This is a genomic window from Thioalkalivibrio sp. HK1, from assembly GCA_000583135.1.
In the GTDB taxonomy this organism is placed as follows: domain Bacteria; phylum Pseudomonadota; class Gammaproteobacteria; order HK1; family HK1; genus HK1.
In genome coordinates this window covers 1-48584 of sequence record JFBG01000004.1, presented here as the reverse complement: position 1 = coordinate 48584, position 48584 = coordinate 1, and the positions used below count along the sequence as shown (strand labels likewise).

The 48584-nt window shown below is 54.5% G+C and carries 40 protein-coding genes; 18 read left to right on the top strand and 22 right to left on the bottom strand.

Features of this window, described 5'->3' with window-relative positions; translation table 11 throughout:
- Positions 1-330: 330 nt before the first annotated feature.
- On the bottom strand, positions 331-1398 hold the full coding sequence (locus BF99_RS0101530; protein WP_025769466.1) for an ABC transporter substrate-binding protein: 1068 nt from the start codon (positions 1396-1398) through the stop codon (positions 331-333).
- Between the two features lie 406 nt (positions 1399-1804).
- On the opposite strand from BF99_RS0101530, the gene BF99_RS0101520 reads away from it, so the two are divergent.
- The 3 genes from BF99_RS0101520 (at position 1805) to BF99_RS0101510 (ending at position 6196) form a co-directional block, all read left to right on the top strand.
- Positions 1805-3166 carry a TrpB-like pyridoxal phosphate-dependent enzyme gene (locus BF99_RS0101520; RefSeq protein WP_025769465.1) on the top strand — a complete coding sequence of 454 codons (1362 nt, stop codon included), beginning with the start codon at positions 1805-1807 and terminating at the stop codon, positions 3164-3166.
- Positions 3167-3241: 75 nt separating this feature from the next.
- Entirely contained in the window at positions 3242-4339 is a 1098-nt protein-coding gene (locus BF99_RS0101515) for a Zn-dependent alcohol dehydrogenase (protein ID WP_197019000.1), read from the top strand.
- A 165-nt stretch (positions 4340-4504) separates the two neighbouring features.
- Positions 4505-6196: a DUF262 domain-containing protein gene (locus BF99_RS0101510; protein WP_025769463.1), complete on the top strand. Its 1692-nt coding sequence runs from the start codon at positions 4505-4507 to the stop codon at positions 6194-6196.
- Here the strand turns inward: BF99_RS0101510 and BF99_RS0101505 are convergent.
- Positions 6190-7881 carry a DUF2326 domain-containing protein gene (locus BF99_RS0101505; protein ID WP_025769462.1) on the bottom strand — a complete coding sequence of 564 codons (1692 nt, stop codon included), beginning with the start codon at positions 7879-7881 and terminating at the stop codon, positions 6190-6192. The genes BF99_RS0101510 and BF99_RS0101505 overlap by 7 nt on opposite strands.
- On the bottom strand, positions 7878-8123 hold the full coding sequence (locus BF99_RS22740) for an ABC-three component system middle component 6 (protein ID WP_038096877.1): 246 nt from the start codon (positions 8121-8123) through the stop codon (positions 7878-7880). The genes BF99_RS0101505 and BF99_RS22740 overlap by 4 nt, the downstream gene beginning before the upstream one ends.
- Before the next feature lie 440 nt (positions 8124-8563).
- Here BF99_RS22740 and BF99_RS0101495 point away from each other — a divergent pair, with 440 nt between their 5' ends.
- On the top strand, positions 8564-8932 hold the full coding sequence (locus BF99_RS0101495) for a hypothetical protein (RefSeq protein WP_025769460.1): 369 nt from the start codon (positions 8564-8566) through the stop codon (positions 8930-8932).
- 198 nt (positions 8933-9130) lie between these two features.
- Here the strand turns inward: BF99_RS0101495 and BF99_RS0101490 are convergent, their stop codons facing one another.
- Positions 9131-14947, bottom strand: coding sequence for a hypothetical protein (locus tag BF99_RS0101490; RefSeq protein WP_025769459.1), 5817 nt, complete (start codon positions 14945-14947; stop codon positions 9131-9133).
- 559 nt (positions 14948-15506) lie between these two features.
- On the opposite strand from BF99_RS0101490, the gene BF99_RS0101485 reads away from it, so the two are divergent.
- The 5 genes from BF99_RS0101485 to BF99_RS0101460 all read left to right on the top strand — a co-directional run bounded on the left by BF99_RS0101485 (position 15507) and on the right by BF99_RS0101460 (position 20785).
- The gene (locus BF99_RS0101485) at positions 15507-17354 is read left to right on the top strand and encodes a DEAD/DEAH box helicase (RefSeq protein ID WP_038096851.1); all 1848 of its coding nucleotides are present in this window, start codon (positions 15507-15509) and stop codon (positions 17352-17354) included.
- Positions 17355-18069: 715 nt separating this feature from the next.
- On the top strand, positions 18070-18219 hold the full coding sequence (locus tag BF99_RS22735) for a hypothetical protein (protein ID WP_156013117.1): 150 nt from the start codon (positions 18070-18072) through the stop codon (positions 18217-18219).
- 175 nt (positions 18220-18394) lie between these two features.
- Positions 18395-18988: a DUF6088 family protein gene (locus BF99_RS0101470; RefSeq protein WP_025769456.1), complete on the top strand. Its 594-nt coding sequence runs from the start codon at positions 18395-18397 to the stop codon at positions 18986-18988.
- A gap of 188 nt (positions 18989-19176) precedes the next feature.
- Positions 19177-19770 (top strand): DUF6088 family protein, encoded by a 594-nt coding sequence (locus BF99_RS0101465; protein ID WP_025769455.1) that lies wholly within the window; start codon positions 19177-19179, stop codon positions 19768-19770.
- On the top strand, positions 19763-20785 hold the full coding sequence (locus tag BF99_RS0101460) for a nucleotidyl transferase AbiEii/AbiGii toxin family protein (protein ID WP_025769454.1): 1023 nt from the start codon (positions 19763-19765) through the stop codon (positions 20783-20785). Before BF99_RS0101465 ends, BF99_RS0101460 begins: the two co-directional genes overlap by 8 nt.
- A gap of 57 nt (positions 20786-20842) precedes the next feature.
- Here BF99_RS0101460 and BF99_RS0101455 read toward each other — a convergent pair whose 3' ends face one another.
- From BF99_RS0101455 to BF99_RS0101405, 11 genes are all read right to left on the bottom strand, one after another.
- Complete coding sequence (locus tag BF99_RS0101455) at positions 20843-24013, bottom strand: type I restriction endonuclease subunit R (RefSeq protein WP_025769453.1); 3171 nt, start codon at positions 24011-24013, stop codon at positions 20843-20845.
- Positions 24006-25064 (bottom strand): SIR2 family protein, encoded by a 1059-nt coding sequence (locus BF99_RS22330; RefSeq protein WP_156013116.1) that lies wholly within the window; start codon positions 25062-25064, stop codon positions 24006-24008. Before BF99_RS22330 ends, BF99_RS0101455 begins: the two co-directional genes overlap by 8 nt.
- A complete protein-coding gene (locus BF99_RS19950) occupies positions 25061-26323 on the bottom strand; it encodes a restriction endonuclease subunit S (RefSeq protein WP_051482731.1) in 1263 nt (420 codons plus the stop codon). The genes BF99_RS22330 and BF99_RS19950 overlap by 4 nt, the downstream gene beginning before the upstream one ends.
- A 174-nt stretch (positions 26324-26497) precedes the next feature.
- Positions 26498-28066 carry a type I restriction-modification system subunit M gene (locus tag BF99_RS0101445; protein ID WP_038096847.1) on the bottom strand — a complete coding sequence of 523 codons (1569 nt, stop codon included), beginning with the start codon at positions 28064-28066 and terminating at the stop codon, positions 26498-26500.
- A 141-nt stretch (positions 28067-28207) separates the two neighbouring features.
- A complete protein-coding gene (locus tag BF99_RS0101440) occupies positions 28208-28774 on the bottom strand; it encodes a hypothetical protein (protein WP_025769451.1) in 567 nt (188 codons plus the stop codon).
- 7 nt (positions 28775-28781) lie between these two features.
- Positions 28782-29129: a hypothetical protein gene (locus BF99_RS0101435; protein WP_025769450.1), complete on the bottom strand. Its 348-nt coding sequence runs from the start codon at positions 29127-29129 to the stop codon at positions 28782-28784.
- Between the two features lie 244 nt (positions 29130-29373).
- Complete coding sequence (locus BF99_RS0101425) at positions 29374-29754, bottom strand: hypothetical protein (protein WP_025769448.1); 381 nt, start codon at positions 29752-29754, stop codon at positions 29374-29376.
- A 153-nt stretch (positions 29755-29907) separates the two neighbouring features.
- Positions 29908-31035, bottom strand: a complete 1128-nt coding sequence (locus BF99_RS19945) for an SPFH domain-containing protein (RefSeq protein WP_197018999.1) — start codon at positions 31033-31035, stop codon at positions 29908-29910.
- A gap of 3 nt (positions 31036-31038) precedes the next feature.
- A complete protein-coding gene (locus BF99_RS0101415; protein ID WP_038096866.1) occupies positions 31039-31488 on the bottom strand; it encodes an NfeD family protein in 450 nt (149 codons plus the stop codon).
- Positions 31489-31625: 137 nt separating this feature from the next.
- Complete coding sequence (locus tag BF99_RS0101410; protein ID WP_156013115.1) at positions 31626-32102, bottom strand: hypothetical protein; 477 nt, start codon at positions 32100-32102, stop codon at positions 31626-31628.
- Positions 32103-32262: 160 nt separating this feature from the next.
- Entirely contained in the window at positions 32263-33543 is a 1281-nt protein-coding gene (locus BF99_RS0101405; RefSeq protein ID WP_038096864.1) for an aspartate aminotransferase family protein, read from the bottom strand.
- Positions 33544-34275: 732 nt separating this feature from the next.
- On the opposite strand from BF99_RS0101405, the gene proC reads away from it, so the two are divergent.
- Together proC and BF99_RS0101380 are read left to right on the top strand one after the other, a co-directional pair.
- The gene (gene proC, locus BF99_RS0101385) at positions 34276-35100 is read left to right on the top strand and encodes a pyrroline-5-carboxylate reductase (protein WP_025769441.1); all 825 of its coding nucleotides are present in this window, start codon (positions 34276-34278) and stop codon (positions 35098-35100) included.
- Positions 35101-35112: 12 nt separating this feature from the next.
- Positions 35113-35685, top strand: a complete 573-nt coding sequence (locus tag BF99_RS0101380) for a YggT family protein (RefSeq protein WP_025769440.1) — start codon at positions 35113-35115, stop codon at positions 35683-35685.
- Between the two features lie 105 nt (positions 35686-35790).
- Here BF99_RS0101380 and BF99_RS21720 read toward each other — a convergent pair whose 3' ends face one another.
- The 6 genes from BF99_RS21720 to coaBC form a co-directional block, all read right to left on the bottom strand.
- A complete protein-coding gene (locus tag BF99_RS21720; protein ID WP_025769439.1) occupies positions 35791-36528 on the bottom strand; it encodes a M48 family metallopeptidase in 738 nt (245 codons plus the stop codon).
- A gap of 21 nt (positions 36529-36549) precedes the next feature.
- Positions 36550-37266, bottom strand: a complete 717-nt coding sequence (gene slmA / locus BF99_RS19935) for a nucleoid occlusion factor SlmA (protein ID WP_197018998.1) — start codon at positions 37264-37266, stop codon at positions 36550-36552.
- Positions 37267-37376: 110 nt separating this feature from the next.
- Positions 37377-38288: an acetylglutamate kinase gene (gene argB / locus BF99_RS0101365; protein ID WP_025769437.1), complete on the bottom strand. Its 912-nt coding sequence runs from the start codon at positions 38286-38288 to the stop codon at positions 37377-37379.
- Between the two features lie 95 nt (positions 38289-38383).
- Positions 38384-39973: a phosphomannomutase/phosphoglucomutase gene (locus BF99_RS0101360; protein WP_025769436.1), complete on the bottom strand. Its 1590-nt coding sequence runs from the start codon at positions 39971-39973 to the stop codon at positions 38384-38386.
- A 276-nt stretch (positions 39974-40249) separates the two neighbouring features.
- Complete coding sequence (dut, locus tag BF99_RS0101350; protein WP_025769434.1) at positions 40250-40705, bottom strand: dUTP diphosphatase; 456 nt, start codon at positions 40703-40705, stop codon at positions 40250-40252.
- Positions 40686-41969 carry a bifunctional phosphopantothenoylcysteine decarboxylase/phosphopantothenate--cysteine ligase CoaBC gene (gene coaBC / locus BF99_RS0101345; protein WP_156013114.1) on the bottom strand — a complete coding sequence of 428 codons (1284 nt, stop codon included), beginning with the start codon at positions 41967-41969 and terminating at the stop codon, positions 40686-40688. Before coaBC ends, dut begins: the two co-directional genes overlap by 20 nt.
- A gap of 179 nt (positions 41970-42148) precedes the next feature.
- On the opposite strand from coaBC, the gene radC reads away from it, so the two are divergent.
- The 7 genes from radC to lipA all read left to right on the top strand — a co-directional run bounded on the left by radC (position 42149) and on the right by lipA (position 47708).
- Positions 42149-42823 (top strand): RadC family protein, encoded by a 675-nt coding sequence (gene radC / locus BF99_RS0101340; protein ID WP_025769432.1) that lies wholly within the window; start codon positions 42149-42151, stop codon positions 42821-42823.
- A gap of 420 nt (positions 42824-43243) precedes the next feature.
- Positions 43244-43480, top strand: coding sequence for a 50S ribosomal protein L28 (gene rpmB / locus BF99_RS0101325; protein ID WP_025769430.1), 237 nt, complete (start codon positions 43244-43246; stop codon positions 43478-43480).
- A gap of 70 nt (positions 43481-43550) precedes the next feature.
- Entirely contained in the window at positions 43551-43706 is a 156-nt protein-coding gene (gene rpmG, locus BF99_RS0101320; protein ID WP_025769429.1) for a 50S ribosomal protein L33, read from the top strand.
- 20 nt (positions 43707-43726) lie between these two features.
- On the top strand, positions 43727-44083 hold the full coding sequence (locus tag BF99_RS0101315; RefSeq protein WP_025769428.1) for an FmdB family zinc ribbon protein: 357 nt from the start codon (positions 43727-43729) through the stop codon (positions 44081-44083).
- 614 nt (positions 44084-44697) lie between these two features.
- Positions 44698-45750 (top strand): dihydroorotase, encoded by a 1053-nt coding sequence (gene pyrC, locus BF99_RS0101305; RefSeq protein WP_025769426.1) that lies wholly within the window; start codon positions 44698-44700, stop codon positions 45748-45750.
- A 61-nt stretch (positions 45751-45811) separates the two neighbouring features.
- Complete coding sequence (rnt, locus tag BF99_RS0101300; RefSeq protein WP_025769425.1) at positions 45812-46474, top strand: ribonuclease T; 663 nt, start codon at positions 45812-45814, stop codon at positions 46472-46474.
- Positions 46475-46739: 265 nt separating this feature from the next.
- Positions 46740-47708 carry a lipoyl synthase gene (gene lipA / locus BF99_RS0101295; RefSeq protein ID WP_025769424.1) on the top strand — a complete coding sequence of 323 codons (969 nt, stop codon included), beginning with the start codon at positions 46740-46742 and terminating at the stop codon, positions 47706-47708.
- Between the two features lie 277 nt (positions 47709-47985).
- Here lipA and BF99_RS23225 read toward each other — a convergent pair.
- The coding region (locus BF99_RS23225) for a hypothetical protein (RefSeq protein ID WP_038096843.1) at positions 47986-48584 on the bottom strand (599 nt) is incomplete at its 5' end.

Genomic DNA, 48584 nt, shown 5'->3' with positions numbered 1-48584 from the left:
TTTCGGGGCGGTGCAGGCGCTGCGCGGGGCGGATTTGGAAGTCAGGCGTGGGGAGGTCATGGGGCTGGTCGGGGATAACGGGGCCGGCAAATCGACACTGATGAAAATCATCGCCGGGGTCGACCCCGGCGATGATTTTCATCAGTGTCGATTTGCCGGCCCCGTTATCCCCGACCAGCCCCATGACCTCCCCACGCCTGACTTCCAAATCCGCCCCGCGCAGCGCCTGCACCGCCCCGAAATGCTTGACGATACCCTTCGCCTGCAAATGGGGCGCCGCCGCCCCGGGCACCGAGTCCCGGGACGACGACACCTTCACCGCCTCGGAGCTCACGATTTGCAGAAGTTCGTCTTCGCCGCTTCGCCCTTGCAGACATCGGCTTTGGAGATGGACGAATCGTTATCGATCACATAACGCACGCCCTTCTCGCCGACCGCGTTGTAAAAGCCGACGGGGACCATCGGAACCTCCTTCCCGGCGGAATTTTTCGGCGACGTTCCGACCACGATGCCATCGAGCGAATCACCGTTGATCAGCGCCACCACCGCCTTCGCCGTGGCCTCCATCATCAAATTGAAATCGCGCCATACGCTTTGGGTCTGCTGCCCCAAAAGCATCAACTGCAAGGCGGCGACGGTGCAATCGAGACCGCTGACCGGCACCTTGCCCGCCAATCCCTGCTCGGCGAGAGAGGCGATGGCGGCGCCCGCATTGCCGTCGTTGGACGAAACGACCCCCTGCACATTGTTGTTGAGCTTGGTCAGCGCCTGATCCATCGAACGGCGGGCGATGGCCGGATCCCAGCCTTGGGTCCAATTCTCGTAGCCCAAGATCCGCTCCCCGGAATCGAAAAGGGGTTGGAGAACATCCATCTGACCGTGGTAGATCGTCGGCGCATTGGGATCGGTGGGCGAGCCTTTGAGCATCACCAGGGTATCGCCGGTCTTGGTGTTGGCCACGATATGCGCCGCTTGGGCGCGCCCCGATGCCCGCAGATCCGCCTGCACCCAAAAACTGGTATTGACGGACTGGATCATCCGGTCGTAGGCGATGGTCGGTACATTCTCCTCGGCGGCCATATCGGCGATGATCGCCGCCGCCTCGCCGTCGATGGGGATCACCACCAACACCTTGGCGCCTCTCGAAAGGGCCTGCTCCGCTTGGCGCTGCTGGGTCGCGGTATCGTTGTTGGCGTTGAGCACCTCCACCTCGACATCCGGAGCCATCGCCTTCATGTGTTTGACGAAAAACGCGGCGTCCTGACTTTCCCAGCGCGGATTGACATTCTCCGGCAGCAGCAAGGGCACATAGCCCGATTGGGCGAAAACGGCATTCGCCCCGGCGATGGTCATGACGGCGACGACCATCGACATCAACAACCGAATGGGGGTTTTCATCTTCTTCGATCCTCGAAATGGCGGGTCGATTCCTTTTTATCGGGTAGACGAACGAGAAGCCCTTGGAATCGTTCAAGGCTTCATCCCTTGTGTCGAGCATTCGGTGTCGGGCATCCGGGACTTCGCTATCGGCATCTTGGTTATGCGATGCGGTTAAAGCGTTCGGGCAGCGATCGGACTCGGATAGACCATCGGGTCTTGATACGCATCAAGTTTTGGTACGAATACGAACGATCGTCGAAGCCAAGCCGAAGCCTCGATCATCCATAGCACCGACTCTTGCATTATGCTACCAAATCCCGCCTGACCATCTCGGGCGGGGCTTGCGCACGATCAGGGGTTCGAAATGCCGAGAAAGCCCCGTCAATTCCGCCGACCATAAAATAAGATCCAAAGAGAGAGCCCGATGAGCGATCGCATCAAAATCACCCTCGGCGAGGAGGCAATCCCCTCCCATTGGTACAACCTGCAAGCGGACTTGCCGAGCCCGCTATCCCCGCCTTTGCATCCGGGCACCAAACAACCGATCGGGCCGGATGATCTCGCCCCCCTGTTTCCGATGTCGTTGATCGCCCAGGAAGTCTCCACCGAGCGCGATATCGAAATCCCGCTCCCGGTGCGCGATGCCTACCGCGCATGGCGGCCGACCCCTTTATATCGGGCAAGAGGCTTGGAGCGCGCCCTCGACACCCCCGCTCGGATTTACTACAAGTACGAAGGAACGAGCCCGGCGGGCAGCCACAAACCCAATACCGCGATCCCCCAAGCCTTCTATAACCGCGAGGCGGGGATTCGCCGCATCACCACCGAAACCGGTGCCGGACAGTGGGGCTCTTCGCTTTCCCATGCCGGCGCCCTGTTCGGGCTCGAAATCAAGGTCTATATGGTGCGGGTGAGTTTCGACCAAAAACCCTATCGCAAGGCGATGATGCAAACCTACGGAGCGACCTGCATCGCAAGCCCGAGCCCCGAGACCGCCGCCGGGCGGGCGGTGCTCGAAGCCAATCCCGAAAGCACCGGCTCATTGGGGATCGCCATCAGCGAAGCGGTGGAGGAGGCGGCTTCGAACGAAGGCACGAACTACGCCTTGGGCAGCGTTCTCAATCATGTGCTGATGCATCAAAGCGTGATCGGCTCGGAAGCCATCGCCCAGTTCGAGCAAGTCGACGACTACCCCGATATCGTGGTCGGCTGCACCGGCGGGGGAAGCAACTTCGCGGGCATCGCATTCCCCTTCATCGGTCGCAAATTGCGCGGCGGTCCCGATATCAAAGCGGTGGCGGCGGAACCCGCCGCCTGCCCCTCATTGACCCGAGGCCGCTACACCTACGATTTCGGGGATACCGCGCAGCTGACCCCCTTGGTCAAGATGCACACCTTGGGCTCCGCATTCGTCCCTTCGGGCTTTCATGCCGGCGGGCTTCGCTATCACGGCATGGCGCCGCTGGTCAGCCACTGCGTGGACTTGGGGCTCGTGGAGCCGGTGTCCTTCACCCAGATCGAATGCTTCGAGGCGGGGACGCTCTTTGCCCGCTGCGAGCACATCATCCCCGCTCCGGAAGCCAACCATGCGATCAAAGCGGTCATCGCCGAGGCCAATCGCTGCAAGGAAGAGGGCGCAAGCCGAGCCATCCTCTTCAACCTTTGCGGACACGGCCACTTCGACATGCAAGCGTATATCGATTACCACGCCGGCCGCTTGCCGGAAGAGCGATACGACGAAAGCGAGGTGGCGATGGCCCTTGCCGGACTTCCGGCGGCGAGCTAGAAAGCCTGATCATTGCGCGCGCCCATCCACCCCCACCCTTGATCACTTGAATATCCACACACAAAGGAAAAGCCGATGGAAATGAAGGCAGCGGTTCTCTACGAAGCCAACAAACCCCTTGCGATCGAAACGGTCGAACTCGACGATCCGAAAGACGGCGAAGTCCTCGTACGCATCGCCGCCGCCGGGGTGTGCTATTCCGACTACCACGTCATGAAAGGCGAATGGTCGATGCCCAAACCGGTCGTCCTGGGACACGAGGGCGCCGGGATCGTCGAGAAGGTGGGGGCCGGAGTGACCCGACTTTCCCCGGGCGATCATGTCATTCTCAACTTCCGCGCCAACTGCGGCCACTGCGATCATTGCATCGTCGGACGCCCCGTGCTCTGCGACGGCATCGAGGCCGGCCGGGTATTCATGTTCGACGGCACCGTCCGCCTGCATCGCAACGGTCAGGATATCCACCACATGACCCGCACCGCCTGCTTCGCCGAATACGCGGTGGTCCCCGAATCGGGGGCGGTACCGATCCGCTCCGACATGCCCTTGGACAAAGCCTGCCTGATCGGCTGCTCGGTCATGACCGGCTTGGGCGCCGTCACCAATACCGCCCGGATCGAAGCCGGCAGCGATGTCGCGGTGATCGGATGCGGCGGAGTCGGCCTCAATACCATCCAAGGAGCGCTGCTGGCCGGTGCGGATCGCATCATCGCCGTCGACCTGCTCGATAACAAACTCGAATACGCCAAAGAATTCGGAGCCACCGACCTCATCAACGCCGGCAACGGCGACGCCGTGGCCCGCGTTCGAGAGCTGACCAAAGGCGGCGTCGATTACGCCTTCGAGGTCATCGGCAATCCGAAAACGATCATCCAAGCCTACGAAATGTGTCGCATCGGCGGCACCACCGTCATCGTCGGCATGGCCCCGGAAAACGACATCATCGAAATCAACGCCCTCTCCCTACCCCGCACCGAAAGAGCCATCGTCGGCTCATGGTACGGCTCCGCCCGCCCTTGGGTCGACCTCCCCAAACTGACCGACCTCTACATGAGAGGCCGCCTCAAAATCGACCCCATGATCAGCCGCACCTGGCGCCTCGACGAAATCAACGAGGCCTACCAAACCCTCGCCGCCGGCGACGTCGCCCGCAGCGTCATCCTCTTCGACTGAGAGATGCACCCACCAAAGCAGGGCGGCGGACCAAAACCCGCCGCCCTGCTTTGAAAAACATCTTCAGTATGTCAGCTGATGATGATTAGTGATCGAGCGGTGAAAAAATACGATGTAGCCGATCGTGCTCGATAACGAATCCAAAAACACCCTTGGAGGTGACCGATGAAAGCCGAGATTAAAAGTGTAGAAGATATTCTAACTCATTTAGGGGGAAAGCAATATCTAATTCCACCTTATCAACGCCCATACGTATGGGATAAAGATCAAGCGGTGGAACTTATTCGCGATATTTATGATAGCTGCATAGAGGAGCAGAAAGAATATTATATCGGTGGATTAATTTGCATTCAAAATGACAATCATTTTGAAGTGGTTGATGGTCAACAACGTCTTATCACTCTTACTTTGATTTTGAAAGAGTTAGTAAAAATTATTGAAGACAGTGACTTAAGGTCTGAGCTAAGAAGAATGTATTTGTACAAAGATTCTCTTTCTGAAAATAAATTAGATCGACCTGTTATCAATGTAAGAGACAAAGAGGGGAAATTCTATAAAGATCAAATGTCGAATGATGCGATTGTGCAAAAACCGGAAAAAGATACAGATACCGAAAAAGTTTTTCGAAATAATGCAGGTGCTATTTCCAAATTTCTAGAGGAGCTGAAAGAGAAAAAATCACTTTCACTGAGAAAACTGGCAGCACATCTTGCACGAAAGGTATATGTTGTATTTGTTGAGGTTGATGATAGAGAATCATCCTTTAGAATGTTCCATGTTCTAAATCATCGCGGGCAACCCTTAAGTGATGCAGACTTGATCAAGAATACTCTATTAGAAAAAGTTACTTCTAGCGTAACAGATTCTCAACGAGTAGAAGAAAACTGGAAAACCATTGAGGAAAATATTGGCATTGATAGCATAGATGCTTTTTTGAGACTGAATGCCAGCTCTGAGAAAAAAGATCGAAACCGGGTCAAATCGAAAATTTATTCATACTACACCGATCGCCTGAAGAAAAATGATCATGCTTCATCTACTGCGATTGAAGTATCTGATTCTCTTGCTAAATCAGCAGATTTACATAGCGAGATTTTAGCCAATGATGCCACTTCATCCCGAATCATGAAATTTCTAGAAGAGATAGGAACAAAAGACGAGTGGCTTCCTGCATTTATGGCGTTTAGAAAGAAATTTTCATCCGCCACCTCGTATGAATTTGATCAGTTTATCGATTTATTTCAACGCGCCTATGTTCAAGCATGGCTTCGAGATGAGCATAAAAGTCAGCGAGAATCCGTTCGGTACTATGCTGTAGAGGCCATTAATAAAGAGGACGCATCTATCGAGAGCGTTATGAGCTGCGTTAGAGACTTATCTGTCGAAAATAATATAAAACAACCCTTCGATAAAGTTCTCGATAAATCGAAGTTTTACGATGGATCTCGTCCTAGAATTATCAATCTAGTCAAATCTATTTTGCTCAAATTGGATGAAACTTACGAAGATGAAAATGTAGAAAGAAATTATAAAGGGCGAATCACTATCGAGCATATTCTTCCTCAAAAAATCAACAATCAAGACTATTGGACAACTAGATTTAACGAAGAAGAGCATCAAGAGCTTTGCAATACTCTTGGAAATTTGACTCTGCTTAGCAGAAGAAAAAACGGAATTGCCCAAAATAGTCCTTTTGATAAAAAGAAAGAAGCATACGAATATTCCAATCGAAAGAGTTCCTTTAATATGACAAAAGATCTATGTCTCAAATCAGAGTGGAATTTAGAAGCCCTCAAGAAGCGTCATGAAGAGTTGAAAGCAAAAGCCGTGGATTTATGGGGCATTGATCCTCAATAATTACAATAGAGATTGAGATCTCCTAAACGAGCGTTAGGTGGTGCGCCTGCGTTCATGCAGCAGATGTATTGAAAGCCCTCGGACTCGGATGTTGTGGCAGCAAATTGCAGTGCTCGTTCGTATTGTCTTGGATCTACATCAGCAAAGAATGAGCTGTCGTGGATCAAGGTCGTAAATGGCTGACCTCGGCGCGCTCGTAGGGTTGCTATCATCAGGTCGAAGCAGAAGACGAGTATTTGGTTGGCTCCGGTGATTCTTTCTCGATCGATTTTGAAGATGAATCGGTAGCCCGGGTTCTTGTCACTTACATCGATTACCAGTTTTCCTGGGGCTCCGTATAATTTTTGGATGTATTCTTCAAAGAGGCCGATGGCTTCGTCGACGATTTCTCGTCTGTCATCCAGATCTCGTTTCAGGAGTTTTTTGATGCCGAGAATCTCTTGGGCGATCTCGTCCTTTCGGCGATCGAAGCGTTTTCTCTCGTCGATACGGGCTTTGAGTGTCTCGACTTGAGATTCGAGGTCGTTGAGATTTCTGCGCAACTCCACGAGCGTTTCCAGTGCTCCGCTCGATTGCAAGATCTCGAGCAAACTCTGTTTTCGACCTGATAGGTCATCGATGCGGGCATTGCGCGATGCGATCTCCGCATCGAGTCTGTCGATTTCCGATTGAAGAAATTCACCGCGGTTCTTGTATACCTGTCGGTGAAAACGGGACACTTCGTCCAAGGAGCGAAGAGTCTCTTCCTTGAAGATCGCACCGGCTTCCTTGAGTATGATCACGGGATCTTCTGCCGGGGCTTCCGGGGCGCTCTTGGTACTGAGTCGACAACATTCAAGCAATTTCTGATCACTGTGATTCTCGTTGATATGGTTATGCAACTCGCGACTGACTTCATTCAACTGGTTCTCGATATCTCGGTAGTCATCTCGAACCCTGAAACGGGACGCTTCTTCTCTATTGCGATCGATCCGCTTTTCAAGAGCAATTCTCTCGGCCTCCAAATCTCCGATCAACTGCTCGTTTATCGATTTTTGTGCGCCTTGGATGGACTTTATGGCTAAGATCAATTGTTTTCGATCTTTATCCCGATCCTGAATCTCTCGCTGTTTACTCCAGTTCAGTCCCAGAAGAAACGAGGTGAGCAATTGTTTGCTCGGACTCCGCTGCCCCTGAAAAGATACCGAGGGATCGTTGAACGCAGCCTCTTCCGAGCGAATGAGATATTGCAGCAACTCTTGAAATGACGGCGAGAATCTACCGGGCGAAATTTCGGCATCGGGCACGAATCGTGCGGATAGAACAATTTTCCAGTCGTCGAGGGATAGTCGAAGGCGTCCGTCCTCCAGTTCGACCACCTCGACATCGATTCCTGTCAAGAATTCCCTGGAAACAAGCACCGTGTTTTCGTTCGTTCTCCGATCAACCATGATCGGGCGATCGTTCCATATAAATGTCATTCCAAAGGATATGCCATCTGCCTTCGGATGACCGAAAGTCTTATCGCGCCCAATATCGCTGCCAAAGCAAAAATGGATAATCCGAATCAGGATCGTTTTGCTCGATTCGTTCTTGCTGGCTTTCTCATCACAATCCTTGTCGGCGTCTGCCAAAAAGATGTTCATGCCGGATTTGAAAGCAACAGCATGAAAATCTTCCAAATTGGATCGAATCTGCGTGATCATTTCTCTTTTTTTCCCAACGAAGTCAAACATAGCACACCACCGTCGAACTCCAATGCTCTCACTGCAAAAAGCAGCGTGAGCGCGGCAGCGAATCGGTTGAATGTCCGGACCCGTTCGTCCGTAGATAGCCGATCCCAAAGCGTCGATACGGTGTCGTTGGGCTGAATTTCTTGCACGATAATTGACGCCACTCCTAGGATGGAGAAATCCAAGGGAATATATTTGGTCGGCAAAATGGTCATCTGATTTCTTGAAAACATCTCATCGTCGACGGAAATGGGCTAGACGCAAGAATCGACCGGATATCCGGTTTTCTCTCGGATATCCCTACTAGCCTGTCTTTGCATCTTTTGAAAGCAGATCATATACCATTATGCATCAAGATCGGCGGTTGTTGTATTGTGACACGAAACCGTTTCTGATTGGCTCGAAAATTTCGATAACGGTGTTCGTAGCATCGGATCGGCTATCAAGGGCTATGGTAGTCCTTGTATTTCCTAAATGATTGTTTTATGTTGTCGATAACTTTTATACATCTACAATCAAAAAGCAAATCCTTGTTTCTCGTGCAAATAGGGGATTTGGCATCCTATTGTAATCCACTGTTGATGCGCATCGACTCTCTCCTATAATCAAGTCTTACGCTGTGTCTTTGAAGAACTCGAATAGAGGGGGGTCTTTCATGGGATCTATCGAGCGGCTGCAAGAACTGTCCGAGATCGAGAAAGGGTGGTTGGGGGACGGCCAAGGGGAGCGGGTTGTTGAGTTGGCTTTGTTGCAGGCGAAGGAATTGATTTCCGCTCGGGCGGATCTTGCCGATCTTTTTCGTATTTTTCCCACCATTGATGGTGGGGTTTCGTTGGAGTTCGATATCGATGATTGGAGTTTTGCGGTCGAGATCATGCCTGACGGGGTGGTGGAGATCGATGGGGGTTCGGAAGGCGGGGAGGTGTTCGAGGGGCGATCGTTCGATGGTCTTTCGAAGGATTTTTTCGAGGCTTTGGATGAGATGGTGTCGGGGGCTTTCAGGGATGGGGATTCGGCGGCATGATGGGAACGGGGTTAGGCAAGGTCTTCGTTGGGTTTTTGGGAGGCGGGATGCTGTTCGATTGCTAGGGCTATTGCAGCGAGGATTTCTATAACGCTGTCAGGATCGATAAAAAACCGGGGGCTTGCCGTGCGCGCAGGTTTGGCGGCTGGCCCCCGGCTTTGTTGTCGCCCCGGCTTTGTTGTCGGGTAGGGATTGCGGTTATCTCGCACCGGTTGCGCTGTTGTTGACCAAGGCTCCGCCGCCTCCGGTTCGGGTCAGGACTTGGGCGGTGAAGGGTTGATCCGATCGCAGTTCGCACGATAGGCCCATTCCCTGCCATCGGTGGCCGATGATGTCGGCGATGTCTCGGGTTTGTAGGTGGCGCACGCTTCTCGATGGGATCGGATCGAGGGTGCCGGGGTACTCGGTGCCGTTATCGTCGAAGCAGGCAAGGTGTACTTGGGTGCATGAGGCTCCGGGCGGGGCGAGGCAGCGGATGCGGATATTCGATTTTTCCGGGCTGTCGGGGGAGGGGATCGATTCGATATCGGCTCGATATCCGGTGCCTTCCTGGGCGCTTCGAATCGAGGCGCTGTTGTTGACCAGCACGCCGTTGCCCGAGCGTGTCCATACTTGCGAGCCGAGTTTGGCGTCGCTTTGCAGTTCGCACCCCAAGCGTCCCTTGCCTTCCCACGAGCCACCGACGATCTCGGCGATCTCTTTCGAATCGAAGGACATGCTCCCGAGCGGAGGGATGGTCCACGGCAAGACGCCGGTCAAGACGGTGCCGTCTTGGGCGGCGCAGTTGAAGCGAACGATGCAAGGGGAGGTGGCGCTTCGGCATCGGACGCGCATCGTGGCGCTGTCTTGAACGGTGGGCGGCGGAAGGGCCAAGGCTTGGGCCTTGACCGGCAAGTCCACCGAGGGCAGGGCAATCGGCTCGTCGTCATCCATCACTTCGACGATCACCTCGACATCGACTCCTTCGTAGTTGCCGCCCTGGGCGGTGAGGGTGATGGTGGCGGTTTCGTCCAGCGTGTCTTCATCGATATTGGCATCGACGCTGACGACTTGCGTGGCGCTCCAATTCGAGGGGGTGAAATAAAGCCGGGCTTCGTCGATATTTATAACGGGGTTGTCGGAATCGATCGATATCGTCACCGTCCGGCTGGGCTGGATTGCCAAGCCCACCGTGAACATCCCGGCCTCTCCTTCGCCGATCGAAAGCATTCTGGTCGATAGAACGAGCGCGCCTTTGACCTCCTCCGGCGCACTCGGCGGCTCGGCCGGTTCGTCGCCGACCTTGACGGCAAGGGTCTTGGAAGCAAGGCCGGCGGCGGAGACGGTGATGGTGCCGTTTTTCGGCACATCGCTTCCTTGCGAGATGGAGACGGTGATGGCTTGCGCTCTATCCCAATTGGAATCGGTGAAGGATAGGGAGGTCGGGGATAGGGTGATGCCGGCGGCGCTCGCTTCTGCGATAACGGAAAGGGTTCCGCTCGGCCGGGAGTCGAGTTCGACGGTGAAGGTTTGCGATCCGCCCTCGGCCACGCTCAAAGATGCCCTTGACAGGACGATCTCGGGGGCCTTGCCTTCGCCGCCCTCTCCCTCGTCACCGCCTTCTCCGGCTTCGATATCGTCATCGAAGACGGTTATCGAGTAGTCGGCGCTCGCCCCGTCGTAGTTGCCGCCCGATGCGTCGAGTCTGAGGGTATCGATATCGTCTCGATCATCGTCATCGTGCGCAGCGGTGGCGGTGATGGTTTGCGCCTCGTTCCAGTTCGAAGCGGTGAAGAATAAAGGTCCTTCGGGAAAGAGCGCGATATCGGGATTCGTATTGACCAGCGATACCGAAACATCGGCGATCGGTCGCACTCCGAGGGCGACGGTGAAGGTCCCCGATGTCCCTTCTTCGATCTCGAGCGGCCGGGGCGACAACCTCAGCGTGCCCGTCTCGGGCGGTGGGATGTCGGCGATCGTGTCGACCATCGTGACCAAGATCGTCTTGGTGGAGGCAACGACCCCGCCGAGGGCTTTCAAGACAACGAGGGCGACATCGTCCGTGGCATCTCTGTCTTGCAAGGCATTGACGGTAAAGGACTGCCACCGGTTCCAATTCGTATCGGTGAAGGATAAAGAGACCGGGGATACCGTGATATCGGCGTCGGCATCGGAGACCATCGAAAAAACCTTCGCCTTGCCGCTCGGCGGGATGCCGAGTTTGACGGAAAAGCGCTTCGAGGCGCCCTCGTCCACGCTCATCGATGTGGTCGAAAGGACCAACAGGTCGGGCACTCCCCCTTCGACATCGTCGTCGGCGACGGTGATCGATTTGCCGGCCGTCACCTCGTCGTAGTTGCCGCCCGATGCGGTGACCGTGATCGTGTCGCTGTCATCCACATCGTCATCGTCGTTCATGGCCTTGACGGTGACGGTTTGCGGGGCGTGCCAGTTCGAAGCGGTGAACAGCAAGGGCGCCGCCGGGGAAAGGACGATATCGGGATTCGTCTTGGTCAGCGATACCCGAACATCGGTGCTCGGACGCACTCCGAGCGCGATGATGAATGTCCCGGATTCTCCCTCTCGAATAGCGAGCGTTCTCGTCGACAGGTTCAGCCTGCCCGTCTCCCATGATGACTCGGGAGGGGTGGTGTCGTTGACGAGGACCACGATCATGCTCGGCAAGTCGATGAAGCCGCGGGAATCGCCCTTTGCGCTCATGATGATGGTACCGGCATCGTACCGGCTATCGCTATCCTCCCTTGCGCTGACAACGACGCTTTGTCGATCCACCCAGTTCGATGAGGTGAACCACAACTCGGACGGGGAGGGGGTGATATCGGGATTCGTACTGGAAAGCGATAGCTGAATATCCCCGCTCGGGGGATAGTCGAGCCGAGCGGTGAAGGTATTCGAGCCTCCTTCGGTTATCTTCAAAACCCTGGTCGACAGGACGAGACCGGGGATGCCTTCTTGGATATCGCCATCGCTGACGGTGATCGATTTGGTGGCTCGCACATCGGAATAGTTGCTGCCCGATGCGACGAGTTCGACAAGGTCGGTATCGTCCGTGCCGTCGCTGTCATGCGCGGCGCTGACGGTGATGGTGCGGGCCGCATTCCAGTTCGAGGCGTCGAAGGACAGGGATGTCGATGAAAGGGCGATATCGGGATTCGTCTTGGTCAGCGATACCGTGACATCGGCGCTCGGGAGAACGCCGAGGGCGACGGTGAAGGTTCCCGATCCGCCCTCGCCGATCACCAGTCTCCCCGGCGACAAACTCAGCCTGCCCGGCGTCTCCGGCAAGATGACGGTCTTGTCGATGATAACGATCGGAAGCGTTGCGGGCGAGGCGGCGATCCCCCCGGTCGCCTTCAAGATGACGGTGCCGAAATCGTCCTCGGTATCGGCATCGCTCTTTGCGGTGATGGAAACGCTTTGCGGGACATCCCAGTTCGATGCCCCGAACGCCAGCCGGCTCGGGGAAATCTCGATATCGCGATTCGACCTCGAAAGGGATACCCAGGCATCGGCGTTCGGCTTTGTATCGAGAGCGACGGTGAAGGTGCCCGTCGCTCCCTCGTCGATTCTCAGCTCACCGGTATTGGATAGCACGATCTCGCCTGCGGGAGTGATCGAGGTATTGTCGATGACGACGATGAGAAGTATCTCGGGGGCAAACCCCGGCGCCGACACGGTGATGGTATCGGTATCGTTCGCCCTATCGTCATCCACTCTCGCCTCGACGTCGATGACTTGGGGATTATCGAAGTTCAAGGGGGTGAAGGTCAGCGAGGTCGGGGCGATGGTGATATCGGGATTCGTGCTGCCGATGGATACCGGGATATCGGTATCGGGTTGCCTGTCGAGGGCGACGGTGAAGGTTTTGGAACTCCCCTCGTCGAGATTCAACGATGTGCTCGACAAGACCAATATCCCGGGGAGCCCGCCTTCGCTATCGATATCGATGACGCTGATCGCTTTGGTGGCTGAGATCGAATCGTAGCCACCACCCGATGCGCTCAGGGTGAGGGTATCGGTATCGTCCGCATCGTCGTCATCCAGCGCCGCCGCAACGCTCACGCTTTGCGCCGTATCGAAGTTCGATGCAGTGAAGACCAGCGATGCCGGGGTGGGGGTGATATCGGGGTTTTCGTTGGCAATCGCGATGGTGACATCCGCACTCGGCCGGGCGCCGAGTTTGACTTCGAGCGTCTTACTGCTCCCTTCGTCGAGCGCAAGGGCACCTGTCGGGGAGAGGAGGATCTCCTCGCCGGACCCTTCGACCGGTGCGGTTACCTCGTCCTCATCGACGCTGACCTCGACGATCTCGGGAGCGAAGCCGGCGGTGGAAACGGTGATGGTGTCGGTATCGTCCTGGTCGTCATCGTCCCGGGCGGCGCTGACGGTGATGGTCTGTGCGGTATCGAAGTTCGAGGCGGTGAAGGTCAGCGAGGTCGGATTGACGGTGATATCGGGATTCGTATTGGCCAACGATACCGAGATAGCATCGCTCGGCTGTCTATCGAGTTTGACGGTGAAGGTCTTGGAGTTCCCTTCGTCGATATCCAACGATGTGGTCGACAGCACCGGGCGCCCCCCGATATCGTCATCGACGATAGCAACCGATTTATCAGCTCTCGCCGAGGCGTATATGCCGCCCCCGCCCGATGCCTCGAGCGTGATGGTATCGCGCTCATCCCTATAGTCACTGTCATGCGCCGCGCTGACGGTGACGGTCTGTACGACATCGAAGTTCGAGGCGGTGAAGGTCAGCAAGGCCGGAGATAAGGTGATATCGGGATTGGTATTGGTCAGCGATACCTGAACATCCTCGGACGGTCTCGTATCGAGCTTGACGGTGAAGGTCACCGTGCGCCCCTCGTCCACCGATAGCGCCCCATCCGACAAGATCAGCGCCCCTTCCGGCGGCGATGTGGTGTCCTCGACACTGACCAATATCCTCCTGCTCGAAGCGATATTCCCCACCAAAGTGATGATGTCGGAATCGTCCAACATGTCGCTGTCTTGCGCGGCGCTGACACTGACGAGTTGTATCAAATTGCCCCTAAGGGTACCGGAGGACGCCGGGCGGAAGGTCAGCGAATTCGGGGTAAGGGTGATATCGGGATTCGTATTGGTCAGCGATACCACGGTATCCACATCGGGCAGAATGCCGTCGGTGGCGACGAAGGAGATGACCTTCGTTTCCCCCTCCTTCATTTTCAAACCACCTATCTCGTGGCTGCCTTGGATATCGAAAGGCCTCCCTTCGTCTTTTTTATCGACGACGGTGATGGAAGTGCTCGCGCTTAGCCCCTCGTAATTGCCACCGGATGCGCTCAAGGTGATGGTATCGCTATCGTCGTCGTTATCGCTATCCTTCCTTGCCGATAAATCGACGACCCTCGCTTCGCTCCAATTGCCGCTTTGGAACCGGGTACCGTTCGTGAATGTCAGCGTCCTCGGGTTGATCGAGATATCGGGATTCACATTGGTCAGCGATATCGTGACCGGAGCGCTCGGGCGAACGCCGAGTTTGACGGTGATCCGCCCCTGACCCGTTTCGGATATCGAAAGCGATGTCGGAGATAAGGCAATCTCACCTGCCGGAGCGACCGATGCATAGTCGAATACGTTGACGGTCAATATCTTCGTTTCATAAGCGGTGGATAGAAACGAGACCGTGGTGGTGTAGTCCACCTGATCGGCATCGTCGAAGGCCTTGACACGGATGGTCTGCGGGACATCCCAGTTGGATGGGGTAAAAGCGACATAATACGGAGACGGAAGCCGGATCTGGATGTGGGGACTGGTTTGCCGGTAAACCACCCTGACATCCTCGCTCGGTTGCGAACCGAGCCGTATCGTGAGCGTTTCCTCGTTCCCTCCCTCGATGACCGAGATCCCATCGGTCGAAAGGATCAGACTACCTTCCTCGTCGGTGGAAGCAACGCCGTCCGCCCCGTATGCAGGAAAAAACGACGCCCCCAGCAGACCGAGGACAAGAGATAAAGTGCGAGCGATACCGGCCATAGCCCATCTCCCTTTAGACCATTCAGCGCAAATATATCGCGCTCACTCTATCACGCCACCTGATTTCCATCAAGGGACTACCCTCAAGGAAAGTGAGCCGTGACATCGGCGAGCACTTCGAGCCGAACCAATCCAAGAGTCCAGTCTCCCCGCATGACACCCCGAACCTTTCCCATGGATGAAGAAATAGCAAAATCTATCGCCTTGACCTCATGCCCCCGAAAAGCGCTTCATATTCCAAAAATCTCTCCCCGCAACGATAGGCATCAACCACCATCGCATCTAAATTTCGCAGGGGGAAGAATTCACCTATCACCCAAAACAACCAAAGCACTGACGCATCTCCTACGGAACGCAGCAGTCACTGTCTTTCGGGTCAGACTCTGAGAAATGTCTCGACAAAATACAATTTCTGAGTTATTCTTATATTCCACTGGCGAGAGTGTGAATCTCTTTATCGACAAAGATCCATTTGGGAAAGCAAAAAAATAATGAAGGTCAATGTCGATATTCAAGACCACCCCCATCCTGTTTCGTTAAATATGTGTAGGAGAGAGTCGTGACGCAAAGCAACCCATTTCAGCAATCGAATCCGTCAATTGTTGGAAATCAACTACTCCGTGTCCCTCAGCGCGAATCTTTTGAAGAACTAGTGAAATTTGCCCAGAACCAGAAAATAGATGAACGTGAGATTGGCGTTATTTTGCCTGTAGGATGTGGCAAATCAGGTTGCATTACGCTGGCTCCATTTGCATTCAAGTCTCAACGAACTCTTGTTGTCGCTCCTGGTTTGAACATTGCACATCAGCTATTTAATGACTTCGATCCTGCTCAGTCGCAGATGTTCTATCAAAAGTGCAAGGTACTTCCAGGACCACCTTATCCGGAGCCTGTTGAAATTCGCGGTCAAACAACGAATCAAGCAGACCTTGAAGAGGCTCATATTGTACTGACCAATATTCAACAGCTCCAAGGCGATGAGAATCGCTGGCTCCAGAATTTAGCCAATGATTTCTTTGATCTAATTATTTTTGATGAAGGGCATCATAGTGTTGCAGAAAGTTGGACGATATTAAAAAATAAATTTTCGAAAGCTCGAATTATCAATTTTAGTGCGACACCCCAACGAGCAGATGGACAAATGATGGCGGGTCATATTCTCTACTCATTTTCTATTTTTCGTGCTATTCGAGAAGGTTATGTCAAACAGCTAAAAGCTGTTGTTCTAAATCCTGCAACTTTGCGATATGTACATCATAAAGATGGCACCGACGTCGATATAGATCTTGATGAAGTTCGTCGCCTTGGAGAAGAAAACCCAAACTTTCGCCGAAGCATTGTGACTTCAACTGAGACGCTAAATACCATTGTAGACGCTTCAATTCGTGAACTACAGAAGAAACGCGAAGAAACTGGCGAAAAGCGCCTGAAGATTATTGCTTCGGCACTGAACTATAATCATTGCCATCAAATTGTAAGGTCCTATCGAGAACGTGGACAATCTGCAGATTTCGTTCATTCGCGTGAGAATAGAGAAACCAATCAAAGAATCCTAGAGAAATTGGAGTCTCATGAGCTTGATGTGATTGTTCAAGTGAGAAAACTTGGTGAAGGTTTCGATCATCCATTTTTGAGCGTAGCTGCGATTTTTAGCATCTTTTCAAACCTATCTCCTTTTGTGCAATTTGTTGGTCGTATTATGCGAGTGATCAAGCAAGATGATCCAGAAAGTATTATTAATCAGGGAACGGTTATTTTTCATGCCGGTACAAACATTGCGAGACGATGGCAAGATTTCCAAGAATACAGCGAATCTGACAAAGACTTCTTTGAACAATTCTTACCCATTGAAGAACTTGATTTTTCCACTGGAGATGAATTGGAGATTATTCCTCGTCAACGTAATGTCAATGAAGCAAGTTTTAGCATTAAAAGTCAAGATGATATTATGTTGCAAACAATTCCTCTACTCCGGGAAAACCCCAAAGCTCTTGCTGCCCTAAAAACCCTCAGAGACGAAGGGTATTCTGCAGATGAAATAAAAGAAGAATTTGAGCGATTAGATTCTGTACCGGTCACCAAGGCTAGACAAAGGCAGGCCAAGCGTGCAGAATTGGATGAACGTGTTAAAACAGAGGTAGGACGCATACTTAGTGAGCATAATATCAACCCAGAAGGGCGAAATTTAGATCGACAACACCTTGATCGCTCTAATTTTGTCGTCATTAAATCAGCAATCGACAGAGCAATAAATCAGTCGGTTGATCGCGCCGGAGGTTCTCGCAATGAATTCAATATCAATGAACTCAATCATATTGAAGAAAATTTCGATAGATTGACCGCGCAAGCCACAGAGGAAATTTTCAATGGCTCGAATAAAGTCTCTGATAACGCAAGTAAAAATTGATCATGCAAAACGAGCACATAACTGTCAGGCAAATTCAAAACATAGAATTATGTCTGGTGATATCCGTCTGAATGTGAAAAAAGGCAGAAATTGGGATCGCTACTGCTTTGATTGTGCCAGACAAATTCTTCGTCGCGACCTACAGAATCTAGACGATATCAGGATACGGTTAGAAACATCTTAACTTAACCTGATATAAGGCCAAAACGACGATATTCATCGCTTTGACGACCTCCTGTGCTCTCTAAAGTGCGGCCGGTCTCCAATCTCTTGATGTTCTCATATTGGAGATCGTAGATCGTGGTGAGTTCACTCATATTGGGCCGAAGGCTATCAAGATCTAAATCCTTTGCGTCGCACTCATTATCCCCCCCAGAGATCTGTTGTTTGCTTTTTTTCGCTAGAGACTGACATCCGTCGTGGTTACTCAATGCTTCGAACCACCCGATCGATGGGCTCACCTAAGGTCCATTGGATTCACGGCCTCGTGATTGAGATTCGCCGTTATTCGCTTCTTCCGAGCCGAACCCAGTTCTTTATTTCTTTTTTGAATTGCTATGGAATATCTCTGTTATTCCCTATGATCAGATCTTGGATTAAGCCTTAATTTAGTATCCCGAATAACACTAGGACTGGGGACAATCAAACTGCGCAGCATGCACCGTCTTGGCAACTAGCCTTCGCCAACCGTCCCGCGGGGAAGGCTATTCGCGCCTTGGATTGGCTCGGACCCGATCATGCCGAAAAAGGACTCAAAAAACTGAAAGAGACGCTTCCTTCGAAAGAGTTCGAAGACTTGGTGTCCGCCGCTCCTAGGCTCCCGACTTGGCTGGCTCGGATCATCACCCAAGCGGCTCGCGCCTAAGCCATTGTTGTTTATTTCAGGCAAAAACACCGGCTACCGAGAGGATTGGACATCGATCGACCATGAAGCCTCACGAAGAACGGCCTACGGGAAATGCTGACGAATCTACACCGAGAGCATTGAAATCTGTCAGAAGAACGGTATAATATTATGACATTCTGACAGGAGATCGATCATGAAACGACTGAGCGAACAGATATTGGAATACGCCGAACAACTCCCTGAAGGCACTCCACTGACAGCGAAGGGATTGCTTCGCTTTGGCACCCGTGCCGCGGTGGACCAAGCACTGTCCCGCTTGGCCAAGCGCGGGGAACTGATTCGCGCCGGACGAGGCATCTACTTTCTCCCGATCAAAGGCAGATTCGGCACGCGCTCACCTTTGGTGGGACTAGCAATCAAAGCACTATCTGAGCAGCGGGGAGAGACCATCGTTCCGAACGGCGCATCGGCCGCAAACTTGCTAGGGCTGACGAGGCAGATGCCCGTTCGCTATCTCTACCTGACTTCCGGCCGCAGCCGAACACTGATGTTCTACGAACAATCGGTCGAACTGCGGCATGCACCGTCTTGGCAGCTGAGCTTCGCCAACCGTCCCGCGGGGAAGGCCATTCGCGCATTGGATTGGCTCGGACCCGATCATGCCGAAAAAGGGCTCAAGAAACTGAAGGAGACGCTTCCTTCGAAGGAGTTCGAAGACTTGGTATCCGCCGCCCCTCGGCTCCCGACTTGGCTAGCTCGGATCATCACCCAAGCGGGGCTCCCTTAGCCATTGTTGTCTATTTCAGGCAAAAAAGCGGCTACCGGGCAGGTTATTCGAGATGAAATCATGGATCTGGTTTATGATAAGGACTCATGAAGAAAGATCTGCAGAAAATGGGGATGAATCTGCGTCGGATGTATTGTCACATGCAGGAAAAGTGCATATTATCCCGATAAACCGACGGGGAACGAGACATGAAGCGACTAACCGAACAAATCTTGGCACATGCCGAGAAACTTCCGGAAGGGACTCCTCTGATGGCGAGCAGCCTGCTTCACCTCGGCAGTCGTGCCGCGGTGAACCAATCCCTCTCCCGCTTGGCCAAACGCGAACAATTGCTTCGGGTAGAACGAGGTATCTATTTTCGCCCGGTAAAAAACCGGTTCGGCACGTATCCTCCCTCGGTGGAGCTGGCAATCAGAGCACTAGCAGAGCAGCGAGGAGAAACCATCGTTTCGAACGGCGCGGACGCGGCAAATGCACTGGGGCTGATAACACAGATACCGATGCGGCATATTTTTCTGACTTCCGGCCGTAGCCGCACGCTCACTATCGGCAAACAGAAAGTGGAGCTACGACATGCACCATCTTGGCAGCTAGTCTTGGCCAACCATCCTGCAGGGGAAGTCGTTCGCGCCCTAGCATGGCTCGGACCCGAGGAAGCTGAAAGCGCACTCGATACACTCAAAGGAAAGATTCCTTCTACGGCCTTTGATGTAATGGCAGCAGTTGCATCTCAGCTGCCGAAATGGTTGGCTCAAAGTTTAAACCGAGAATCACATGTCTGATCAATTTCTGTCTTTGCCATACGAGACCCGGCGATATATCATAGACCGAGTAGTTGGTCGTCTGGGACGTCGCGCCCATCTTCTTGAAAAAGACGTTTGGGTGGTCTGGTCATTACAGACCATCTTCGAGTCTGCATTCGGCGAACATCTCATATTCAAAGGTGGGACATCGCTCTCAAAGGCTTACAATATCATCAAACGCTTCTCTGAGGATGTCGATATCACCTACGATATTCGCGCGATCGCCCCCGACTTGGTGGGCGACAGTGATGAAGCGTTGCCGCCAAATCGCAGCCAAGAGAAGCGCTGGACAAAAGAAGCCCGCCAACGTTTGGCTGAATGGGTCAAAGGCGAGGCAAAGTCCTATTTGCAGGATGCCGCCTTGGAGCAAGGTTTGTCCGTGAATATTCGCGCCGACGGTGAAAGGATATTCATTGCTTACGAGACCACAATCGAGACGATATCCAAGTATATTGATCCTGTCGTTATTTTGGAGTTCGGTGCGCGTTCAACCGGCGAGCCCGCCGCCTTGCGCGATGTGAAATGCGATATGGACGGGTTTGTCGATGGAGTCGTGTTCCCGAAGGTAAAACCTCGAGTGATGCATGCCGAACGAACTTTCTGGGAAAAGATGGCGGCGGTCCATGTTTTTTGCCTTCAGCAACGCTTACGAGCTGAACGTTTCGCGCGACATTGGTATGACTTGGTTCGTCTCGATGATGCAGGCATAGCGGATGTAGCGTTAAAAGACCGAACCCTTGCCGATTCGGTGGTGAAACACAACGCAATGTTCTTCCGTATGAAAAATGTCGAGGGCAACCCCATCGACTATGGTGATCTCATTAGCGGAAAATTGCAGCTGGTTCCAACCGGTGATGCTCGCTCGGCACTTGAAACCGATTATAAATATATGGTTGATAACGGTTTCTTGCTAGATAGTGCAGATACTTTCGATGATGTGATCGACCGTTGTGCCGATATCGAACGACGGACAAATCGGATAGCGCTTGAATAGGAATCATACCCGTCCAGACCGTCTTATCGAAAAGACTGCCGATCACTAATCCGTCGATCAGTTCATAGATGATATCTCGGCCAGCACGGCCTCCGCTTGGGCGATAACGGTCTGGATCGCTCCGCCGGCAAGATCCGGCGGATATCCGTGTTTCTTCAAGATACGCCGGATAAGGCTGCGCATCCTCGCTCGCGCGCTTTCTTTTTTATGCCAATCCACCGTCACGCTCGATTTCATTTTTTTCACAAGTTCAACGGCGATGATGCGTAAGTTTTCATCCCCCATCACCTCGACAGCGCTATCGTTTTCGGCAAGGGCATCGTAAAATAACAATTCTTCTTCTGAGATACCTTCCTTCTCACCTCGGGCAATGGACGACTTGTAGTCTTTGGCCAAGTCGATCATTCTTTGAATCGCCTCGACCGTCGAGATAGAGTTCGAGTGATATTTGGCTACGATTTCTTCCAGCCTTTGGGAGAAAGTCTTACCTAGAACAACGTTCCTTTTGCCGAGGCGAACGATCTCATCATTCAGCAATTTCTTCAAGGCTTCGAGAGCAAGGTTTTTCTGCTCCATTTTCTTCATTTCCATCAGAAATTCCTCGGATAAGATGGAAATATCCGGGGATTTCATTCCCACCGCTTTGAGAATATCGATGATTTCGGCGTTGGCAATGGCCTCCTCGATTAGCTGCTTGATAGCGAACAGCCTCGCTTTTGATTTGGTATCTTCTTCGGGCGATGTTTTCATCATCGCCAAGCGCACGGATTGAAAAAATCCGACCTCGTCTTTGGCTCCTCGAGCGAAATCACTGGCCGCTGCCAGCGCGAACGCTTTGACCAGTTCGGCGGTTGCCGACTGAAAACGCCTGCGCGCCGTTGCCTTACCCTTCTCGTTATCCTTCTGCGCAGCAGCCTTTTCCTGCCGATCGAGAATCCAGTTCATTGCAAGACCAAGCGCCTCGAAGCGCTGTTTGGGCTCACCTGAAATACCGGATTGGTAGTCATGCCCATGAAACATCTTACGCACGATATCGAGTTTTTCCTTCAAAGCGGCGATGGCGTCTTCCTCCTCGACGCCGACTCTCTTGCGATCGGCATCCGAATACTCCGCCAACGCCTCTTTGAGGTATTGCAAGATGCCGATGTAATCGACAATCAAACCACCCGGTTTATTCCTGAACACCCGGTTCACGCGAGCGATGGCCTGCATCAGATTATGACCGCGCATGGGTTTGTCGATATACATGGTATGCAGGCAGGGAGCATCGAAGCCCGTCAGCCACATATCGCAGACAATGACCAGTTTTAGCGGGTCGTCCGGGTCTCGGGCTCTCTTGGCAATTTTCTCGCGCCCCGATTTATTGCGAACATGTATCTGCCACTCTACGGGATCCGATGCCGATCCGGTCATCACGACTTTCAGTTCGCCCTCGTCATCATCGTCGGCACACCACTTCGGTCTCAGTTTTTTGATATGTTCGTACAAAGAGACACAAATTTGGCGACTCATGCAAACTGCCATCGCCTTGCCATTTATAGCGCTCAGTCGCTCTTCGAGGTGATCCACCAAATTGGCCGCCACTTGGGTCAATCGTTTTTCCGAGCCGACCAATGCCTCCACGTTGACCCATTTCGCTTTTGTTTTTTCCTGCTCCGGGAGGGTTTCGTCTTCAAGAATCGATTCGATTTCGGCATCGATGCGAGGCTTTTCATCTTCGTCAAGTGAAATTCTCGCCAACCGACTTTGATAGAAGATCGGAACCGTTACTTCGTCCTCCACAGCCCGGCTGATGTCGTAAACATCGATTTCCTTCCCGAAAACCGCCCCCGTGCTCGTATTCGCGCTCTCGATCGGGGTGGCGGTAAAGCCGATGAAGGAGGCTTTGGGGAGCGCTTGCCGAATATAGTGCGCATAGCCGTAGCCGAACTCGCCGGTGTCTCGATCGAGCCTCGCATCGAAACCATATTGACTACGGTGGGCTTCATCGGCGATCACGATCACGTTCTCACGCTCGGTCAATGCAGGAAATCGCTCTTCTCCTCGATCCGGCGAGAACTTTTGAATCGTCGTGAAAACCACCCCGCCGCTTTTCCGCCTCAGCAGATTCCTAAGCCCTTCACGGGAATCCGCCTGCTCGGGGGTCTGGCGGATCAAGTCCTTGCACATACTGAAAGTACCGAACAACTGATTATCGAGGTCGTTGCGGTCGGTCAGAACGACTAGGGTCGGGTTCTTGAGCTCCTTGGAGCGCACCAACAATCCACCGAGAAAAGCCATCGACAGGCTCTTGCCCGAACCCTGCGTATGCCAAATCACCCCGATACGCCGATCGCCCTCGGGAGATGATGCCTCGATCGCACGACGAAACGCCTTGCGCGCCCCGAAAAATTGGTGATACCCGGCAACGATTTTGGAAAGACCATCACCCTTATCCGTGAAAACCGTAAAGTCACGGATCAATGAAAGCAAGTGCGATTTCTCGAAAGCACCTCGCAACAATGTTTCCAGCTCGATACCTCCACGAGGCGTGAAGTCATCGACCTCACCCGTCACCGAGCGCCATGGCATGAAGCGTTCCCAATCGGCAGTCAGCGATCCGATCCGGGCGCTCAATCCATCGGAAACAACCAACAAACAATTGGTGCGAAACAGCGAGGGGATCTGATTCTTATATGTCTGAATCTGACGAAATGCACTATCGAGACTCGATGTTTCTCCGACCGGGTTCTTCAACTCGATAACAGCGACGGGCAAGCCATTCAAAAAAACAACGATATCCGGTCGCCGATGATACTTGCCCTCGACAACGCGAAACTGATTGGTGACCACCCAGTCATTATTTTCCGGATTGGCAAAGTCGATCAGCCAGACCTTATCCCCTCGAATCGTACCGTCTTCAGCCAAATACTCAACATCGATTCCGTTGACCAGCATCTGATGAACCTGGCGGTTTTCCTCCACCAAGTTGGGCGTCTCTTGTCGCTGCAATGCCCGCAAGGCTTCTTCAATGGCGTCACTTGGGATCGATGGGTTGAGACGATCGACAGCGGATTGCAGTCTCCCTTGCAAAATCACACTTTGATAGGTAGCACGCTGAGAACCAATCTCGTCGGGAGATGTTTCCTCAGGCGAAAAGTAAGCATATCCAAGTTCATCCATGAATGAAAGAGCAGACTTCTCGACCGTGTCCTCTGATATGCTAGTGAGATTTATTGATTTATTCATTGATCGGTCCTACACTCAATGCAACCAAAATATCTTCTATACAGCTGTCATGATCCATTATTCCTTCTTTTAATGGATACCAAATAGGATGAATTTCAGCCTTTTCAAGATCAGAACGACGACAGGGAATTTCTTCGAAACCAGGATCTGCTAGCAATGCATAATGGCGAATATTAAGTCTTTTATTGGACTTTTTGCTATTTATATTAATTTTAATTTGACGAAGAGCTTGAAATGTTCGATCCATGCTAAGACTGCATCCAAGAAACAAAAGGCTCCGATTTACAACTAATTTAGCAAATAAGTCCGGTAAAGATTTATCTCTTTCATATACTTCTTCGTATTCTCTAGTTGTAAGAATGCGTCCGGTAGCATTATTTGCACTACCGTGAATTTTAAACAGCATGTGGCCATCTATTTCTGCGTTATTACATATTTTTTTCAGCTCATCACCAACCAAAATATTGTCAAATTCAGATCCATGCTCTCGATATGTCTTTTCTAGGACAATATCAAAATTCGTTGTCATGCAGCCTTGATTAAAAAGCGAAGGCAACAGTAGAACAGGTCCTTTCACCTCAAACAATTGTCGATAGAAATAATTTTCAACTTGTTCTGCAAGGATGTTTTCATTAAAGTGATCCACAATGCACTGAGCTGCATCCTCAAAATGTCCCTTTAATATTAATTCTTCTATCTTGGATTCAACTCCAGAATCTTCTTTCGCCAGCTCTTTCAAAAACGTCCTCCAAAGGACAAAGCCGCTAGGTTTAGACATACCAGCACCAACAAACGGTAAAACTTGATTGTTGATTACTTGCTCTGCTAGACGATTAAATCTCTGAAGGCAACCTCTCTCTGACAAAAATTCTTTTACGCGTTGGCGGGCGCTATCTTTTTGATCCTCAATCCACTCGGTGAAAGAAGCATCATAACTAGTAGGATCACATATTTTGAATACTTCTGAGCTTTGATACTCATTTCCTGCAATGGAAACGGTCCAACTAGAGTCTAGGTATTCGCAGAAGCGATTTTCAAAGTAAGATTTCAACTTATCATCCTCAATTCATGCGAATGAATTTTACCAGATATAAAATTGGGAAGTATTAGATCCCGAGTAGCAAGTAGAATGCGATTTTGCTTTGCATTGATTAAAATCAATTCAAAAATCGGTTTTATTAGAAGCCCAAATTCATTTTCAACATCAACTCCAAACTCTGGAAAAGGTATTTTTCTAATTGATTTTGAATTTACTGCTGTAGCAATCGAAGATGTGCTTCCCAGCGACGAATAGTCGAAATTCTTCATCCAACAGTATGTGAAGTATGGCATGGGACTTCTATCTGTAGAATTCAAATGCGCAATTGCTTCATTGGTAGTCATCATGCACTCGGCAATTGATACGCGTCCGACTGTTAGTTTAAAACTTACTAATACTGTGCCTGCCATAACCAATGGTATTCTACAATTTTTTATGGAGCAACCAGTTAATCGTTCAGCTGTTTGATGAACAAATACTCCGCAGTCGGCTAGATCTCTAATTGAAAGCCACGGCACACCCGTAGTTTGTTTAGTAAAGTGCCAACTCTCTTTTCTAGGTGGAGTTCGGCCAATTCTAACATCAAATCGTTCTCCAACAGTGGTGTATTTCCATTTTTTCGGTAGGCTGTTATCAGTTAGAGCAGAAGGGAACAAGTCGACTATTTCTCTGGCTTTTTCAGATGTTCTGAGTAAGCCGCCGAGGATAACATCCAAGTCGGTGGCACCTTCCATCTTGCGACGGGTTGGGCCGAAATCAATGAACCAGTCTTTGAAAATCGCCTGTGCCATGGACTCAAGGGTTTCGTTCATTTGTTGGTTCAATTCAATTTTATCATCCAACATGCCTAAAACATGGACTATTGCTTTTTGCTCTTCAATTGGTGGCAACTTCACTGGAAAATCCGTAAACGAATGGAGTCTCAGGGATTTTACGGTTGTCCCGACAGCCACTCGCTCCCAATAATCTCTATGTTGATTCAAATAGTAATATAGAAATTTAGTTTTGACACTTGCTTCAGATTTTGATGTTATACGATACGCCCTTTGGTGCAAATCAAATTTACCAGAGAAATATCTCGGTAAGAATTCTTTTCCCTCCCCCGGAATGATGACTGCTTTACAATCAAAGAGATACTTATCACTTCTTTTCACTACCGATGATCGATCGAACAGAGGATATGCTCCATTTTTAGTCTCATCCTGTCTATTAGTCTTTCCGGTACCGATATCTGCGATATCCCCCAGTTTGACTTCGCGCCAATTATTCATTATCTATGTGCTCCATTAATTTGACCGCTGGATTCGATAGATTCTATAGCACAATCATCTGATTCAAAAATTCCTCTATCATTTTCAATTTCAATCAGGTCACCCCAAAAACATATCGACTCGCAGGGTTGAGAATTAGACCAAAACGATATTTTTTCTTTCATCTTATTCACATTACTTTTCTGGTAAAAGCCCTAATTGGGTTCTGATACTGTTGCTCAACTCGGTCGATTTGGTCATTTGCTCCTCTAGCTGAAATTTAAGGTCGGTGAATTTTTCTGCAAATGGTATGCCGTCTTCTTCTGCCTCTGGTACACCGACATAGCGACCTGGGGTAAGAATGAATTCGTTTTTTCGTATTTCATCGATGGAAGCGGATTTGCAAAATCCTAGAACATCCTGATACGCCTCGCTGGGATCCTTATTTCTCCAGCGATGGTAGGCATCGGCAATTTTTTCGATATCTTCATTATCGAACTCGCGGCGGACGCGGTCGATCATGTGTCCTAGGTCGCGGGCGTCGATGAAGAGGATTTCGCCGCGTCTGTTTCGGTGGCCGTTGGCGGTTTTGTCTTTGGCCAGTATCCATAGGCAGGCGGGAATTTGGGTTGAATAAAACAGTTGGCCGGGTAGGGCGACCATGGCGTCGATGGCGTCTTTTTCAATCATGGTCTTGCGGATTTCATCTTCACCAGATTGTTGGGAGGACATCGATCCGTTGGCCAGCACTACGCCTGCCGTTCCGCGGGGGGCGAGGTGGTGGTAGATGTGTTGCAGCCATGCGAAGTTGGCGTTGCCCACTGGTGGAATGCCGAAGGTCCAACGAACATCGTCTCGGATGCGCTCGCCTCCCCAATCAGAGATATTGAATGGCGGGTTGGCGAGAATGTAATCCGCGCGTAAATCTGGGAGCTCGTCTCGATGAAAGCTACCTTCATTATTCCAACGAATGTCGGCATCTATTCTCTGCACGGCAAGATTCATTTTGGCCAGTCGCCATGTGGTGTGATTGCTTTCTTGTCCATAGACCGATATCGCATCGCACCTTCCGTTATGCTCGTTGATGAATTTTTCGGATTGTACGAACATACCTCCGGATCCACAGCAGGGATCATAGACGCGACCTTGGAGAGGCTCGAGCATCTCGACCAGTGTGCGAACCACCGAGCGCGGGGTAAAAAATTCACCGCCACGTTTACCCTCCGAAGAGGCAAATTTCGATAAAAAATATTCGTAGACGCGACCTAGCAAATCCTTACCACTTCCATTATGCATCGGGATATTCGAGAAAAGATCAATCAACTCGCCCAGCATGGTCTTGTTGAGTGTCGGGCGACTATATTCCTTAGGCAAGACACCTTTGAGGTTGGTATTGATAGGAGTTTTTTCAATGGACTCCATCGCTCGGTCGATCAATCCGCCAATATCGACCCTTTTACCATTGGGAAGCGATATCTCTGTGCGCTTGGAATTTTCTTGAAGGTACGACCAACGAGCCTCTGGCGGAACCCAAAAGATATTCTCCGCTAGGTATTCATCGGGCTCTTCTACGAGATCGGGATCTTCTTTTTCGAGAACGATACGCCGCGATTCAAAGGCATCTGAAATGTACTTCAAGAAAATCAATCCGAGCACGACATGTTTGTACTCAGATGGTTCGAGATTGCCACGCAATTTGTCTGCGGCTTTGAAAAGGTCCTCTGCAAATTCCAGATCACCTGACAATGTATCGATGTCGAGCAAATCATCATCCTCCCATCTTTTTACACTCTACCCGAAAATCATCTTAGATGATGTTTTTTTGGAGAATATCTCTCATTATCAAGAGAAACTCGATTTGCCTCTTCTTCGATTTTCACTGAAGAAAGTCGACTCTGATCAGGTTCATCCACTACCGAGAAAGGTCTTGATGGCAGATACTACGCTCGGGATCTTTGCCATTGCGACGATCACCGCCAGTAGCATTCCTGTCGTCCACAGCCCGGTCTTTATCGGAACCCACTTCATTGCTACATCCATCCTTGCCACCAATTTCATGATGTTCTCTTTCAGCTCGGCAATTTCTTTTCTATTTTTGGCAATCGCTTCTCTATTTTCGGCGATTCCCTTTCTATTTTCGGCAATCTTTTTTGAATTCTCGGTGAAAAGCGCTTCGGTTTTTGAGAACGATGTTATGGTTTTGGTATCCAACTCGGTATCCAATACCACTGTCTTGTTGAGCCGCCTCTCGATTCGATCCATCCTTTCACGCCATGCTTTCTTGGCATCTTCGAGATCGCTCATCGTGCGGATCGCCTTTTGCCCATGAAGAAAGCCATGTTGGTCAAGGCCGAGGTATTCGGGATATTCGCGATGATCTCTGCCGGCAGCATTCCGGTCATCCACAACTCGGTCTTTGGCGGTATTCACTTTTTCGCGCCAATCTCTCTCGGCGTCTTCGAGACCGGCCATCAAAGGCTCATCCGCCGCCGAAAATTTTCATGATGAACGCGGCGGCATCCGGGATCGCCGCGGCTCCGACGATTGCCGAAATAATGATGCCGACTGTCCACAACCCCGCCTTTAGCGGCATCCATTTCATCGCTTCTTTCAATTCAGCGATTCCTTCCGCATTTTTGGCAATCGCTTTTGCGTTCTCACCGATCGATTTTCTGTTCTCGGCAATCAGAGCGGAATTCTTTCTTGTGCTCTCGGCGATCAAGTCGGCATTCTTGTCGATCTTGACGGCACTGTTATTGAGCAGGATCTCAATTCGATCGAGTCTTCGCTCATGCCATTCCACTTTCGCCGGATCAAGCCCGCTCATCGCTCTGTCCTTCGGTGTGGATACCTATCTTAGCACCGATAGAGGGTGGGGGGCTGTGGCATGCTTGAAAAGGCGATTTTTTGGAAGGCGAGCGGCTTTGGGTGGCCGCCCGCGAAGGATCGGGGACGAGATGAATCGATCAAAAATCGAGGCTACGACCTTTTCAAGACGATGCTTGATTCAACTCCATTTTTTCGTTTGCGCCAATCTCTCTCGGCGTCTTCGAGAGCGGCCATCGAGCGGCTCATTCGCCGCCGAAAATTTTCATGATGAACGCGGCGGCATCCGGGATCGCCGCGGCTCCGACGATTGCCGAAATAATGATACCGACTGTCCACAATCCCGACTTTAGCGGCATCCATTTCATCACTTCTTTCAATTCAGCGATTCCTTCCGCATTTTTGGCGATCGCCTTTGCGTTCTCGGCGATCGATTTTCTGTTTTCACCGATCAGAGCGGAGTTCTCTCTCGTACTCTCCGCGATTAGATCGGCATTCTTTCTTGTGCTCTCGGCGATCAAGTCGGCATTTCTTTCGATTTTGGCCCCAATGCTATCAAGCAGAGCCTCGATCCGATCGAGTCTTTTTTCTCGCCATTCCGCTTTCGCGCCATCAAGTTCGCTCATCGCTCTGTCCTCGGGTGTGGATACCTATCTTAGCACCGATGGAGGATGGTGGGGGCGCATAAATGGCTCGGAAATGGCGCGGTTTTTCGGGGGAGCGGGCGGCCTTGGGTGGGCCGCCCGTTCTCGGAACATCATGGGAGCGATGTGGGGCGCTCAAAAATCGCTGTCGACTTCGCCTCTAAAAGGTGACGAAGAGGATGCCGATGGGGTGGAGTCGCTGGAAGAGGGTGGGGTGGGGCGCTCGCCTTGTCTGCCGCTTGCGCTGCCTGTCGGTGCCGATGAGGTCGAGCGAGTCGACGGGTTGTCGGAGGCGATGGGCTTGGGTTTTGCCGATGGAGTGCCGCCGCCTCGGTGTTGGTCCAAGGCGTTCATGGCGGTGGCGACGATGCTTGCGATATTGCCCAAGTCGGAAGGCAGGATCAGGCTGTTGCTCTCTTGCGCCAAACGGCCGAACTGTTCGACATATTGCTCGGCGACCCGCAAGCGGGCGGCGGTCTCTCCGCCTTGCTTGGAAAGGGCGACGGCGATATCGCTCAATCCCTTGGCGGTGGCGCCGGCGATCAGCTCGATCTGGCGGGCATTACCCTCGGCCTCGTTGATCAGTTTTTGTTTTTCGCCCTCGGAAATGCGGATCGCCTCGGTCATCAACCCTTCCGCGCGATTGATGCGTGATTGTCGATCACCCTCGGAAATGGCTATCTCGGCGCGTTTTTCCCGCTCCGCGCGCATCTGCTTTTCCATCGCCTCCATCACCGTCTGGGGCGGGGTGATGTCTCGAATCTCGTAGCGCAATACCTTGACTCCCCAGTTCTGGGCGGCCTCGTCGATGGCCGAGACGACCTGTCGATTGAGGGCCTCTCGCTCTTCGAAGGTTCTATCGAGTTCGATCTTGCCGATGGCGGAGCGCAAGGAGGTCTGCGCCATTTGGCTGGCGGCGAATTTATAGTTTTCGATCCCGTAGGCACTCATGCGCGAATCGAAAACTTGCATATAAAGAACGCCATCGACGGTGACCATCACGTTATCGGAGGTGATGCAATCCTGGGATCCGATATCGATCACTTCCTCTTTGAGGCTGCGCCTATAAGCAACGATATCGAGGAAGGGAAAGAGGAAATGCAATCCGGCGGAGAGGGTGCGATTGAACTTGCCGAGTCTTTCGATGACATATTCCGAACGCTGCGGCACCACCACCGCGGTGTTGTAAAGCGTGAATATGACAAGGACGGCGACGACCAACAAAACGATGATCAGAACCATATCGGTATCGACATTCATCATGACTTATATCTCCCTCACTTTGATGATGGTTGCGCTGGATTCGTCAACGGAAACGACCACGACCGGGGTTCCGGTCGCGATCGGCTCATCGGCAATGGCGGGCCAAGTGCTTCCCAAGCCTTTGATGCGTCCGGTGCCCTTGGCCGGGATGGCCTCCACCACTTCGGCGTGTTGTCCGATGCGGCGGTCGGCACTGTCCATGCCGACGGTCTCGCCTTTGAAGGTGCGTTTGAAATATCTTCGAAGCGTCAAGATGGAGACGATCGAGGCGACGATGAAGATCAAAATCTGGATATCGAAGGATATGTCGAAGGCCCATACCGCCAACGCCACCAGCCAAGCCGCGACCCCGAAAAAGATCACGATGAAACCGGGTAGGAGAAACTCGGAGAACAAGAGCACCGCTCCGAGCAAAAACCATGTCAGGGCGATCTGTTGAGCGGTCCATTCCATGAATGCTTTTCCTTGTGCTTTTTGACAAATCCTTGCGCGAAACACAATCAAGCACTCTCTTGGCAAGCCCGATCTCGATAGCGGGCATGCAGTGCAGTGGCGGCGGGGCGCCACGAAGAGAAGCGGCGAGTGCTTGGCTAAACGGTGGATCTCGGACAACTTCGAATGGCTTCGAGGGCGGCTTCGATGACGGCGAGTTTTCGATCGGGATTCAGGCTTTGTCCCAATCGATTGCTGCCTGCAACGAAACGGGCGACGGCATGATCTCGCTTGACCGAGAGATCGAAGTCGTAGCCGAGATCGAGCATCGCATCCAAGATCTGCATGTTCTGGGCTTCATCTCGATCCGGGCGCCAAGAAAACTCGCTCATCATCGGATCGCCCTTCGCATCATGCCAAACGGGGACGGTTTGATCACCCGCCCAAGCGATCTCGATGACCTGCCAGCCCATGATCTCTCGAGCCGCCTTTGTATTCAGATCGGGATCGATCCCCTCGCTTTCAAGCGAAGAGGAGCCTGCTTGCGCAGATTCGGGGCTATTCATGCGTCTTACGAGGCTTGCACCGATGATCTCGAGGGCTTTTCGCCGAGGCTTTTGCGCATCGTTTTGCATCTGGCATCGGCGCCGCGCTTGGAAAGCGGGCGCCGATGGTCTTGATGCTTGCAAGGAGGCCTGCGCAATCGGCTTGCGCAAGCCTTCGATGTCGCGCTTTTCGATGCCCTTTTCGAGATGATTTTCGATGCATCGTCCGGCGCATTTTTTCTCATGCTTTTCAGTGCTTTGCGATCTCCTTGGCAACCGCATCGAAGGCCTGCAAGGTGAGATCGATATCCTCGTCGGTGTGGGCGACGGAAACATAGAATTTGCTGCTGGCCTTGATCACCCCATGCTCCGCCAAAAGGCTGTTGAACATCGAGAGTTTTTTCTTGTCCCCGTTCTCGACCGACCAATAGTCGACGATCGGAGCCCCGGTGAAGACGATCTCGAAAAGACAGGGCTCGCCGGTGATTTGGGACTCGACTCCGGCATCGCCCATCGCCTTGCCGAGCCCTTCCATCAGCCGCCGGCCGTTCTCGAAAAGGCGCTCGTAGGCATCGCCTCGACTCAAAACATCGAGGGTCGCAAGCCCGGCGCTGGCAGCGATCGGATTTCCGTTGAGGGTGCCGATCTGCGGCAGGAAACGTTCCGGCCCTACGGCCTCGGCGTCGAAATGCCGCATGATATCCTCGCGCCCGGCAAGGGCCGCCAGCGGGAAGCCGCCGCCCACGATCTTGCCGATGGTGCATAGGTCGGGCACTACCTGATAGAACTCCTGCCCGCCGCCGTAGGAGAGCCTAAAACCGGTGACGATCTCGTCGAAGACCAGCGGGATCTCGTACTTCGACGTCAGCTCTCGCACCCCTTGAAGGAAACCGGGGCGGGGAGTGATGATACGCTGCAACGGCTCCATCACCACCCCGGCGAGGGCATCGTGATGCTCCTCGATGATGGCCTTGACCGCTTCCAGATCGTTATAGGGGGCAACCAGGATCTCGTTTTCGATCACCTCGGGGATGCCTGCGGAATCCGGGATCGGATTGGTGCCGTTGGCATGCCGTTTGGGCGCCAGGCTCATCAGGGCGTATTCGTTCATGCCGTGATAGCCGCCCTCGAATTTGAGGATCTTCGAGCGACCGCGAAAAGCCCTCACCGCCCGCATCGCATAGAGGGTGGCCTCCGACCCGCTGCTGGTATAGCGCACCTTTTCGGCGCAGGGCATCGCCTTGCAGATGGCCTCGGCCAAGAGGATGCCCGGAGGGCTGTTGGCGAAAAAAGTGGCGCCGCGTTCGAGTTGGGCTCGCACCGCCTCCATCACCTCGGGGTGGTTATGCCCCAAGAGCATCGGACCTGAACCCAGTAGATAGTCGACGTATTCTCGTCCCGATGCGTCCCGAACGCGCCCGCCTTCACCCTCGACAATCACGAACTCCGGGGCATTTCCGAAGCTGCCCCCCGGGAGATAATTTCGGGCCTTCTCGCGCAAATCGGCCTCGGCGCGGGTTGTCTGATCCATGGTTGTTCTCCGCATCGACGAAAGAGGAAATTCAAGGTAGAGATCATCGAAAGGCGCCTCGATCGATACCCCCGTCCAAGTGCCCTTCAAGGTAGGCGGGAATGATAGTACTAGTTGGGCGATTTCGAGTCATCCTTTTCGACGATCGCTCGAAAAAAACGATGCGCCGAACCGCCGCTTTGCCGGGCGCGGATGCCTTGAACAATCGTTTGGATCATCCGGCTGGATCGGCCGGCCGGAGCAGCCGATCGAATCATCTGAATCACCCGATCGGACGCTTGGATATTTCGCTCATGCATCGGGTATCGATGCGAACTCGCCCGCTCCTTCGGTCTGACCCGTCGGCCGCTTTTCTTGGGATGGATCAGGGCTTTATTCGGTCCTTTCCCGAGATCCGAGGAATCGACGAAGGAAAGGCGAGTCATCGGCGCAAGAGCGAATCACCGCCTCGGGGGCTGATGGCTGAGGCCAGAGGCGGCATCGGCCCATCGGCTTCGCTTCCGATCGACCCCGCCGTCGATGGGATGGGTCCTTGATTCTCGGGTTTTGGGGCAATCCGGATCGAAAAGGAAATCTTGGAAGCGTTCAATCCTTTGGATGCACCGCCCATCGCTAATATAAACTTTCGCTTACCGGCTCGGCGCCCCTTGGCGATCGCTATCCTTCGCCTTCGCCGGACAATCGCCGGATAACGAGACATTTCCTTTTTCGATCCCAGAGGCTTTAAAAACCATGAGCAATTCGGATATCGGCTTCATCGGTGGCGGCAATATGGCCACCAGCCTCATCGGGGGGTTGATCGCGAATGGCTTTTCCCCCGAGACGATTTATGTATCCGACCCCGATGCCACCCGGCTCGACCATCTGCGCCGGCGCTTCTCGGTGCATACCGGCAGCGATAACACGGTGCCCGCCTCCTGCCCCACGGTGGTGTTGGCGGTCAAACCGCAGGTCATGCGCGAGGTGGTGGTGAATCTGGCGCCTACTTGGGCGGATCGCGATCCCCTTTTGGTCTCGATCGCCGCCGGGGTGCGAATATCGGATATCGATCGCTGGGCCGGCGGCGGCAAAGCCATCGTGCGCACGATGCCGAACACTCCGGCGCTCGTGGGAGCGGGGGCGACCGGGCTTTTTGCCAACGAAAGGGTGGATGAGAAGCGATGCCTCGATGCCGACAAGGTTCTGCGAGCGGTGGGCATCACCTTGTGGGTGGATGAAGAGGATCTGTTGGATGCGGTAACCGCCCTTTCCGGCAGCGGACCGGCCTATTGCTTCTTGCTGATGGAAATCATGCAAGCGGCGGGGGAGTCGATGGGCTTGGAGCGAGACACCGCCAAACAACTGACCTTGCAAACGGCCCTCGGGGCCGCTCGCATCGCCTTAGACGAGGGCGAAGACCCCGCCACCTTGCGCAAGCGGGTCACCTCCCCCGGAGGAACGACCGAGCGAGCCATCGTCACCATGCGAGAAGGCGGTATCGAGGCGCTGGTCAAGCAAGGAATCTCGGCGGCGCAGCGACGATCGGTGGAGCTCGGGGATGCCTTGGGCGAAGAGTGAGGACTGCCGAACATGACCGGACATATCGACAATGCACTGGCGTTCCTCGTCCAAAGCGTTATCGGTGCCTATATCCTGATTGTCATGCTGCGCCTGCTCTTGCAATGGGTAAGGGCGGATTTCCACAATCCCGTTTCCCAATTCGTCATTCGTGCCACCGACGCTGCGCGCGCACCCTTAAAACTGCTGATCCCCACCATCGGGAGGATCGATGGCGCCTGCCTCTCCTTGCTGCTGATCCTGCAATCGGCCGAAACCCTGTTGCTCGGTGCAATCACCGGAAGCATCCCCTCGCCGGGTGCGCTTTTACTCTTCTCCATGGCCGAGATCGTGCAGCTGGCCTTGAACGTATTCCTGTTCTCGATATTGATCGAAGTGATCATGAGTTGGATCAACCCCTTCGCGCGAAACCCGGTCTTGATTTTGGTGCACAGCATCAACTATCCGCTGCTCGCGCCCGCCCGCCGCATCATTCCTCCGGTGGCGGGCATCGACCTTTCACCGATCGTCGTCATTTTGATCTTGCAGCTAGGCGGTTTTTTGATCGTCAACCCTCTGCGCGGGATGGCCATCGCGATGTGGTAGGCAGCGGTCGGCAGCGGTCGGCAGCGGTCGGCAAAGGGCGGGATCGAATGGCGAATCCGCCATCCCATTCGAAAAACACCCGCGGGCGGCCAAAAACCGCTAACGCTACAAGGGAAATTGCAGGGCGTTGAGGCGGCGGCGACGAAGCCGATAGTCGGGAACGATGCTCTCCACCAAAGACCAAAAGGAGGCGGAGTGATTCATATAGCGAAGGTGGCATAGCTCGTGCACCACGACATAATCCGATAACGCCACCGGAGCCATCATCAAGCGCCAGTTGAGGCTCACCCTACCTGTGGTGGAGCAACTTCCCCATCGGGCACGCTGCCCCCGAATGGAAAGGGTCGGCTCGGGCACATCGAGCTGCGGTAAATAATATTGGATACGCTCGGCGAAGTGGATCTTCCCCTGCCTGCGATACCACTTCTCCAAAGCCTTGCGCAGGAAATCGGGCTCGGAATCGGGGACGCTTACCCACAAATTGTCACCCCTTCGCTCGACGCGCGAGGGGCGCCTCTTGGCATCGACCGAAAAAGACGAGCGATGCACTTCCAAAGTCAACGATCGATCGAGCAAGGGCAAGAGGGTGCCGGTGATCAAAGGAGGGCGCTCGCTTCGCCGCCGCCGGCTCTTTTCCAATAAATCCAAGACCTTGGTTTCGTTTTCGCGCAAGATCGCTTGCGCCCGCTCCAAGCCGAAACGCCACGGAGCGCGCAGTTCCAGTTCACCGGCTTCGTTGATTAAAAAGTGGATATGGCGGCGACGGGGTACGCGCTTGAAGATGAAGGGAAGGTCGGTGGAAAAAAGGCGCACCGTCGCGCGGCGTTCGATCGTCGTGGCCACTTCGGCGATCGACCTTATCCATCAAGGCGATGTGGACGATCCGGGGCGGGGGTTCGTTCCCGGTCCACCTTCGAGGCGATGCCTTCGGGCATTGTTTTCGAGATCGCCGAAGACTCCGCGCGCCAAGAGCGCCCACTGCTCGTCGAGGGTTTCGGTGGGGAGCGCCCCGCTGATATTGAACTGGCGAATCCGACCGATCAGGAAGGCACCGATGAGATTGGCGCTGACCCGAGCCCGACCGCGCATGGACAAGGGCGTGCTCGGCGCCTGCTGAATGACTCGGCTGATGTGGGTTTCGATGCGGTCGAAGAAATTCCCCACCCGCTCCGAAAGCCTCGGATCCTCGCCATGCAGCACCTCGCCCAAAAGAACCCGCGAGATGCCGGTGCTGCCTTCGACGAAATGCAAAACCGAACGCACGATGCGCTCGCAGCATCGCTCGGGATCGTCCCCGGCATCGGCGCAGATACGATTGATGGTGCTGAACACCGAATGCTCGCAGGATTCGATGAGGGCTTCGAACATCGCCGCCTTGCCGGGGAAATGGCGGTAAAGCGCCGATTCCGACACCCCGACCGCCGCCGCCAATTGCCGCGTGGTGATCTTCGATGCGCGATTGCCCTCGATTTCGCGCACCAGAACTTCCAAAATCCGCTCGCGCTTGTTGCCGCCGGGATTGCTACCGGTATTGCCGCCGGCGCTCGCGGTCTCGCCCGGGGTTTCGTATCCCTCTTTCACCGTCCATCCCTCGAACGATCGGCCGTGAACTCCGAACGCCATCTCGGATATCGCCGAGAATCCGAGCCGCGCCCGGATCGATCGTCGAATCGATCGAATACGAAGCCCATCTAGGCATCTTCCCGGCTGATAAAGGTTCCCACGCCCTCGTTGGTGAAGATCTCGATCAATACCGCATGATCCACCCGCCCATCGATGATATGGGCGCTATGCACCCCGCCTTCGACGGCATCGAGAGCGCAGCGCACCTTGGGCAGCATGCCGCCGCTGATGGTCCCGTCTTCGACCAAAGCCTCGACCTCCTTCGCATGCAATCGGGAAATCACCTCCCCGTGGCGATCGAGCAGCCCCGGGGTATTGGTGAGCATGATCAGTTTTTCGGCCCCCAAAACGATGGCGATCTTCTCCGCCACCAAGTCGGCGTTGATATTGAAGGCGCTTCCGTCGGCGCCCACGCCGATGGGAGCGATCACCGGAATCAGATCCGCCTGCGCCAAGAGATCGAGCACCGTGACATCGATCCTTTCCACCTCCCCGACATGACCGAGATCGATGGTCTTGATATCACCGGCGTCGAAGGCCGGAAGCAGCATTTTACGGGCATGGATCAGCTCGCCGTCCTTACCCGTCAGACCGAAGGCGCGAGCGCCGTGGGTATTGAGAAGGGAAACGATTTCTTTGTTGATCAACCCTCCGAGAACCATCTCGACGACATCCATGGTCTCGCTGTCGGTGATCCGCATGCCCTGCACGAAATGCGTTTCCTTGCCCAAACGGGCGAGGGTCTGCCCGATCTGCGGACCGCCTCCGTGAACGATCACCGGATGGATCCCGACCAATTTCATCAACACCACATCGCGGGCGAAGCTGCTCTTGAGCTCGGCGTTTTCCATCGCCGCCCCGCCGTATTTGATGACCACGGTTTTGCCGCGAAAGGCTCTGAGAAAAGGCAAGGCCTCCACGGCGAGCAATTTGGCGATACGAATGGAGCGGCTTTTTCTGAACTTTGGGTTCGAAGACATCGCACCTGCGGAATTCGCAGCGTTTGCAGGCTTCTCGCCCTTGGGTTTTGACGGTAAGGGTGTGGATTTCATGGGAAGGGTACCGGCGGAGCTCATCACGCTTTATCGGTGTCGATCGAATGACCTGCAAGATCGGTCGGGGAGGAGGCAAGTCGGCCAAGGGCGTCTTCGAGCATCGGTCCGGCAGCGGTTGCCAGCAGCGCCTTTTCGAAGCGCCCTCGGATGCGGGCGAGAGATTGGGCATCCTTTCCTTCGAAGCGCATGACCAAACCGGGCTCGGTATTGGACGCTCGCACCAATCCCCAACCATCGCTGAAATCGGCTCTAAGGCCGTCGATCTCGGTGATCTGCGCATCGGGAAATGCATTGCCGCTTTTTAGCATCTCGACGATTCGCTCCTGCTCTCCTTCGGCAACCGGCACCCGAATCTCCGGGGTTCCCACCCCGTCGGGCAACTGCGCAAAGAGCTCCGACGCTCGACACCCGGCGGCGCCCAAGATCTCGGCCATGCGGGCCCCGGCATAAAGCGCATCGTCGAAGCCGAGCCAGCGATCGGCAAAGAAAATATGACCGCTCATCTCCCCGGCCAAGGGAGCCGCCGTTTCCAGCAATTCGCGCTTGATGTAGGAATGTCCCGAGCGGCACATCACCGGCCGCCCCTTGTATTGCTCGATATACGCCGCCAACAGCCCGGTGCACTTCACATCGAAGATGATACGCTCTCCGGGGCGATTCGAGAGCACATCGCGGGCGTAGAGCATCAATTGCCGATCCGGCCACAAGATTCCCCCTCGATCGTCGACCACCCCGAGGCGATCGCCGTCCCCGTCGAAAGCCAAACCCAAATCGGCGCGACGCTCGCGCACGGTCCGGATCAGATCTTCGAGATTTTCCGGGACGGTGGGATCCGGATGGTGATTGGGAAAGTCGCCGTCGATCTCGCAATGCAGTTCGATCACCTCGTGTCCCAACGCGCGAAACAGGGCGGGGGCGAGCGAACCGGCGGCACCGTTTCCGCAATCGATGACGATCTTCAAAGCCCTTTCGGATGTCGGCGATACCGGCGCGATATCTTCGAGCACCCGCTCGATATAGATCCGCTCCATCCCCTCGATCCTCTCTCGTCTCGCCGATGCGGCCTTGCGCTCATCGACGATGCGCTCGATATCGCCGCTCTCGATCAGATATTTCAGCCCGATGATGTCATCCCCGTACAGGGTCTGGCCTTTGAGGAGGATTTTGAGACCGTTATAGGACGATGGGTTGTGGCTACCGGTCACCATCACCCCGCTCTTCGTGCCCAAGTGCGAGGTTGCGAAATACAGCAAGGGCGAGGGGACAAGGCCTATATCCAGAACATCGCAGCCGCCGGCGTTCAGCCCTCGGATCAAGGCATCGCCAAGCATCGGGCCGGAATGGCGACCGTCTCGCCCGACCACCAAGGTGCGAATATCGAGAGCCCGAGATCTGACCCCGATCGCTTGCGCAATCCGGTAGACGACCTCTTCGGTCAGTTCTTGCCCGACGATGCCGCGGATGTCGTAGGCCCTGAAGATCGCCCGGGGCAACGGGCGATTCTCGCCTGCGGATGACTCGATGCCCCCTCCATAAGCGATATCTTCATCGGGTCGATCCGCGCAAGCATTGGAAGGCATATCACCGGGTGCGACCATTTCATCTTCCATGTCGGTCCGCTCGAAGGATTGATTCGCTTATCCGATTCGAGCGGTGGATATCGGATATCGAAGAAACGAAATTTCAAGAACTCGACAATCCGCATTCCCGATCGGATGATGTCGTCGGATGGTTGCGCGCAATGTCTTGCACTCGGACGATTCGAACCCTTTACGACGGCCCCTTATCATCGAGGATTTTCTTTCGAGGTGGGCTCGATGCAAGATCGATGCAAGGGCTCGATGCAAGCTCGATGCAAGGGCTCGACGAAAAGCCCTCGATCCGGTTCAAGCGATGCCGGTATGCCCCAAGCCTCCGCCGCTGCGAGCCGTTTTTTCGAATTCATCGACGATCTCGAATCCTACTTGCACCACGGGGACGAAGACGATCTGAGCGACTCGATCGCCGGGAGAGATCGTGAACGCCCGCTCGCTTCGATTCCACAGCGAGATGAAGATCTGCCCTTGATAGTCGGAATCGACAAGACCGACGAGGTTGCCCAAAACGATGCCGTTGCGGTGGCCGAGCCCGGAGCGCGGCAAGAGGACGGCCGCCAAATTCGGATCCGCGATGTGAATGGCGATGCCCCCGGGGATCAGCTCGCAAGCGCCGGGGTCGAGGGTCGAGGGGGCATCGACGCAGGCTCGAATATCGAGCCCCGCCGCCCCTGCGGTCTCGTAGCGGGGCAGGGGAAACTCCTTCCCCAGCCGCGGATCCAGTACTTTAATCCGGATATTTTTCACGATAACGCTCGGCGATGGTTTCCACCAAGGTTCGGGCGAGATCGTGCTTGGGGGCCAACCCCAGCTCTTTTTCTCCCCCCGGCCAAAGCACGCTCAACGCATTGTGATCGTCTTCGAATCCGCGTCCTTCGACTCCGACCAGATTCGCCGCGATCATATCAAGCCCTTTGGCTTCGAGTTTATGCCGCCCCCGCTCTTTCACCCGTTCGGTTTGGGCCGCAAATCCGACGGTGAACGGGCCGTTGGCCAACGCTGCGACCTCGGCCACGATATCCGGCGTGCGCGTGAACTCCAACACCATCGACTCCTTCGTTTTTTCGATTTTGCGCTTCGACGAGTGTATCGGGCGGTAGTCGGCCACGGCGGCGGCGGCGATGAAAATATCGCAATCTCGTGCCTTTTCCATGGCCCGGTCGTACATTGCCTGAGCATCGATGACGTCGATCCGCCTAACTCCGGGCGGAGTCGGCAGCGCCACCGGGCCGCTGATCAGAACGACCTGCGCCCCGGCCATCGCGGCCGCTCGGGCGACGGCATAACCCATCTTGCCGGAACTGTGATTGCTGATAAAGCGCACCGCATCGATGGCTTCTCGGGTCGGACCGGCGGTGATCAGCACTTCGAGTCCGGCCAGAGATCCCTTCGAGATCATTTCCGGGATCGCCTCGTCGGCCGGATCGTCGGCATCGCCGCCGCTCCCGCCGCCAAGCCCGTATTCGGCGAAGAGCGCCTCGACCTCGTCGGCGATCTCGGCAGGCTCGAGCATCCTTCCCGGCCCGACCTCCCCACAAGCCTGATCCCCGCTTCCCGGACCCAACAGCCGCACCCCTCTTTGCCGTAAAAGGGCGGCGTTGGACACCGTTGCCGGGGCCGACCACATCTGTCGGTTCATCGCCGGCGCCACTGCCAGCGGCGCGGCGGTGGCCAAGCATAGGGTCGTCAGGAGATCGTCGGCGAGCCCGTGAGCGAGCCGGGCCATCAGATCCGCCGTCGCCGGGGCGATCAAGACCAAGTCGGCCCATCTGGCCAATTCGATATGCCCCATCCCCGCCTCGGCCTGCACATCCAAGAGCTCGCAATGCACCGGATGGGTGGAAAGGGCCTGGAATGTCAGCGGCGAGATGAACTCGGTCGCCGCCCGGGTCATCACCACCCGCACGTCGAATTCCCGCAAGCGCAAGATGCGTACCAGCCCCGCCGACTTCCATGCGGCGATGCCTGCACCGATCCCCAGAACAATTCGGCGTTTCGATGGTCTGATCATAAGAGCGCAGTTTATCAGTAGCGGGCATCCTTCGAGCGCATCGACAAACGCGATCGGACTCTTCCAAGCCCCTTACCGATAGGCGCTACCGAAACGAACCTGAACCCAAGAACGGCTCGCTCGAAGGATGGATTGAATACGAAGAGAACCCTTGCCGATCGCTTTTTTCAGGAGCGCTCATGACGATCTCCGATTGGCCGAGCATGGAACGACCGCGCGAGAAACTGCTCGCCCAGGGCCCTCGCGCCCTCTCCAGCGCCGAGCTCCTCGCCCTTTTCATCCAAACCGGCACCCGCGGATGCTCGGCGGTGGATGTGGCGCGCAACGCCCTTGTCCATGCCGGGGGGCTGCGAGCGCTATTCGATCTCCCGCCCGATCGCTTGGCCGATATCCCCGGGATCGGCCCCGCCCGAGCGGCCTTGATCAAAGCGGCGATAGAAATCGCCACCCGCTACCTCGAAGAGGGGCTCCAAAAGCGCGAGATCTTCAGCTGCCCCGAGGATACCTGCCACTACCTTCACGCTCGTTTGCGTTCGCGTCCCCATGAGGTCTTCGCCTGTTTGTTCATGGACAATCGCCACCGGATGATCGCCTACGAGGAGATGTTCCGGGGCACCATCAACGGCACCAGCGTTCATCCCCGGGAAATCGTCAAACGGGCGTTGGAACTCAACGCCGCCGCCTTGATCGTGGCCCATAACCACCCTTCCGGGGTCGCCGAGCCCAGCGAGACGGATCGCAGCATGACCCGCAAACTCGCCTCCGCCCTTGCCTTGGTCGACTTGCGGCTTTTGGACCATATCGTCATCGGGGACGGCGATGTGGTGTCGTTCTCGCAGCGGGGATTGTTATGAGCGCCGTTATGAGTGCGCCCTGCGGCACGAGGCGGCCTTCGGCCGATCGAGCGAGCGTGCAGGCGATCGGGCACGGGGTTCGGGGCTCTTTACGCTCGGCGATCCTCGGGGCGATCCTTGAAAGGGATGCTCGTCGAAAAACCCGATATCTTGTCCGAATCGCCTTTTCTTGCTATAAAATACGCACTTCGTAGGCACCCGTATGCAAAGCGCACCGTCGATGCGCATCGAAAAAGCCGCCTTCGCTCGCCCCTTTCGGCGCTCTAAAGACAAGCGGGTGGTCATCGATGCGCGCTCTTGCATCATGCGCAGAGCGCGATCGGCGGATCGTGATCGACCATTGATAAACCGCTGTATCGATATCCTTTATCGCCTCGGGTCTCATCGGCGATGCCCTCTGAAAAAGCGAGTATCAGCACCATGTCCAAAGTCTGTCAGATCACCGGGAAGCGCCCGATCACGGGAAATAACGTTTCCCACTCGAATCGCAAGACGAAGCGTCGCTTCCTGCCCAACCTCCATACCCATCGCTTCTGGTTGGCCCGCGAGAATCGTTATGTGCGCCTGCGGGTATCGACCAAGGGCATGCGCATCATCGACAAAAAAGGCATCGATGTCGTCATCGACGAAATGCGCGCCCGAGGAGAGCGGATCTGATTCGCCGAGCGACATCGGATCCCTCGACCGCTCATCAAGCAATCCATCGACCCCTTGGGAGATTTGAATCATGCGCGAGAAAATCAGATTGAACTCGACCGCAGGTACCGGACACTTCTACACCACCACGAAGAATCGGCGCACGAAGCCGGAAAAGATGGAGATCAAGAAATTCGATCCCAAAGCCCGGGCCTATGTCGTCTACAAGGAAGGAAAGATCAAGTAGTTTTTCGGAGTGCCACGAAGATGCCGATCTACGAATACGAATGTGTCGGTTGCGGCGATCGCCACGAATTCATCCAAAAATTCAGCGATCCCCCCAAACGCAAGTGTCCGGCTTGCGGCAAGTCCAAGCTCAAGAAACTGATCAGCGCCGCCGCCTTCCATCTCAAGGGTGATGGGTGGTATGTCACCGATTTCAAAGATGGCGGCAAGAAAAAGCCGGATGCCAAAGCCAAGGATGCCGACACCGGAAAATCGGCGGCGGATGCATCGAGCGCATCTTCGGATGCGAAAAAATCCGACTCGAAAACCGAATCCTCATCCGGCGACTCCGGCAAGAAAAAGAGCAAGACGAAGGGCGGGCCCTCCAAGGCCGCTTGATGCCTTTTTTCCTTCCGCGCCATTCATTCCTTTTCGATCTCGGGCACGAAACGAAAGCGGCTCCGCCTTCTCGAGGCGCAGGTCTTAGGCCTTTCCATGACCGGATCATGAGCGATGCACCGACGCCCGTTCGAGGCATCGATGTATCGGGCGGCTTCTTTGTCGGATCGTGCCCTTATCTTGCTGCTTGCAGGTTCTCGAAATCTCTTCCGGATGAGAGATAGCCGGGGGCTTTGCGCCCTTCGAGAAAAAGACTCTCCTTCGAATACCGAAAAGGCCTTGGGCTGGATCCCGATCGCCTCGGTGTGCGCATCCTCGGCGCACCGATCTCACCCATCTTCGAAAAAAACGAGATCGAGCGAATCGAGACGATTCATCGTCTTTCGATGGATCTTCCAATATCGATCCCGCCCGAATACACCCGCCGGTCGTGCCTTGAGTTGATGCAAAGCCACTGTCGATGGCGGCTCTTGACCCTCGCCCTATCTCCTTGACAGCCTCCTTCGAAGCCGGACACCATACAATCACCGCATCAAGGACGGGGCTTTATCGAGTGAAGGCCTTGTCGCCATGACCGCCAACGAGCATCCCTTGCATCTGCCGGGAATAGGGCATTGAACGAAATCACCTTGATACGACCCGACGACTGGCATGTGCATTTTCGAGATGGTCCGGTGCTCGCCGATGTCGTTCCCGCCAGCGCTGCACGTTTCGGGCGGGTGGTGGTCATGCCCAATCTGGTACCTCCGGTGACGACGGCGGCGGCGGCGCAGGCCTATCGCCGGCGAATCCTGTCGACGGTTCCGGGCCATCCCTCCTTCAATCCTTTGATGACCCTTTACCTCACCGAGAGCACGAGGCCTGCCGAAGTTCGCAAGGCCGCTCGATGCGGCGCCGACTTCGATTGTCCGGTGATCGGATTCAAGTTCTACCCCGCAGGAGCCACCACCCATTCCGATCAGGGGGTGAACGATATCGCTCGCTGCTACGCCGCTTTGGAAGCGATGCAAGAAGAGGGGTTGGCGTTGCTGATCCATGGAGAGGTGGTCTTGGAAGAGGTCGATATCTTCGATCGCGAGCGCATCTTCGTCGAAAGAGTATTGGCCCCCTTGGTGGAGCGCTTCCCGGCGCTCAAGGTCGTGCTCGAGCATGTCACCACCGCCGATGGGGTGGATTTCGTGCGCCGCGCCCGAAAAGGCGTTGCGGCCACGATCACCGCGCACCATTTGCTGCTCAATCGCAACGCGCTTTTCGAAGGCGGATTGAGACCGCACCACTATTGTCTTCCGGTGCTCAAGCGCGAGCGCCATCGCCTTGCCTTGGTCGAAGCCGCCAGTTCCGGATCCGAGCGCTTTTTTCTCGGCACGGACTCCGCCCCGCATCCGAAACACGCCAAGGAATCCGCCTGCGGTTGCGCCGGTATCTACACCGCGCATGCCGGGATCGAACTCTATGCGGAGGTCTTCGAGGGCGCCGGGGCTTTGGATCATCTCGAGGCTTTCGCATCGCGCAACGGGCCTGACTTCTACGGGCTTCCCGTCAACGAAGAATCGATGGTCTTGCATAAAAAAGCGTGGAGCGTGCCTCGAACGATGCCGATCGGAGAGGAGGATCTCATCCCCTTTCGCGCAGGCAGCGAAGTGGCTTGGCAGGTAGCACCCCGATAAGACCGATTCGAAAAGACGCATTGCGTTTTTCAAATACCCTCGAAAATCGATGGAACCATCCATGAGCGCTACCGAAAATCAGGCATCGGACTCGAAGGCCGAACCCTCTTCGGCGGAGGAGGGGCGCTCGAAGATCGCGAATCGCTTTCGGGGTTTTTTGCCCGCGGTGATCGATGTCGAAACCGGGGGCTTCAATGCCAAGACCGATGCGCTGCTCGAAATCGCGGTGGTGCTGCTTCGTATCGATGATTCGGGGTATTGGGGGATCGATATCACTCGATCGACGCATGTCGAGGCTTTTCCCGGGGCGAATATCGAAGCCGAGGCCCTCGAGTTCAACCGCATCATCCCCGATCACCCTCTACGAGACGCCAAACCGGAGAAAGAAGCGCTGCATATCGTTCTCGATCCGGTGCGAAAGGCGGTGCGAGCGCATGGCTGCACCCGAGCGGTATTGGTCGGGCACAACCCCGCCTTCGATATCTCCTTTTTGAACGAGGCGGTCAAACGATGCGGGTTCAAGCGCAACCCCTTCCATCCTTTTTCGACCTTCGATACCGCCACCTTGGGGGGGCTCGCCTTCGGGCAAACGGTCTTGGCCCGGGCGGTGCAAGCGGCGGGGATCGAATGGGATAGCCGCGAGGCGCATTCGGCGATTTACGATGCCCGAAAGACGGCGGAGCTCTTTTGTCATATCGTCAATCTTTGGGACCATCGGCCTTGATATCATGATCGATCGCTTGTCGGCATCTTCGTATTGCAAGCAAGCGGCGGACTTGGCTTGAATCATCGACGGGCGAACACCAAATAACGAACACCAGATAAAGAGTGTCGATTCGCCCCACCGCTCAGGGCCGAGAGAAACCCTTATCATCTGCGCTATCTCGCTTTTCGACGATGCGATCCTCTCACCGATCCCGAACGATGGACAAGGGCAAGACCCATCGGCCGATTTCTTTCGCTTTGCCAAGCACTTCGAAGGCTCCAAGATGAAGACACCGGATCTCTCCGCTCCTTTGCGCCCGACCCGCGAAATGCGGGGAAAGGACAAGACCTCCCGCATTCCGATCAAGGTGGTTCCCCTTCAAGGTCCGTTGGAAAGAAAGCCCCCTTGGATTCGCATCAAGGTCAGCAACGATCCCAAAGTGGCGCAGATGAAGCGCCGGTTGCGGTCGCAAGCCCTGCATAGCGTTTGCGAGGAGGCCTCCTGCCCGAACTTGGCGGAATGCTTTTCTCACGGCACCGCGACGTTCATGATCATGGGCGACCTTTGCACCAGACGATGCCCCTTTTGCGATGTCGCCCACGGCCGACCTCGACCCTTGGACGAAGACGAACCGCAAAGACTGGCGGCGACGGTAGAGGATTTGGGGCTTCGCTATGTCGTGATCACCTCGGTCGATCGCGACGATCTTCTCGATGGCGGGGCCGAGCACTTCGCACGATGCGTGCAAGCGGTACGAGAAACGAGCCCCGGCATTCGCATCGAAATCCTCGTCCCCGACTTTCGAGGGCGCATGGACTTGGCCTTGAATCGCCTTGGCCGCGCGCCCCCCGATGTCTTCAACCACAACTTGGAGACGGTGCCCGCCCTGTACCGCAAGGCGCGTCCCGGATCCGACTACGAATGGTCTCTCGATCTGATCGAGCGCTTCGGGAAGGAGCACCCCGATATCCCCACCAAATCCGGACTGATGGTGGGGCTCGGCGAGAGCCGGCGGGAGATCGTCGAGGTGATGAAGGATCTGCGGGCGCACGGCTGCCGGATGCTCACGATCGGCCAGTATCTGCAACCGAGTCGCCATCATCTTGCGGTCGAGCGCTATTGGGAGCCGAAGGAATTCGAGGACTTGGCGGAACAGGCCAAGGCGATCGGATTCGACAATGTCGCCAGCGGACCGATGGTGCGCTCCTCCTATCATGCCGACCTTCAGGCCAAGGGGGAATCCATTACCTAACCTTGCATTGTTTGAAACCAAACGCGATCGATGGACAAAGCCGATAAGGCCGATGTCTTGGCCTCTTTTCGAAAGACGCCCCGTTCCTTGGGTGATCGACCGCTTTGGAATCGTCCTCCCCGATAAATCCCTGAATATCACCAAAAAAAGAGGGGCGTCGAACGCCCCTCTTTTACCTCACCGTCGTTTTTCCCCGATCGGTTCCTTGATCGCTCCCTATCCTCCTCGTTCGAAGCCCGGCCGGATTCGCTCGAGCGATCAAGCGGACCGAATGGGGCTAATCGCAGGAGGGGTGGAAGCACTCGTGGTTGGAAGCAAACACGCCGAAGATGCCGACATCTCGGATCGCCGGGCTGTTATCGTCCGTCCCATTGAAGCACGCCCAAGCGTCCGTGCCGCAGACAGGCTTAGGGTCTCCGAATCGCAGCTCGGCGACCATTGTTTTTTGCTCGACCGAAGCCTGCCCGCCGTGAACCTTCTCGCAAGTGTCGTAACAAGACTGCGACCCGTCTTCGTATTCGTCGCACTGCCACTTGCATTGATTCAACTGGCTACCCGCAAGCATCGTGGGCTGTTCCGCATCGATAGACGCCTGTCCGCCGTGAACCTTCTCGCAAGTGTCGTAACAAGACTGCGACCCGTCTTCGTATTCGTCGCACTGCCACTTGCATTGATTCAACTGGCTACCCGCAAGCATCGTGGGCTGTTCCGCATCGATAGACGCCTGTCCGCCGTGAACCTTCTCGCAAGTGTCGTAACAAGACTGCGACCCGTCTTCGTATTCGTCGCACTGCCACTTGCATTGATTCAACTGGCTACCCGCAAGCATCGTGGGCTGTTCCGCATCGATGGACGCCTGTCCGCCGTGAACCTTCT

Excerpts from the sequence above, each read along its gene's own strand:
- BF99_RS0101530 (WP_025769466.1), bottom strand. The coding sequence starts at position 1,398 with ATGAAAACCCCCATTCGGTTGTTGATGTCGATGGTCGTCGCCGTCATG.
- BF99_RS0101520 (WP_025769465.1), top strand. The coding sequence starts at position 1,805 with ATGAGCGATCGCATCAAAATCACCCTCGGCGAGGAGGCAATCCCCTCC.
- BF99_RS0101515 (WP_197019000.1), top strand. The coding sequence starts at position 3,242 with ATGGAAATGAAGGCAGCGGTTCTCTACGAAGCCAACAAACCCCTTGCG.
- BF99_RS0101510 (WP_025769463.1), top strand. The coding sequence starts at position 4,505 with ATGAAAGCCGAGATTAAAAGTGTAGAAGATATTCTAACTCATTTAGGG.
- BF99_RS0101505 (WP_025769462.1), bottom strand. The coding sequence starts at position 7,881 with ATGATCACGCAGATTCGATCCAATTTGGAAGATTTTCATGCTGTTGCT.
- BF99_RS22740 (WP_038096877.1), bottom strand. The coding sequence starts at position 8,123 with ATGACCATTTTGCCGACCAAATATATTCCCTTGGATTTCTCCATCCTA.
- BF99_RS0101495 (WP_025769460.1), top strand. The coding sequence starts at position 8,564 with ATGGGATCTATCGAGCGGCTGCAAGAACTGTCCGAGATCGAGAAAGGG.
- BF99_RS0101490 (WP_025769459.1), bottom strand. The coding sequence starts at position 14,947 with ATGGCCGGTATCGCTCGCACTTTATCTCTTGTCCTCGGTCTGCTGGGG.
- BF99_RS0101470 (WP_025769456.1), top strand. The coding sequence starts at position 18,395 with ATGAAACGACTGAGCGAACAGATATTGGAATACGCCGAACAACTCCCT.
- BF99_RS0101465 (WP_025769455.1), top strand. The coding sequence starts at position 19,177 with ATGAAGCGACTAACCGAACAAATCTTGGCACATGCCGAGAAACTTCCG.
- BF99_RS0101460 (WP_025769454.1), top strand. The coding sequence starts at position 19,763 with ATGTCTGATCAATTTCTGTCTTTGCCATACGAGACCCGGCGATATATC.
- BF99_RS0101455 (WP_025769453.1), bottom strand. The coding sequence starts at position 24,013 with ATGAATAAATCAATAAATCTCACTAGCATATCAGAGGACACGGTCGAG.
- BF99_RS19950 (WP_051482731.1), bottom strand. The coding sequence starts at position 26,323 with ATGAATAATTGGCGCGAAGTCAAACTGGGGGATATCGCAGATATCGGT.
- BF99_RS0101440 (WP_025769451.1), bottom strand. The coding sequence starts at position 28,774 with ATGGCCGGTCTCGAAGACGCCGAGAGAGATTGGCGCGAAAAAGTGAAT.
- BF99_RS0101435 (WP_025769450.1), bottom strand. The coding sequence starts at position 29,129 with ATGAGCGGGCTTGATCCGGCGAAAGTGGAATGGCATGAGCGAAGACTC.
- BF99_RS0101425 (WP_025769448.1), bottom strand. The coding sequence starts at position 29,754 with ATGAGCGAACTTGATGGCGCGAAAGCGGAATGGCGAGAAAAAAGACTC.
- BF99_RS19945 (WP_197018999.1), bottom strand. The coding sequence starts at position 31,035 with ATGATGAATGTCGATACCGATATGGTTCTGATCATCGTTTTGTTGGTC.
- BF99_RS0101415 (WP_038096866.1), bottom strand. The coding sequence starts at position 31,488 with ATGGAATGGACCGCTCAACAGATCGCCCTGACATGGTTTTTGCTCGGA.
- BF99_RS0101410 (WP_156013115.1), bottom strand. The coding sequence starts at position 32,102 with ATGCAAAACGATGCGCAAAAGCCTCGGCGAAAAGCCCTCGAGATCATC.
- BF99_RS0101405 (WP_038096864.1), bottom strand. The coding sequence starts at position 33,543 with ATGGATCAGACAACCCGCGCCGAGGCCGATTTGCGCGAGAAGGCCCGA.
- proC (WP_025769441.1), top strand. The coding sequence starts at position 34,276 with ATGAGCAATTCGGATATCGGCTTCATCGGTGGCGGCAATATGGCCACC.
- BF99_RS0101380 (WP_025769440.1), top strand. The coding sequence starts at position 35,113 with ATGACCGGACATATCGACAATGCACTGGCGTTCCTCGTCCAAAGCGTT.
- argB (WP_025769437.1), bottom strand. The coding sequence starts at position 38,288 with ATGTCTTCGAACCCAAAGTTCAGAAAAAGCCGCTCCATTCGTATCGCC.
- BF99_RS0101360 (WP_025769436.1), bottom strand. The coding sequence starts at position 39,973 with ATGGAAGATGAAATGGTCGCACCCGGTGATATGCCTTCCAATGCTTGC.
- coaBC (WP_156013114.1), bottom strand. The coding sequence starts at position 41,969 with ATGATCAGACCATCGAAACGCCGAATTGTTCTGGGGATCGGTGCAGGC.
- radC (WP_025769432.1), top strand. The coding sequence starts at position 42,149 with ATGACGATCTCCGATTGGCCGAGCATGGAACGACCGCGCGAGAAACTG.
- rpmB (WP_025769430.1), top strand. The coding sequence starts at position 43,244 with ATGTCCAAAGTCTGTCAGATCACCGGGAAGCGCCCGATCACGGGAAAT.
- rpmG (WP_025769429.1), top strand. The coding sequence starts at position 43,551 with ATGCGCGAGAAAATCAGATTGAACTCGACCGCAGGTACCGGACACTTC.
- BF99_RS0101315 (WP_025769428.1), top strand. The coding sequence starts at position 43,727 with ATGCCGATCTACGAATACGAATGTGTCGGTTGCGGCGATCGCCACGAA.
- rnt (WP_025769425.1), top strand. The coding sequence starts at position 45,812 with ATGAGCGCTACCGAAAATCAGGCATCGGACTCGAAGGCCGAACCCTCT.
- lipA (WP_025769424.1), top strand. The coding sequence starts at position 46,740 with ATGAAGACACCGGATCTCTCCGCTCCTTTGCGCCCGACCCGCGAAATG.